At 69.7% G+C, this 57,395-nt stretch carries 49 protein-coding genes and 1 pseudogene (1 of these 50 running past the window's edge); 19 read left to right on the top strand and 31 right to left on the bottom strand.

Annotated features, from left to right (window positions below):
• Positions 1-99, bottom strand: the 5' end (the start) of a protein-coding gene (gene mshB / locus AC5P1B_RS14350) for an N-acetyl-1-D-myo-inositol-2-amino-2-deoxy-alpha-D-glucopyranoside deacetylase (protein WP_493887434.1). Its footprint begins 897 nt before the window's first position; only the first 99 of its 996 coding nucleotides appear in the window; it begins with the start codon at positions 97-99; the stop codon falls past the left edge of the window.
• 88 nt (positions 100-187) lie between these two features.
• Positions 188-382 carry a hypothetical protein gene (locus AC5P1B_RS14345; protein ID WP_493887432.1) on the bottom strand — a complete coding sequence of 65 codons (195 nt, stop codon included), beginning with the start codon at positions 380-382 and terminating at the stop codon, positions 188-190.
• Positions 383-780: 398 nt separating this feature from the next.
• On the opposite strand from AC5P1B_RS14345, the gene AC5P1B_RS14340 reads away from it, so the two are divergent.
• Positions 781-3,063 carry a S9 family peptidase gene (locus tag AC5P1B_RS14340; protein WP_493887431.1) on the top strand — a complete coding sequence of 761 codons (2,283 nt, stop codon included), beginning with the start codon at positions 781-783 and terminating at the stop codon, positions 3,061-3,063.
• 103 nt (positions 3,064-3,166) lie between these two features.
• Here AC5P1B_RS14340 and AC5P1B_RS14335 read toward each other — a convergent pair whose 3' ends face one another.
• Positions 3,167-4,417: a hypothetical protein gene (locus AC5P1B_RS14335; protein ID WP_493887430.1), complete on the bottom strand. Its 1,251-nt coding sequence runs from the start codon at positions 4,415-4,417 to the stop codon at positions 3,167-3,169.
• 603 nt (positions 4,418-5,020) lie between these two features.
• Between AC5P1B_RS14335 and AC5P1B_RS14330 the strand changes: the two genes are divergently transcribed.
• The 7 genes and pseudogenes from AC5P1B_RS14330 (at position 5,021) to AC5P1B_RS14300 (ending at position 13,130) form a co-directional block, all read left to right on the top strand.
• Complete coding sequence (locus AC5P1B_RS14330) at positions 5,021-6,070, top strand: ABC transporter permease (protein WP_493887429.1); 1,050 nt, start codon at positions 5,021-5,023, stop codon at positions 6,068-6,070.
• Positions 6,071-6,204: 134 nt separating this feature from the next.
• Positions 6,205-7,995 (top strand): ABC transporter substrate-binding protein, encoded by a 1,791-nt coding sequence (locus AC5P1B_RS14325; protein ID WP_493887428.1) that lies wholly within the window; start codon positions 6,205-6,207, stop codon positions 7,993-7,995.
• A 96-nt stretch (positions 7,996-8,091) separates the two neighbouring features.
• The gene (locus AC5P1B_RS14320) at positions 8,092-9,069 is read left to right on the top strand and encodes an ABC transporter permease (RefSeq protein ID WP_493887427.1); all 978 of its coding nucleotides are present in this window, start codon (positions 8,092-8,094) and stop codon (positions 9,067-9,069) included.
• Positions 9,070-9,082: 13 nt separating this feature from the next.
• Positions 9,083-10,111: pseudogene (locus tag AC5P1B_RS14315) on the top strand (ABC transporter ATP-binding protein); the annotation flags it as partial.
• A 242-nt stretch (positions 10,112-10,353) separates the two neighbouring features.
• The gene (locus tag AC5P1B_RS14310; protein ID WP_493887426.1) at positions 10,354-11,661 is read left to right on the top strand and encodes an ABC transporter ATP-binding protein; all 1,308 of its coding nucleotides are present in this window, start codon (positions 10,354-10,356) and stop codon (positions 11,659-11,661) included.
• A gap of 108 nt (positions 11,662-11,769) precedes the next feature.
• The gene (locus AC5P1B_RS14305; RefSeq protein ID WP_493887425.1) at positions 11,770-12,285 is read left to right on the top strand and encodes a pyridoxamine 5'-phosphate oxidase family protein; all 516 of its coding nucleotides are present in this window, start codon (positions 11,770-11,772) and stop codon (positions 12,283-12,285) included.
• A gap of 227 nt (positions 12,286-12,512) precedes the next feature.
• A complete protein-coding gene (locus AC5P1B_RS14300) occupies positions 12,513-13,130 on the top strand; it encodes a TOPRIM nucleotidyl transferase/hydrolase domain-containing protein (protein WP_493887424.1) in 618 nt (205 codons plus the stop codon).
• Between the two features lie 107 nt (positions 13,131-13,237).
• Here the strand turns inward: AC5P1B_RS14300 and AC5P1B_RS14295 are convergent, their stop codons facing one another.
• The 6 genes from AC5P1B_RS14295 to AC5P1B_RS14270 form a co-directional block, all read right to left on the bottom strand.
• On the bottom strand, positions 13,238-14,674 hold the full coding sequence (locus AC5P1B_RS14295; protein WP_493887423.1) for an ABC transporter ATP-binding protein: 1,437 nt from the start codon (positions 14,672-14,674) through the stop codon (positions 13,238-13,240).
• Complete coding sequence (locus AC5P1B_RS14290; protein ID WP_493887649.1) at positions 14,664-15,605, bottom strand: ABC transporter ATP-binding protein; 942 nt, start codon at positions 15,603-15,605, stop codon at positions 14,664-14,666. Before AC5P1B_RS14290 ends, AC5P1B_RS14295 begins: the two co-directional genes overlap by 11 nt.
• Positions 15,606-15,710: 105 nt before the next feature.
• The gene (locus AC5P1B_RS14285) at positions 15,711-16,688 is read right to left on the bottom strand and encodes an ABC transporter permease (RefSeq protein WP_493887422.1); all 978 of its coding nucleotides are present in this window, start codon (positions 16,686-16,688) and stop codon (positions 15,711-15,713) included.
• On the bottom strand, positions 16,681-17,604 hold the full coding sequence (locus AC5P1B_RS14280; RefSeq protein WP_493887421.1) for an ABC transporter permease: 924 nt from the start codon (positions 17,602-17,604) through the stop codon (positions 16,681-16,683). The genes AC5P1B_RS14285 and AC5P1B_RS14280 overlap by 8 nt, the downstream gene beginning before the upstream one ends.
• Positions 17,605-17,686: 82 nt before the next feature.
• The gene (locus AC5P1B_RS14275; protein ID WP_493887420.1) at positions 17,687-19,324 is read right to left on the bottom strand and encodes a peptide ABC transporter substrate-binding protein; all 1,638 of its coding nucleotides are present in this window, start codon (positions 19,322-19,324) and stop codon (positions 17,687-17,689) included.
• A gap of 189 nt (positions 19,325-19,513) precedes the next feature.
• Entirely contained in the window at positions 19,514-20,173 is a 660-nt protein-coding gene (locus AC5P1B_RS14270) for a hypothetical protein (RefSeq protein WP_493887648.1), read from the bottom strand.
• 191 nt (positions 20,174-20,364) lie between these two features.
• Here AC5P1B_RS14270 and AC5P1B_RS14265 point away from each other — a divergent pair, with 191 nt between their 5' ends.
• The gene (locus AC5P1B_RS14265; protein WP_493887419.1) at positions 20,365-21,117 is read left to right on the top strand and encodes an alpha/beta fold hydrolase; all 753 of its coding nucleotides are present in this window, start codon (positions 20,365-20,367) and stop codon (positions 21,115-21,117) included.
• 97 nt (positions 21,118-21,214) lie between these two features.
• On the opposite strand, the gene AC5P1B_RS14260 is transcribed toward AC5P1B_RS14265, so the two are convergent.
• On the bottom strand, positions 21,215-21,688 hold the full coding sequence (locus AC5P1B_RS14260) for a cupin domain-containing protein (RefSeq protein ID WP_493887418.1): 474 nt from the start codon (positions 21,686-21,688) through the stop codon (positions 21,215-21,217).
• Between the two features lie 443 nt (positions 21,689-22,131).
• Between AC5P1B_RS14260 and AC5P1B_RS14255 the strand changes: the two genes are divergently transcribed.
• Complete coding sequence (locus AC5P1B_RS14255) at positions 22,132-24,591, top strand: molybdopterin oxidoreductase family protein (protein ID WP_493887417.1); 2,460 nt, start codon at positions 22,132-22,134, stop codon at positions 24,589-24,591.
• Entirely contained in the window at positions 24,588-25,070 is a 483-nt protein-coding gene (locus AC5P1B_RS14250) for a hypothetical protein (RefSeq protein WP_493887416.1), read from the top strand. Before AC5P1B_RS14255 ends, AC5P1B_RS14250 begins: the two co-directional genes overlap by 4 nt.
• Positions 25,071-25,135: 65 nt before the next feature.
• On the opposite strand, the gene AC5P1B_RS14245 is transcribed toward AC5P1B_RS14250, so the two are convergent.
• Both AC5P1B_RS14245 and AC5P1B_RS14240 read right to left on the bottom strand, forming a co-directional pair.
• Positions 25,136-25,336 carry a DUF397 domain-containing protein gene (locus AC5P1B_RS14245; protein ID WP_493887415.1) on the bottom strand — a complete coding sequence of 67 codons (201 nt, stop codon included), beginning with the start codon at positions 25,334-25,336 and terminating at the stop codon, positions 25,136-25,138.
• Between the two features lie 10 nt (positions 25,337-25,346).
• Positions 25,347-26,228, bottom strand: coding sequence for a helix-turn-helix domain-containing protein (locus tag AC5P1B_RS14240; protein ID WP_493887414.1), 882 nt, complete (start codon positions 26,226-26,228; stop codon positions 25,347-25,349).
• Between the two features lie 101 nt (positions 26,229-26,329).
• Here AC5P1B_RS14240 and AC5P1B_RS14235 point away from each other — a divergent pair, with 101 nt between their 5' ends.
• From AC5P1B_RS14235 to AC5P1B_RS14225, 3 genes are all read left to right on the top strand, one after another.
• Positions 26,330-26,731 (top strand): ATP-binding protein, encoded by a 402-nt coding sequence (locus tag AC5P1B_RS14235; protein ID WP_493887412.1) that lies wholly within the window; start codon positions 26,330-26,332, stop codon positions 26,729-26,731.
• Between the two features lie 132 nt (positions 26,732-26,863).
• Positions 26,864-27,151, top strand: a complete 288-nt coding sequence (locus AC5P1B_RS14230; protein WP_493887411.1) for a hypothetical protein — start codon at positions 26,864-26,866, stop codon at positions 27,149-27,151.
• The gene (locus AC5P1B_RS14225; RefSeq protein WP_493887409.1) at positions 27,148-27,540 is read left to right on the top strand and encodes a hypothetical protein; all 393 of its coding nucleotides are present in this window, start codon (positions 27,148-27,150) and stop codon (positions 27,538-27,540) included. The genes AC5P1B_RS14230 and AC5P1B_RS14225 overlap by 4 nt, the downstream gene beginning before the upstream one ends.
• 206 nt (positions 27,541-27,746) lie before the next feature.
• Here the strand turns inward: AC5P1B_RS14225 and AC5P1B_RS14220 are convergent, their stop codons facing one another.
• The 10 genes from AC5P1B_RS14220 to AC5P1B_RS14175 all read right to left on the bottom strand — a co-directional run bounded on the left by AC5P1B_RS14220 (position 27,747) and on the right by AC5P1B_RS14175 (position 40,540).
• Entirely contained in the window at positions 27,747-28,547 is an 801-nt protein-coding gene (locus AC5P1B_RS14220; protein WP_493887408.1) for an aminoglycoside phosphotransferase, read from the bottom strand.
• Positions 28,548-28,808: 261 nt separating this feature from the next.
• Positions 28,809-29,165, bottom strand: coding sequence for a type II toxin-antitoxin system PemK/MazF family toxin (locus AC5P1B_RS14215; RefSeq protein ID WP_493887647.1), 357 nt, complete (start codon positions 29,163-29,165; stop codon positions 28,809-28,811).
• The gene (locus AC5P1B_RS14210; RefSeq protein WP_493887407.1) at positions 29,137-29,433 is read right to left on the bottom strand and encodes a hypothetical protein; all 297 of its coding nucleotides are present in this window, start codon (positions 29,431-29,433) and stop codon (positions 29,137-29,139) included. Before AC5P1B_RS14210 ends, AC5P1B_RS14215 begins: the two co-directional genes overlap by 29 nt.
• A 169-nt stretch (positions 29,434-29,602) precedes the next feature.
• On the bottom strand, positions 29,603-30,865 hold the full coding sequence (locus tag AC5P1B_RS14205; protein WP_493887405.1) for an ABC transporter ATP-binding protein: 1,263 nt from the start codon (positions 30,863-30,865) through the stop codon (positions 29,603-29,605).
• Complete coding sequence (locus AC5P1B_RS14200) at positions 30,858-31,916, bottom strand: ABC transporter ATP-binding protein (RefSeq protein WP_493887403.1); 1,059 nt, start codon at positions 31,914-31,916, stop codon at positions 30,858-30,860. The genes AC5P1B_RS14205 and AC5P1B_RS14200 overlap by 8 nt, the downstream gene beginning before the upstream one ends.
• A gap of 14 nt (positions 31,917-31,930) precedes the next feature.
• A complete protein-coding gene (locus AC5P1B_RS14195) occupies positions 31,931-32,878 on the bottom strand; it encodes an ABC transporter permease (RefSeq protein ID WP_493887401.1) in 948 nt (315 codons plus the stop codon).
• Positions 32,871-33,800, bottom strand: coding sequence for an ABC transporter permease (locus AC5P1B_RS14190; RefSeq protein ID WP_493887399.1), 930 nt, complete (start codon positions 33,798-33,800; stop codon positions 32,871-32,873). The genes AC5P1B_RS14195 and AC5P1B_RS14190 overlap by 8 nt, the downstream gene beginning before the upstream one ends.
• Positions 33,801-33,880: 80 nt before the next feature.
• Positions 33,881-35,509, bottom strand: a complete 1,629-nt coding sequence (locus AC5P1B_RS14185; RefSeq protein WP_493887397.1) for a peptide ABC transporter substrate-binding protein — start codon at positions 35,507-35,509, stop codon at positions 33,881-33,883.
• Positions 35,510-36,196: 687 nt separating this feature from the next.
• Positions 36,197-38,065, bottom strand: a complete 1,869-nt coding sequence (gene typA / locus AC5P1B_RS14180) for a translational GTPase TypA (protein WP_493887395.1) — start codon at positions 38,063-38,065, stop codon at positions 36,197-36,199.
• A 192-nt stretch (positions 38,066-38,257) separates the two neighbouring features.
• Positions 38,258-40,540, bottom strand: coding sequence for an ABC transporter family substrate-binding protein (locus AC5P1B_RS14175; protein WP_493887393.1), 2,283 nt, complete (start codon positions 40,538-40,540; stop codon positions 38,258-38,260).
• A gap of 477 nt (positions 40,541-41,017) precedes the next feature.
• On the opposite strand from AC5P1B_RS14175, the gene AC5P1B_RS14170 reads away from it, so the two are divergent.
• Positions 41,018-41,302, top strand: coding sequence for an Rv0250c family protein (locus AC5P1B_RS14170; RefSeq protein WP_493887392.1), 285 nt, complete (start codon positions 41,018-41,020; stop codon positions 41,300-41,302).
• Between the two features lie 181 nt (positions 41,303-41,483).
• On the opposite strand, the gene AC5P1B_RS14165 is transcribed toward AC5P1B_RS14170, so the two are convergent.
• Positions 41,484-41,708: a hypothetical protein gene (locus AC5P1B_RS14165; protein WP_493887391.1), complete on the bottom strand. Its 225-nt coding sequence runs from the start codon at positions 41,706-41,708 to the stop codon at positions 41,484-41,486.
• A gap of 126 nt (positions 41,709-41,834) precedes the next feature.
• Between AC5P1B_RS14165 and sdhC the strand changes: the two genes are divergently transcribed.
• The 3 genes from sdhC to AC5P1B_RS14150 all read left to right on the top strand — a co-directional run bounded on the left by sdhC (position 41,835) and on the right by AC5P1B_RS14150 (position 45,773).
• Positions 41,835-42,662 (top strand): succinate dehydrogenase subunit SdhC, encoded by an 828-nt coding sequence (gene sdhC / locus AC5P1B_RS14160; RefSeq protein ID WP_493887390.1) that lies wholly within the window; start codon positions 41,835-41,837, stop codon positions 42,660-42,662.
• 133 nt (positions 42,663-42,795) lie between these two features.
• A complete protein-coding gene (locus AC5P1B_RS14155) occupies positions 42,796-44,997 on the top strand; it encodes a fumarate reductase/succinate dehydrogenase flavoprotein subunit (protein ID WP_493887388.1) in 2,202 nt (733 codons plus the stop codon).
• Positions 44,994-45,773 (top strand): succinate dehydrogenase/fumarate reductase iron-sulfur subunit, encoded by a 780-nt coding sequence (locus AC5P1B_RS14150; protein WP_493887386.1) that lies wholly within the window; start codon positions 44,994-44,996, stop codon positions 45,771-45,773. The genes AC5P1B_RS14155 and AC5P1B_RS14150 overlap by 4 nt, the downstream gene beginning before the upstream one ends.
• Positions 45,774-45,989: 216 nt before the next feature.
• On the opposite strand, the gene AC5P1B_RS14145 is transcribed toward AC5P1B_RS14150, so the two are convergent.
• From AC5P1B_RS14145 to AC5P1B_RS14110, 8 genes are all read right to left on the bottom strand, one after another.
• Entirely contained in the window at positions 45,990-49,100 is a 3,111-nt protein-coding gene (locus AC5P1B_RS14145) for a SpoIIE family protein phosphatase (protein WP_493887646.1), read from the bottom strand.
• 381 nt (positions 49,101-49,481) lie between these two features.
• On the bottom strand, positions 49,482-49,913 hold the full coding sequence (locus AC5P1B_RS14140; protein ID WP_493887385.1) for an ATP-binding protein: 432 nt from the start codon (positions 49,911-49,913) through the stop codon (positions 49,482-49,484).
• 519 nt (positions 49,914-50,432) lie between these two features.
• Positions 50,433-50,927 (bottom strand): (deoxy)nucleoside triphosphate pyrophosphohydrolase, encoded by a 495-nt coding sequence (locus AC5P1B_RS14135; protein WP_493887383.1) that lies wholly within the window; start codon positions 50,925-50,927, stop codon positions 50,433-50,435.
• 234 nt (positions 50,928-51,161) lie between these two features.
• On the bottom strand, positions 51,162-51,347 hold the full coding sequence (locus AC5P1B_RS14130) for an SPOR domain-containing protein (RefSeq protein WP_493887381.1): 186 nt from the start codon (positions 51,345-51,347) through the stop codon (positions 51,162-51,164).
• 332 nt (positions 51,348-51,679) lie between these two features.
• Positions 51,680-52,432 carry a GntR family transcriptional regulator gene (locus tag AC5P1B_RS14125; RefSeq protein WP_493887645.1) on the bottom strand — a complete coding sequence of 251 codons (753 nt, stop codon included), beginning with the start codon at positions 52,430-52,432 and terminating at the stop codon, positions 51,680-51,682.
• 197 nt (positions 52,433-52,629) lie between these two features.
• Complete coding sequence (locus AC5P1B_RS14120; protein ID WP_493887380.1) at positions 52,630-53,709, bottom strand: polyprenyl synthetase family protein; 1,080 nt, start codon at positions 53,707-53,709, stop codon at positions 52,630-52,632.
• Positions 53,710-53,722: 13 nt separating this feature from the next.
• Entirely contained in the window at positions 53,723-54,748 is a 1,026-nt protein-coding gene (locus tag AC5P1B_RS14115) for a 4-hydroxy-3-methylbut-2-enyl diphosphate reductase (RefSeq protein WP_493887378.1), read from the bottom strand.
• A gap of 201 nt (positions 54,749-54,949) precedes the next feature.
• Positions 54,950-55,900 (bottom strand): UbiA family prenyltransferase, encoded by a 951-nt coding sequence (locus AC5P1B_RS14110; protein WP_493887376.1) that lies wholly within the window; start codon positions 55,898-55,900, stop codon positions 54,950-54,952.
• Between the two features lie 344 nt (positions 55,901-56,244).
• On the opposite strand from AC5P1B_RS14110, the gene AC5P1B_RS14105 reads away from it, so the two are divergent.
• The coding region (locus AC5P1B_RS14105; protein WP_493887375.1) for a 1-deoxy-D-xylulose-5-phosphate synthase N-terminal domain-containing protein at positions 56,245-57,395 on the top strand (1,151 nt) is incomplete at its 3' end.

Genomic DNA, 57,395 nt, shown 5'->3' with positions numbered 1-57,395 from the left:
TGCCGAGGCGTACGCGGCCATGGTGGCGCCGTTGTTGATCGACTCATCGTCCGGGTGCGCGTGCACCAGGAGAAGACGCCGGGCGGGGAGGACGGTCATACAGGACAGCCTACGAGCCCGCCCCGCTCCCCGGAGACGGGGCGGGGAGGGGTGGGTCATCGAAGCTTCGCCGTGCGCCCGTGAACACTCAGATCTTTATGTCACCGATGACGCCCGCGACGTTGTTCCCCAGTTCGTCGATGGTCGGGGCGGCGGACGAGCTGGCGAGGTAGAAGCCCAGCATCACGCAGACCACCGCGTGACCAGCCTTCAGCCCGGACTTCTTCACCAGCAGGTAGACGATGATCGCCAGCAGCAACACCGCTGAAATCGAGAGTGCCACAGCGGCTCACCTCCAGGTTCACGCGTCGGACGTAAGGACTTCGCAGGACTTCAAAGGACTTCGCTCGCGGAGCGGCCACGGACTCCCGCACCCACGGATCGCGTCGCGGCAGGAGAGTCATACCCACTCTGCGCGAAGGATCATAACTTTCCGTGCGCCCGCACGTCTCGGTGCACGGGAGCATGACAGGGGCGCATGCCTGTTCGCATGTGCCGCTGCGAACAGCCTCCGCCCCACCAGCGCGCGGCGCCCCCGGGGGGGGGACCCCCAGACTCATCCCCAGCCAGCCCCTGTCCCCGCCCCTGCCGTCCGCTATCCCCCGCCCAACCTCCGGTATCCGGACGGAATGCGGCCCGGAGGGCAGCCTTGCCCGGGGGTTGGCCCGTAGGCTCGGGCGCATGACCGGACAGCTCTCGTTTCCTCGGCAGTACGCGCGCACACAGCGCTTCACTCTCGGCGCGCCACGTGCCTTCAGCGTGTCCCCGGATGGCGCGCGCGTGGTCTTCCTGCGCTCACCCGGCGGCAGCGACCGGGCGAACCTGCTCTGGGTCCTCGATGTCGCCGAGGGCAGGGAGTATCCGGCGGCGGACCCCGCCGTGCTGCTGGGCGGCGCCGGGGAGGAACTGTCGGCCGAGGAGCGGGCGCGCCGCGAGCGCAGCCGCGAGGGCGCCGCCGGGGTCGTCGGCTACGCGACGGACAATGCCGTCGAGTTGGCCTCTTTCGCGCTGTCAGGACGGCTGTTCCTCGCCGAGCTGCGGGCCGGGACCACCCGTGAACTGCCCCTGGGTGAGGCGCGTGGACCGGTCGTCGATCCGCGTCCGTCGCCCGACGGACGGCACGTCGCCTACGCGGCGGGCGGCGCGCTGCGCGTCGTCAGCAGCGAGGGCAAGGACGACCGAGCGCTGGCCGAGGCGGAGGCCGAGGACGTCACGTACGGTCTCGCCGAGTTCATCGCCGCCGAGGAGATGGACCGCTCCCGGGGCTTCTGGTGGTCGCCCGACAGCGACGCGCTGCTGGTGGCGCGGGTGGATGAGGCGCCCGTGGAGCGCTGGTGGATCGCCGACCCGGCCAACCCCGAGCGGGAACCGGCCAAGGTCGCCTACCCGGCCGCGGGCACCGCCAACGCCAAGGTCACGCTCTTCGTCCTCGGCCTCGACGGCAGGCGCACGGAGGTGATCTGGGACCAGGTGCGCTTCCCGTACCTGGCGCGCGTGCACTGGTCGGCGGACGGCCCGCCGCTGCTGCTCGTCCAGGCCCGTGACCAGGGCACCCAGCGGTATCTGACGGTCGACCCGGTGACCGGCGAGACCCGCACCGTGCACGCCGACGAGGACGAGGCATGGCTTGACCTCTTCCCCGGGGTGCCCGCGTGGACGCCGGACGGCCAGCTGGTGCGGATCGCCGACGAAGCCGGTGCGCGCGTGCTGATGGTCGGTGATCAGCGGCTGACGTCGGGAGCGCTGCACGTGCGCGCGGTCCTCGACATCGGCGAGCGGGACGTGCTGTTCTCCGCGTCCACCGGCGAGGAGGCCGGGCTTCCCGGCGCGCCGGGCGAGATCGGGGTGTACCGCGCGTGGTTCCGCAGCGGCGGCGGCCCCGACTTCCCCCGGACGGAGTCGCGGGGAACCTCTCCCGTGCCGCATGCGCACACAGGGTGGGAGCCGGTCGGCCAACTCCCCTACCCGGCCGTGACGTCCGCCGTGCGCGGCGGTCAGGTCCTGGTCCTGCCGTCGGTGAGCCTGGACCGTCCGGGTGTCCGGGTCGAGGTCGTACGCGCGGATGACGAGCACGGCCCCGACGAGTGGCAGCGGCTCGCGGAGATCGTCAGCCACGCGGACCGGCCCGTCATCGAGGCGAGGCCGCAGCTGGTCTTCGCGGGCGAGCGGGACATTCCGTGCGCGGTCCTGCTGCCCACCGGTTACGCGGACGGCGACGGGCCGCTGCCGGTCCTGATGGACCCGTACGGCGGGCCGCACGGGCAGCGCGTGGTCGCCGCGCACAACGCGCACCTCACTTCGCAGTGGTTCGCCGACCAGGGCTTCGCCGTCGTCGTCGCCGACGGCCGCGGCACCCCCGGCCGCTCCCCCGGCTGGGAGAAGTCCGTCCGGAACGAGCTCGCCGCTGTCACCCTGCAGGACCAGGTCGACGCGCTGCACGGGCTCGCGGACCGCTTCCCGCTCGACCTCGGCCGGGTCGCCATCCGCGGCTGGTCGTACGGCGGTTACCTGGCCGGGCTCGCCGTGCTGCGCCGTCCCGACGTCTTCCACGCGGGCATCGTGGGCGCCCCCGTCACCGACCAGCGGCTGTACGACACGCACTACACCGAGCGGTACCTGGGTCACCCCGGCGAGCAGCCCGAGGTGTACGCGCGCAACTCGCTGATCACCGACGAGGGCCTGTCAGGAGCGGCGGACCAGGCCCGGCCGATGATGATCATTCATGGGCTCGCCGATGACAACGTGGTCGCCGCGCACACCCTGCGGCTCTCCTCTGCGCTGCTCGCCGCGGGCCGCCCGCACGAGGTGCTGCCGCTGTCCGGGGTGACCCATATGACGCCCCAGGAGCAGGTCGCCGAGAACCTCCTGCTGCTCCAGGTCGACTTCCTGCGGCGCTCGCTCGGCCTCGACCAGCCCACCGCCGCAGGCGGCGGGACCGCCGCGGAGAGCGACCCGAAGGCGTAACCGACACTGCCATGTCCGGTCCGGGCGCCGCTGGTTGGCTGTGCCCGGGCCTGCTCTCCCGTGGGTCTGTATCCCTCCCCGGGCCCTCCGGACCTCGCGTCGGCTACCAGCCCGGCGGCGGAGACGGCGGTGGCGGCGGCCCCGGAGGCGGCGGCGGTGAGCCGTAGCCCCCGCCGTAACCACCGCCTCCCGCATCACCTGGGTACCCACCGTCCTGATAGCCACCGCCCTGGTAACCGCCGTCCTGATAGCCACCGCCCTGGTAGCCGTCCCCCTGGAAGCCGTCACCTTGGTAGCCACCGGCCGGGTAACCGCCGGCCGGGTAGCCGTAGCCCTGGGCCTGGTCGTCGTAGCCGTCCCCGTAGGGCGGGCCGGGCTGACCCCAGCCGTCCGGCGCGCCGATGGGGCTCGGTCCGCGCGGCGCGAGCACCAGCAGGGCTATCAGCCCGGCGAACACCTCGACGAACGACGAGACCACGAAGAGCTTGCCGCTCGTGGGCAGGTCATCCATGTGGTCGAGCCAGTCCTGCTTGATGATCTTAGAGGAGTCGGCGACCGCGAAGCCGGTGATCAGGAACGCCGCCGTCATGCCCAGCGGCCGCGCGATGGGCGCCCGGCCCAGCGCGAGACCGCCCGCCAGCAGTGCGAGCGCGACCAGCGCCCAGGCGGCCCACCCATCGGGCTGGTCCAGCACGGAGAGCAGCTGCTGCTCGCCGGTGAGCTGGCGTTTGTACGACTCCCACTCCAGCTGCTGCGCGAAGTAGATCTGCCAGGCCGCGAGCACACCGCCCAGCCCGACGAGGAAGAGGAAGGCGGTCACAGCGGCGGCTGTCGAAGGCCGCGAGGGCGGCCCGGGGTCGGAGGGCCAGGCCGGAACCTGCGCCCCGTACCCCTGGCCCGCCGCGGCGGGCGGCCGCCGGGAGAGCGCCACCGCGAGGATCAACGCGGCGCTGAGCAGAACCCCGGCCCAGGCGGTGAGGGACGCACGGGTCTTCAGTCCCTCGGGGAGGCCCTGCATCCAGTCGGCTTCGAGGTTCCACAGCGTGGGCAGCCGCAGGACGATGGTCGCCAGCGCCACGGCGACGAAGGCGCCGCCCGCCGAGGCCGAACGCAGCGCGGTTATCCCGACGACGGCGTAGAGCACGAGCAGCAGGAGGTCGTAGTAGGAGGAGCCGATCAGGGCGCCCGTGTACGCGTTGTACGGGATGCCCACCCAGTTCCACCACAGGTGGCTGCCCTTCTCCAGCTCGTCGAGGTCGCGGATGATCCAGGCCAGCGAGACGGCTCCGAGCACCGCGCAGTACAACGCGCCGAACACCCGCGTCCCGCGTGTGATGGTCCTGCCTTCGCCCATGCTGACCGCCCCCCTGCCCCGCCAAAGCCCCCGCCCGGCACCACAGGTCTACCCACGGCTCACGTCGCTCAATATGCGCGCGGGGAGAATCTTTGAGAAAGATGAAACTGATCGCGTGGGCGGCCCCCAGTGAAACCGTCAAAGGTGGAACCAATGAAAGGGAAACACCGGCAAAGCGCGTGGGCGGCGGAAATCTCTGGCCAGAACTGCGAAGAGTGGACGCGGCGGGGTGACGACCGGCCGGGGGCGGCGTTTTCCCGCTGTCCCCGGCCGGTCCACGGCACCCGCACGGCCGTACGCTGTTGAGCATGCCGCGTCCGTATAACGGCGTTGCGACAGTGAAGTTGCCTGCTTGTTAACGCATTTGATGGCCTTTTATGAGCGTCTGCCGCGCAGAATTGATCATTGTCAAGCACGCAGTGACCTCAATCTGCAAAACCTTCGCTCAAGAAGACCGAGAACCTGATTTAACCCTCGGTCAGACCCTTGACTGAGCTGCGAATTCATTGCGAAAGTCCGCTCATCTGGCGGCGTACAACCAGCGTCCGCGAGGAGTCCACGGGGCACGGCACGGCGAGTGATGAAGTGCGGGGGCGCTACGCGATGACGAGTCCATCCCAGGCCGCGGCGGCAGGGGCCGAGCCGACTGCCGGTCCCGCGGGCCCCGGCGTCCCCAAGGACGGCCCGGGCGACCCCGCGGTGGTCGAGACGCTGATCGGTCTCTCCCCCCGCCAGCTGATGTGGCGGCGCTTCAAGCGGGACAAGGCCGGAGTGATCTCCGCCTTCATCGTGCTGTTCTTCTTCGCCGTCGCCGTCCTGGCCCCGGTGATCTCCTGGCTGTACGGCAAGGACGCGTACACCACCTACGGTCTGGACCGCCCCGAGCTGCTCGACAGCGTCACCGGCTACCCGATGAAGCCCAACGGCGGCATCGACGGCGAGTTCTGGTTCGGCATCGAGCCCAACCTCGGCCGTGACGTGATGATGCAGCTCGTCTACGGCATCCGCACCTCGCTGCTGATCGGCCTGGCGGCGACGGTGCTCTCCACCCTCACCGGCATCATCGTGGGCGTCGTCGCCGGGTACGCCGGCGGCCGCACCGACTACTTCCTCGGCCGCGTCATCGACCTGCTCCTCTCCTTCCCCCAGCAGCTGTTCTTCGTGGCGTTCATGCCGGTGATCACCGCGCTGTTCGTCAGCCCGCAGAAGGAGACACCCACCTATCTGCGGGTGACGGCCCTGGTCCTGGTGCTGTGGCTGCTCGGCTGGATGCAGCTGGCGCGGCTGCTGCGCGGCCAGGTGCTGTCGCTGCGCGAGCGCGAGTTCATCGAAGCGGCCAGGGTGACCGGCGCCTCGCCCTGGCGCATCGTCCGCAAGGAGCTGCTGCCCAACCTGGGCACGCCGATCCTCGTGCAGTCGACCCTGATGCTGCCGATGTTCGTGACAGCGGAGGCGGGGCTGTCCTTCCTCGGTGTCGGCGTGGTGGAACCGACCCCGGACTGGGGCCGGATGTTCGCCAAGGGCGCCCAGTTCTACGAGGGCGACATCACCTACATGTTCTTCCCCGGCGTCGCGATGGTGATCTTCGTAGTCGCCTTCAACCTGCTCGGGGACTCGGTCCGGGACGCCATGGACCCGAAAACCACGCGGTGACAGCAGGCGGCAGGACGCCGGCAGGTGTCGGCCCGCAAGGCCCCGCACGCACGACAGGCGCCGACAGCGGAGCGCCACCCGGCAGGCAGCAGTGGCAGCAGTGTTCGTCCGATGAGGCAGGTGCTTTCACAACCATGACGGTCAACCGCACATCCAGAGCCAGGACCTGCGCCATCGCGCTGGCCGCCGGAGCCCTCGTGCTCACGGCGTGCAGCGAGGGCGGGGGCAGCTCCGACAACGACAACTCCAAAGAGCCGTCGATGGAGGCCCAGGGCATCACCCTCGGCTCCAGCGCCGACTCCGCGGGCCCCGCGAAGGATCTGCCAGGCGCCAAGAAGGGCGGCACGGTCAGCGTCCTCCAGCGCGACGCCTTCGAGCACCTGGACCCCGGGCAGATCTACGTCAGCGACGAGCTGATCATGCAGACGGTCTACAACCGCACGCTGACCAACTACCAGATCGACGCCAAGACCGGGAAGACCAAGCTGGTCGGCGACCTCGCGACGGACACGGGCAAGTCCTCGGACGGCGGCAAGACCTGGACGTACACCCTCAAGGACGGGCTGAAGTTCGAGGACGGCACGCCCATCACGTCCAAGGACGTCCGGCACGCCGTCGAGCGGCTGTACGCGAAGTACCAGACCAATGGGCCCACGTACCTCCAGCAGTGGCTCTCGGGGAAGGGCCAGAGCTACCGCAAGGCGCTGCCGGACGGCCCGTACAAGGGTGACCACCTGCCCAAGTCCGTGCTGGACACGCCGGACGACAAGACCGTCATCTTCCACTTCGACCAGCCGCGTGCGGAGGTCCCGTTCGCCGTCGGGATGCCCAACATCGGCGCTGTCCCGGCGAGCAAGGACACCAAGGAGAAGTACGACAAGGCGCCGGTGGCGTCGGGCCCGTACAAGATCTCCAGCTTCAAGCCGGGCAAGGGCATCACGTTCGTCAAGAACGATCAGTGGGACCCGAAGACCGACCCGATCAGGCACCAGTACGTGGACAAGTTCGAGGTCTCCTTCGGCCACCAGTGGGTGGACTCCACGCGCCGCCTCCAGGCCGACAAGGGTGCCGACAAGAACGGCATGACCTGGACGAACGCGGTCGACGCCTCACAGATCTCCACGGTACTCAAGGACAAGGACGCGATGAGGCGTTCGCTGACCCGCACCCAGCCGTATGTGGACGTCGTCAGCATCAACACCAGCCGGGTGCGGAACAAGAAGGTCCGCGAGGCGCTGGCCTGGGCGTTCCCGAACGGCCAGTACCTCCAGCAGTACGGCGGGCCGAAGGCCGGTGAGATCGCCGGGTCGCTGGTCGGCCCGACGCTCAAGGGGCACAACGCCAAGTTCGACCCGTTCGAGAAGAAGAAGTACCCCGGCGGCAACATCAAGAAGGCGAAGGAGCTGCTGAAGGAGGCGGGCGAGGAGGGCTACCGCATCGTCTACGCGTACGGGAACGACAAGCCCGCGCAGGACGCCTCGGTCGTCGTCGAACGCGCCCTGGAGAAGGCCGGGTTCAAGGTCGAGAAGAAGGAGATCGACCGCAGTACGTACTACACGCAGATCGGCAAGGTGAAGAACCAGTACGACCTGTACCGGTCGTCCTGGGGTGCCGACTGGCCGTCCGCCTCGACCGTCGTCCCGCCGGTGTACGGCGGCGAGAACGTCTACGACGACTCGCCGAACTACTCCCACCTGAACTCCCCGTCCGTCAACAAGGACATCGACCGGATCGCGAACCTCGCGGATGTGAACGAGGCCGCCCCCCAGTGGACCAAGCTCGGGGAGAAGATCCTCACCGAGGAGATCCCGCAGATCCCGGTCTTCTACAACCGGCTGTTCACCCTCTGGGGCTCCGGCATCGGCGGGGTGAAGTTCCACGAGCCGTACGGCGGCGTGGACCCCACCGCCGTCTTCGTGAAGTAGCGGCACCACCCACGCCGTTGGCGGCCCGGCCGCCGCCCCGCACCAGCGGGCGCGGCCGGGCGGCCGCCCCTACCGACCCGGAAGACCCGCGATGCCATGCTGAGATTCCTCGCCCGCCGATCCCTCGGCGCGATCGTGATCCTCGTACTCATCAGCGCGATCACGTTCTTCCTCTTCTTCGCGCTGCCCGCCGAGCCCGCCCGGCTGGCATGCGGCAAGAACTGCGACCCGGCGGCCCTGGCCATGATCAACAAGAACCTCGGCCTGGACAAGCCGGTCCCCGTTCAGTACTGGGACTTCATGGTCGGCGTCTTCGCGGGCCGCGACTTCCCCGTCGGGCACTGCGACGCGCCCTGCTTCGGCTACTCCTTCGTGACCCAGGAGCCGGTCTGGGCCACCATCGTGGACCGCTTCCCCACCACGCTCTCGCTCGCCCTCGGCGGCGCCGCCGTCTTCCTGGTGGCCGGTGTCGGCATCGGGATGATCGCCGCGTGGCGGCGCGGCACCTGGATCGACAAGTTCTTCAGCTCGCTGTCCCTGCTCGGCCAGTCCATGCAGATCTACTTCGTCGGCGTGCTGTGCCTGGCGTGGTTCGTCAGCGGTCTGGCCATCATGGACCAGCCCGCGTACCACCCGATCACCGACGACCCGGGGAAGTGGTTCAGCGGCATGCTGCTGCCCTGGCTGGTGCTCTCGCTGATCTTCATGGCCAACTACAGCCGTATGACCCGCTCCCAGATGGTCGAGCAGCTCCAGGAAGACCATGTGCGCACCGCGCGGGCGAAGGGACTGTCGAGCCGTACGGTCTTCTTCCGCTACGCCTGGCGCGGCGCCATCGCCCCCATCATCACCATCTTCGGTATGGACCTCGGCTCCCTGCTCGGCGGCGCGATGATCACGGAGTACACCTTCACGCTGCACGGCGTCGGACGGCTGGCCGTGGAGTCCGTGCAGCTCACAGACCTGCCCATGCTGATGGGTGTGATGCTCGTCAGCTCCGGGGCCATCGTGGTCTTCAACATCCTGGTGGACGCCACCTACGCCTTCATCGATCCGCGCGTGCGCCTCGCCTAGGAGCCCTGACGAGATGACCACAGTCACCAAGAGCGCGGGCGCCCCCGCCCCCAGTGCCGACGGCTCCTTCCTCTCCGTACGCGACCTGTACGTCCGCTTCTCCACCGAGGACGGCATCGTCAAGGCCGTCGACGGGCTGTCCTTCGACCTCGAACGCGGCCGGACGCTCGGCATCGTCGGCGAGTCCGGGTCCGGCAAGTCCGTCACCAACCTCACCGTGCTCGGCCTGAACGACCCCAGGACGACGGAGGTCACCGGCGAGATCCTGCTGGACGGCCAGGAACTGACCGGCGCCGGGGAACGGAAGCTGGAGAAGCTGCGCGGCAACAAGATGGCCATGATCTTCCAGGACCCGCTGACGGCCCTGTCCCCGTACTACACGGTGGGCCGCCAGATATCCGAGCCGTACCGCAAGCACACCGGCGCCTCCAAGCGCGAGGCGCGCCACCGGGCCATCGAGATGCTGGACAAGGTCGGCATCCCCAATGCGAAACTCCGGGTCGACGACTACCCGCACCAGTTCTCCGGCGGCATGCGCCAGCGCGCGATGATCGCCATGGCACTGGTCTGCGACCCCGACCTGCTCATCGCCGACGAACCGACGACGGCGCTGGACGTGACCGTGCAGGCCCAGATACTCGACCTGCTCGGCGACCTCCAGCAGGAGTTCGGCTCGGCGATCATCCTGATCACCCACGACCTGGGCGTCGTCGCCAACACCGCCGACGACCTGCTGGTGATGTACGCGGGCCGGGCCGTCGAACGCGGCACCGTACGCGACGTACTCCGCGCACCCCAGCACCCGTACACCTGGGGCCTGCTGGACTCCATGCCCAGCCTGACCACCCCCGTGGACACCCCGCTCTTCCCCATCCCCGGCTCCCCACCCAGCCTCCTCGCCCCACCCCCCGGCTGCCCCTTCCACCCCCGCTGCGCCTTCACCCCCCACGTCGACGGCGACCGCTGCGCCACGGACCGGCCCACACTCCCGGAGGGACGCGGGGCGGCGTGCCACTTGGGACCCGAGCAGAAGCGCGCGCTACGGAGGGCGGGCGGCGCGGCGAGGGCCACGGCACCGGGCGGCACTGGAACCCCCGCCGCAGCGGAGGCGGCGGCTCCCGAGCCGGCTGCCGGGGGCCGCGAGGCCGCCGAGTCACACGGGGCACACGGGGCACACGGGGCACACGGGGCACACGGGGCCACCGAAGCACCCGAGGAACACAGCGACCACAGTGATCACGGCGATCGGGGCGAGTCCGGCGGCCCCGGCGAGGGAGCTGCCCGATGAGCGAGGACATCACCCTGGCCAAGGCGGAAGCGAGCGGGGCAGGCGGCACGGGCGGGGCGAGCGGCACCAGCGGGGCGAGCGGGAGCGAGCGAGCGCCGACGCCAGGAAAAGGGAACGCCCCGGCGCCCGGAAATCCGTCGCGGGCGGGAGAAGCCCTGACACTCGGCGAGCCGCTGCTGGTCGCCGAGCGGCTGACCAAGCACTTCCCGATCATGGGCGGCTTCCCGTTCAAACGGAAGGTCGGCGCGGTGCAGGCGGTGGACGGCATCGACCTGACCGTTCACGCGGGCGAGAGCTTCGGCCTGGTCGGCGAGTCGGGCTGCGGGAAGTCCACCACCGGGCGGCTGCTGACCCGGCTGCTCGAACCGACCGGCGGCCGGATCAGCTACCGGGGCCACGACATCACGCACGCCGACCGCAAACGGCTCGCCCCGATCCGCTCCGAGATTCAGATGATCTTCCAGGACCCGTACTCCTCGCTGAACCCCCGGCAGACGGTCGGCAAGATCATCGCCGGACCGATGGAGATCAACGGCATCCGCCCGCCCGGCGGCAGGGAGGCCAGGGTCCGCGAACTGCTGGAGACCGTGGGCCTCAACCCCGAGCACTACAACCGCTTCCCGCACGAGTTCTCCGGCGGCCAGCGCCAGCGCATCGGCGTAGCCCGCGCCCTCGCCCTGGAACCCAAACTCATCGTCGCCGACGAACCGGTGTCCGCGCTGGACGTATCGATCCAGGCGCAAGTGGTCAACCTGCTCCAGCAGCTACGGCGCGAGCTGGGCATCGCCTTCCTCTTCATCGCCCACGACCTCGCCGTCGTACGCCACTTCTCGCAGCGCGTCGCGGTCATGTACCTCGGCAAAATAGTGGAGGTGGGCGACCGCGACTCCATCTACACCCGCCCCAGGCACCCGTACACCCACGCCCTGCTGTCCGCCGTCCCCGAAGCCGCGACGATGATGGACGCGGCCGAGCCCGACACTGACAGCGCGGCCGAGGGCGGCACAGCCACCCCCGCGCGCACCCGCCCCGGCCACGAACGCATCCGCCTCGCAGGAGACGTCCCCTCCCCCATCCGCCCCCCGTCCGGCTGCCGCTTCCGCACCCGCTGCTGGAAGGCCCAGGACACATGCGCCAGGGAAGAACCCCCACTCCTGCGCATCGAGGGCAACACCGAGGGCCACCTGTCGGCCTGCCACTTCCCGGAGGCCCCGACGGTCGCGCGTACGGAAGAAGTCATCCTGGACCCGGCACTGCTGGCGGCGGAGGGCGATCCGGGGAGCGGCCGGGTGGCGAAGACGTGAGATGCGGGGAGCGCGCGCAGCCCGCGACCTCGGGGGCGGGTGCGTTCTGTGGCGCCGTCCCGGCGGTCGTGCGAGGCTCGCTGGGACGGTCGAGTGAGGGGTGCGGGCATGGTGCGTACGGAGCCGGTCACCGAGTTGGACGCCCGGTACAGCAGTGAGGGCGCGGCGCCGACCGCGTGGGCGGTGGCGGAAAGGCACCTGACGGAAGCCGAGCTGTTCTGGCTCTCGACGGTACGTCCGGACGGCCGCCCCCACGTCACTCCGCTGATCGCCGTCTGGCTGGACGACGCGCTGTACTTCTGCACCGGCCCCGGCGAGCGCAAGGCCATGAACCTCGCGACGAACCCGCACTGCGTCCTCACCACAGGCAACAACGCCCTCGGTACGGGCCTGGACCTGGTGATCGAGGGAACGGCCGCCAACGTGAGCGATGAGACGCTCCTGCGCCGCGTCGCCGACGCTTACGAGACGAAGTACGGCAGCGACTGGCACTTCGACGTACGCGACGGCGCCTTCCACGGCGACGGCGGCCGGGCACTGGTCTTCACCGTCGCCCCGACCACAGCCTTCGGCTTCCGCAAAGGCGAGTACAGCCAGACGCGTTGGAGCTTCGAGCGGGAGTGACCGCGGGGGCGCGGAGCGCTCGCGGGGTTGCGGTGTGCGGCCGGTGGGGCCGCTGCGATGCGGGCCGCGTTGGGGGGCGGCGCGCCGGAAGTGCGCTGCGGCCATCGGTCGCTTTCGTGTGTGCGGCCTTTCCTTCGTCGGGCCGTCGGGGCCGACTGCTCACCGCCGATCGGCGCGCTGGCGGAAATTGCCTACCGTGGGGGCCGGAGAGGGCGGAGACTCGTCGCATGGCTGACATGGAGTCGTTCCGGGAGGCGGTCACCGCGTGGGCGGCCGGTGGGCCCGGCGACCCCGCGCGCGAGCTGGCCGAGCGGCTGTCCGTCCGGACAGCCGTCCTGCTCGAAGGGCCGAGCGACGTCGCAGCGGTCGCCGCGCTGGCCGCGAGCCGCGGCCGGGACTTGGAGGCCGAAGGAGTCTGCGTCCTGTCGATGGGCGGTGCGATGAGCGTCGGGCGCTTCGCCCGCCTCCTGGGGCCACGCGGCCTGGGCCTCCGCCTCACGGGACTGTGCGACGAGGCGGAGCGTCGCTACTACGCCCGCGGCTGGGAAGGGGCCAGTGCGGCACAGCAAGGGTTCTTCGTCTGCGCGGCGGATCTGGAGGACGAGCTCATCCGCGCACTGGGCGCGACACGGGTGGAGGAGCTCGTCCAGGCCGAAGGCGACCTGCGCGCCCTCCAGACCTTCCTGCGCCAGCCCGCGCAGCGAGACCGCACCTCACAGCAGCAGTTGCGGCGCTTCCTCGGCACGAAGAAAGGACGCAAGATCCGCTACGGTCGCGTCCTCGTCGAGGCCCTCGACCGCGACCGCGTGCCCGCCCCACTCGACGGCCTGCTCACGAGCCTGTGACCGCTGGGCGACGCCGGTCCACGTGCGGCCCGAGGCTGCTACGACCACGATCGCGGCCAGCATCGCCGTTTCCTCGGTGCGGCTGCCCGCCGTCGCCGCTGCCCCTCCTACTCCCCCGGCTGTTCCCCCTCGTCCGGGCCCTCCGCGACGTCCGGCAGGTCCGGGATCACCTGGCGTTCCTCGGCGAAGTGGCAGGCCGAGTCGTGTGCCACCGGCTCTTCCATGTCGCGGAACTTGGCGGGGATGGCCAGCAGGGGGACTTCGAGGGCGCAGCGTTCCTGGGCCTTCCAGCAGCGGGTGCGGAAGCGGCAGCCTGAGGGTGGGTTGGCCGGGGAGGGCACGTCGCCGGTCAGCAGGATGCGTGTCCGTTCTTCGCGGGCCTCCGGGTTGGGAACGGGGACGGCGGAGAGCAGGGCCTGCGTGTACGGGTGGGTGGGGTGGTCGTAGATCTCGGTCTCGGTGCCCACCTCGACCAGGCGGCCGAGGTACATCACGGCGACGCGGTCGGAGATATGGCGGACGACGGACAGGTCGTGGGCGATGAAGATGTAGCTCAGGTCGAACTCGTCCTGGAGTCGTTCCATCAGGTTGATGACCTGCGCCTGGACGGACACATCCAGGGCGGAGACGGGTTCGTCGGCGACGATGATTTCGGGGCGCAGGGCGAGGCCGCGGGCGATGCCGATGCGTTGCCGCTGGCCGCCGGAGAACTGGTGCGGGTAGCGGTTGATGTACTCGGGGTTGAGGCCCACCACGTCCAGGAGGTCCTGCACCTTGCGGCGGCGGTCGCCCTTGGGAGCCACCTCCGGGTGGATGTCGTACGGCTCGCCGATGATGTCGCCGACCGTCATGCGCGGGTTGAGCGAGGTGTACGGGTCCTGGAAGACCATCTGGATGTTGCGGCGGACGGCCTTCAGGGCGCGCCCCGAGAGTTTGCTGATGTCCTCGCCCTTGTAGCGGATGGCCCCGGCGGTGGGCCGTTCCAGGTGGACGAGCAGCTTGGCCACGGTCGACTTGCCGCAGCCGGACTCGCCGACGATGCCCAGCGTCTCGCCGGGCGCGAGGTCGAAGGAGACCCCGTCGACGGCCTTGACCGCGCCGACCTGGCGCTTGATCACGATGCCCTGGGTGAGCGGGTAGTGCTTGACCAGGTCGCGTACTTCCAGAATCGCCCCAGCCGATGCGGTGGGCTCGGTCGATACGAGGGGCGCCGTCGATGCGAGAGGCGCGGTCGCTCCCGTGGCCCCCCCGGCCGACGCGGCCGACGCGGCCGACGCGGCTCCCCCGGGCCCGGTCCGTTCCGCCGGTTCCGCCGCTACGCCCGGGCCGACCGGAGGGGTCAGGCCGTCGCGCCCGATCGAAGACGGCGGCTCCTTCGGGTCGTTCGGCCCGCCCGCCTCCCTCGGCCCGCCCGGCTCAGTCGGCTCGCCCGGCCCGTCGGCCCCGCCCGGCCCGTCTGGCCCGCCTGGCTCCCTCACCCCGCCTGGCCCGCCCGGCCCGCTTGCCCCGCCCGGCTCCGTCGGCTCGCCCGGCTCATTCGTCATTGAGCGTCTCCCTCCAGAAGTGGCAGGCGCTCGCCCGCTCCTCGCCGGTGACCGGGAACAGGGGTGGCCGGTCGGTGCGGCAGATGTCCTGGGCGCGGGGGCAGCGGGGGTGGAAGGGGCAGCCGGAGGGGATGTGCAGCAGATTGGGTGGGAGGCCCTTGATCGCGTACAGCTCCTGTCCCTTCTGGTCGACGCGGGGGATGGAGTCGAGCAGGCCGCGGGTGTACGGGTGGGCCGGGGCGCGGTAGATGTCGTGGACGGGTGAGGTTTCCACGATGCGGCCCGCGTACATCACGGCGATCTTGTCGGCTACGTCCGCGACGACGCCGAGGTCATGGGTGATCAGGATGAGCCCCATGTTGAGCTCGCGCTGGAGCTCCGCCAGCAGGTCCATCACCTGGGCCTGGACGGTGACGTCCAGCGCGGTGGTCGGCTCGTCCGCGATGATCAGCTCGGGTTCCAGGGCCATCGCCATCGCGATCATGATGCGCTGGCGCATGCCGCCGGAGAACTGGTGCGGGTAGTCCCCCACCCGTTCGCGCGCGGCCGGGATGCGCACCCGGTCCATGAGTTCGGCCGCCCTCTTTCTGGCGTCCTTGCGCGAGAGGCCCCGGTGCACCTCGTACATCTCACCGAGTTGCGCGCCCACCGAGATCACCGGGTTCAGCGCGGACAGCGCGTCCTGGAAGATCATCGCCATCTTCGCGCCGCGTACCTTGCGCCGTTCCTCCCCGTTCAAGGTCAGCAGGTCGCGGCCCTGGAAGACGACCTGTCCGCCGGTGATGAAGCCGGGTGGCGAGTCGAGGATGCCCATCACGGCCTGCGCGGTGACCGACTTGCCCGAGCCGGACTCGCCGAGGACGGCGAGCGTCTCGCCCGCCTGGACGCTGTAGCTGACGCCGTTGACGGCCTTCGCGACGCCGTCGCGCATGCGGAATTCGACGTACAGATCGCGCACGTCGAGCAGCGCGCCGGGGGGCTCGGGGGCGGGCGGTGGGGGGCTGGGCTCTTTCAGCAGGGACACCGTACGGACTCCTCAGCGCAGCTTGGGGTCGAGGGCGTCGCGCACCGCGTCGCCGAGCATGATGAACGCCAGCACCGTCACACTCAGCGCGCCCGCGGGCCACAGCAGCATGTGCGGGGCGTTGCGGATATGCGTGGAGGCCGCCGAGATGTCGATCCCCCAGGACACGGTGGGTGGCTTCAGGCCCACCCCGAGATAGGACAGCGTGGCTTCCAGGGAGATATACGTGCCGAGCGCGATGGTCGCCACGACGATGACAGGGGCGACGGCGTTGGGGGCGATGTGCCGGAGCAGCAGCCGGCCGTTGCTCGCGCCGAGCGCCCGCGCGGCCTGCACATAGTCGTTCTGTTTGACCGTGACCACCGAGCCACGGGCGATACGGGAGATCTGCGGCCAGCCGAGCAGCACGATGAAGCCGACCACCGGCCACACCGAGCCGCTGGTCACCACGGCCAGGAAGACAAGGCCGCCCAGCACGATGGGGATGCCGAAGAAGACATCGGCGATGCGGGACAGCACCGCGTCGCCCCAGCCGCCGAAGAACCCGGCGAGTCCGCCGAGCAGCCCGCCGAGCAGGGCGGCACCGGCCGTGGCGCAGATGCCGACGGTGATGGAGGCGCGCGCCCCGTAGACGGTGCGGGTGTACAGGTCGCGGCCCTGGACGTCGTAGCCGAAGGGGTGGCCGGGCTCGGCGCCCTCCTGCGCCTTGGCGAGGTTCGCCTTGTACGGGCTTCCTCCGGCGATGAGCGAGGGCCACAGGGAGATGATGACCAGGAAGAGGATGATCAGCGCGGAGATGATGAAGACGGGGTTGCGGCGCAGGTCGCGCCAGGCGTCCGACCACAGGCTGCCGACCCTGACGTCGGGCTCCGGCCCGTCGGGCCGCGGCCCTGTCCCCTTCTCCAGGGACACGGCCTCGCTGGTGGCGAGGTCCATCGCACCGCCGCCGGTGGGCGCGATGGCCTCCTTGGGGTTGTACGGCTCACGCATAGCGAATCCTCGGGTCGAGCACGGCGTAGAGGAGGTCGACGAGCAGGTTGGCCACGAGGAAGACGATCACCAGGACGGTCACGAAGCCGACCACGGTCGGTGAGTTCTGCCGCAGGATGCCCTGGAAGAGCTGGAAGCCGACGCCGTGGATGTTGAAGATGCGCTCGGTGACGATCGCGCCGCCCATCAAGCCGCCGATGTCGGTCCCGATGAAGGTGACCACCGGGATCAGCGAGTTGCGCAGCAGGTGCCTGACGATGACCCGGCGCCGGGGGAGGCCCTTGGCCATCGCGGTGCGTACGTAGTCCGCGCGCGCGTTCTCGGCGATGGAGGTGCGGGTGAGGCGGGTGACGTACGCGAGGGAGACCAGGCCGACGACGATGCCGGGCAGCAGGAGTTCGTCGACCGGGGCCTCGGGCGACACGGTCGGGCTGATCGTGGCCCACTTCACGCCGAACACGTACTGGAGCACGTAGCCGCTGACGAAGGTGGGGATGGAGATGACGATGAGGGTGAGCAGGAGGACGGTGGTGTCGATCGCCCGGCCCCGGCGCAGTCCGCTGAGGACGCCGAGCGTGATGCCGAAGATGATCTCGAAAACGATGGCGACCAGCGTCAGCCTGATGGTGATCGGCCACGCCTCCGACATCAGCTCGGTGACCTTCTGGCCGTTGAAGGCGGTGCCGAAGTCGCCCCGGAAGATCTGCCCCATGTAGTGCAGGTACTGCTTCCACAGCGGCTCATCGAGGAAGAGGTCCTCGCGGATCTGCGCGGCGGTGGCGGGGTCGGGCGCCCGGTCGCCGAAGAGGGCGGCGACGGGGTCGCCGAGCGCGTACACCATGAAGAAGATCAGGAACGTGCTGCCGATGAACACCGGGATCATCTGGAGCAGCCGCCGGATCACATAGCGTCCCATGGGGGCTCCGGTGATTGTGCGACGGGAGTCCGGCGCCGACCGGTGTCTGTCCCGGGTACGCCGAATCTCCCGTCGGCCGCGGTCAGTTGACCTTGATCTCGTTGTACACGGGCACGCTGAACGCGTTCAGGGCGACGTCGCTGAGCCGGTCGGAATAGCCGGCGCTGCCGTTCTGGTACCAGAGCGGAATGCCGGGCATGTCCTTGGCGAGGACCTTCTCGGCCTCCTGGAAGGTCTCGACGGCCTTGCCCGTGTCCGACTCCGCGTTGGCCTTGTCGATGAGCTTGTCGAAGGCGTCGGAGGAGTAATGGCCGTCGTTGGAGGAGGCGTTGGTGTAGAACATCGGCTGGAGGAAGTTCTGGAGCAGCGGGTAGTCCATCTGCCAGCCCGCGCGGAACGGCCCGGGCATCTGCTTATCGGTGATCTTGTTGCGGTAGTCGGCGAAGGTGCCGATCGAGGAGCTGACGCACGCGTTCTCTTTGTCCAGCGCGTTGTTGATGCTGTTGCACACCGCGTCGACCCAGTCCTTGTGGGAACCGGTGTCCGAGTTGTACGTGATCTTCATCTTGCCGCCGGGCAGGCCCCCGCCCTCGGCGATGAGCTTCTTCGCCTTCGCGGGGTCGTACTCGCACGCGTCAGCGCACACGCCCGGCTTGTAGCCGCCGTCCTCACCGAGCACCGGCGAGGACCAGTCGGTGGCCGGGGTGCGCGTCTTCTCGAAGATCCGGTCGGTGATCTGCTCGCGGTCGATCGCCATCGAGATCCCGCGCCGGACCTTCTCCGAGCCGGACTTGTTCCAGCGCTTGTCGTACATCGGGAAGGTGAGGGTCTGGATGATTCCCGCGGGCTGGTTGATATACCGCTCGCCCAGGTCCTGCTTGGCGTTCTTCAGCTGCGCCGCGGGCACGTCATCGACCAGGTCGATGTTCCCGGACTGGAGATCGGTGTACGCCGTGCCATTGTCGGTATAGACACGAAGCTCGACGCCGCCATTCTTGGCCTTGTCGGGACCGGTGTACTTGTCCCACTTGGCGAGCTTCATCGACGTACCCTTTTTGTACGAGTCGACCATGTACGGGCCGTTGCCGACGGGCTTGCTCACCCATGCGTCGTGGTTGTCGAAGAACGCCTTGGGCAGCGGCGCGAACGCGGCGTAGCCCAGCGTTTCCGGCCACGTCGAGAACTTCTGCCTCAGCTTCACGGTGAACGTCGTCGCGTTCTTCACCCGCAGCCCGGAGAGCGTTTTCGCCGTCGCCTTGCCCGACGTCGGGTGGACCTTGTCGTAGCCCTCGATGTACTCGAAGAAGTAGGCGTTCTTCTGCCGGTTGTCGAGCAGGGCCCCGTAGTTCCAGGCGTCGACGAAGGACTTCGCGGTGACCTTCTCACCGTTGCTGAAGGTCCAGCCCTTGTTGATGGTGACGGTGTAGTTCTTGGAGTCCTTCGTCTCGATCTTCTCGGCCAGCATGTCCTGGGCCTTGCCGGTCTTCGGGTCGTACCGCTTCAGCCCCCGGAAGATCATGTCCAGGACCTTGCCGCCCTGCACCTCGTTGGTGTTCGCGGGCTCCAGCGGATTCTGCGGGTCACCCCACGAGGACCGCACGGTCCCCTTGCCGTTGCCCCCGCCCCCGCCGCTGTCACTGCCCCCGCCTCCACATGCGGCCGCCGCCATGGCGACGGCCACCGCACTGACGGCCCACTTGGCGCGCGTGGCTCCGCGCATGGAGTGCCTCCTCAGGTCCCGAGTACCGCTTAGGACCCGATACGACCGCACATGATCATGCTTCGCACGCCAGGTACGGCTGTACGGGTGCGCACTGCGCCGTACGGGTGCGCACTGCGCCGTACGCGGGACAGTGCGCACCGCCGGTCGTACGCGGGCCAGGGCACGCGGCGGGCAGGCGACACCGCGTCAGACGTGCTTCGGCGCCCGGCAGCGACGTGTGTAGTACGCGTACGTGAGAGCCAGCAGCAGCGGACCCCACAAGACGAACAGGCCACTGACCGTCGCCGCGAGCACCTTCCACCCGACGCTGGTGTAGCCGACGTCCGAGAAACCGCCGACGTGCAGCATGCAGAGCGCCCAGTCGGCCATCAGCGCCATGAACACGAGACCGGCGAGGGTCGCGGGCACGATCACCGCGAGGGGCGGGATGCGTCTGCCCCGGAGCACGGGAACCCAGCGGGGCACGACCTCGCCCCACCCCCGGACCAGCCCGGAGCACAGCAGCGCGAACGCCTCGGTCAGCAGGCTGAGCGCGCAGACATAGGGCAGGGTCACCCACCACGGCTGCGACGAACCGGGGGCGTCCATCCCCATCTGGAACCCGAAGCCGATGGGCAGCCGCCACAGACACACCGGCAGGGCGAGCAGGGGCAGGAGCCGGACCATGGTCACCGCCCAGCGCTGGGCGGGCCGCTCGGTGGCGGGGGGTGAGCCCGCGGCCCGGTGGTCGTGCGGGCCCGCGCCCTGGTGCGGTCGCTCGCCGTCGGGGCGGGAAGCGGTGACCGGGCGGCGGGGGTGCTCGGTGTGGTCGGGGGACGTGGTGGCCGGGTGCTGTTCGTTGATCATCGTCACAGGTCACAGCCTCGGCGATACGAGATGACTGGTCGTCAACCTTCAGGGCCGAGACGTGTACGCCGCCGGAGTGACACGGGTCAGCCTTCGGGATCATGGCGGGAAGCGTGGGCCCTGTGTGGCGGGCCCTCCACCTGCCGATATTCATGTGCGCGGCAGTCACCCCCGCCCTATCGTCAGCCCCGATGACTCTCTCTTACGACATAGCCGGAAACGGCTCACCGGTGGTCCTGCTGCACTCCTCCGTCTGCGACCGCCGCATGTGGGACCCCCAGTGGGCCCCACTGGCCGACGCCGGATTCCGCGTCGTGCGCTGCGACTTCCGGGGCCACGGTGAGACGCCGGTCCCCGACCGGCCGTACAACAACGCGCAGGACGTCCTGGGCCTCCTGGACCACCTCGGCATCGGCCGGGCGGCGGTGGTCGGCTCGTCCTTCGGCGGCAGGGTCGCGCTGGAGCTGGCCGCCCGCCGACCGGAGCGCGTCACCGCCCTGGCCCTGCTGTGCGCGGGCATGCCCGGTTACGAGTTCGGCCCCCAGCTGCTGGCGTTCGACGACCAGGAGGACGCCTTCCTCGGCTCCGGCGACATCGCGGGCGCGGTCGAACTGAACCTGGACACGTGGCTCGGCCCGGAGGCGGACGCGGCGACCCGGGAGCATGTCCGCGCGATGCAGCGGCGCGCGTTCGACGTGCAACTCGCCGACGAGGACGACTTCGACCACCTCGACGCCGACATCGACCTGTCCGCCGTCCGGGCCCGCACCCTGGCCGTGGCGGGCGGCCACGACACGGCGGACTTCCGCGCCATCGCGGCTCAGCTTCCCGGCGTACTCCCCGACGCCCGGCACCTGGAACTGCCCTGGGCGGGGCACCTGCCGAGCCTGGAACGCCCCGACGAGGTGACCGCGCTGCTGATCGACTTCCTCCGGGAGGACTGATCGGCTTCCTGCGGGAGGACGGCGGCGGCGGTCCGGACGCGGCGGCTCCACCGGGCTGACCGGCCCGCCGGGACGAGGCCCACGCGGGTCGAGGCGGTTACGGGGCCGGGAGCGGGGTGCCGCACCGGCCGCAGAAGCGGGCGTCGGACTCGGTCGCGAGGCGGCCGCACTGGGGGCAGACCCGGTGCAGCTGACAGGCCGCCTCGCCGCCCTCAGGCTCGGCGATGGCCGGCTCGGCGGCGGCCGCGGACCGGATGGACAGACCGGGGCGGCGGCGGTGCACCGTGAGGTACACCAGGCCGTCCGGACCGGCGGTCAGCGCGCGCCGGGCGCCGCGCGGCAACCACACCACGCTCCCCTGTCGCAGGCTCAGCTGCCCGTCGTCACCGTCGAGCCGCCCGCCGCCGTCGGTCACGTACAGCACCACGTCGAGATCCGGCTCGACATGCGGGGCGACACCGGCGCCCGGAGCCATCCGCACGACGTTCGCGTCCAGCTGCCGCCCGTCGGCGGCGAGCCTCCACAGCGCACCGCCCTGTCCGGCGGACGCGTCCCGCAGAAGATCCGCCATATCGGCCGGCACGCTCGGAACCGGGCTTGCCGCCACGTTCTCCCCCTCTTCCTCCCGCAAGCGAGACACGACGCCTGCGCATGGCTGTGCCCGGACATGTTACGGGGAGTAATGCGCGGGCTGGCGGAGGCCGACACGGGACCACCATCAAGCCTGAGCTCAGGCTGCCCGCCGCGCGTGAAGCGCCGGGCGAGTCGTGTCACGTCGCGCACACAGCGTGACGGGGTCCGTACGAGTGGCGGGGGCGCTCAGCAGCGGTCCGGCACCCGCCCCTCGGCCCCGGACGGCGTCATGATCGACCCACCACCGGCCCCGGCCTCGTCGCCCCGGGCGCGGGCTGCGGCGTGGACCGCCCTCGACCGGGCAGCCGTAGAGGGGAATTCACCGGTACGCCGGTACGCCGAGGCTCAAAGAGGCAGAGGCAGAGAGGCGGGCGCAGGACGATGGGACGCAGAGACCGCATCGCCGAGCCGTGGGGTGCCCGTACGCCCTACGGTCCGGGGGAAACCTGGCCCGTACGCGTGGACTCCTTCCTGGCCGACGGCATCGACGGCCCCGACGGCACTGGCGACGTCGACAGATGGGTGCCTACCGCGTCGGTTCTGCACTCCAACGGCGACGCGATGGACATCGCCGTGAAGGACGGCAGGATCGTCGGCGTGCGCGGGCGCGCCGATGACCGGGTCAACCATGGCAGGCTCGGCCCGAAGGACCTGTTCGGCTGGCAGGCGAACGCCTCCAGGGACCGGCTGACCCGCCCGCTGGTCCGGGTGAACGGCGAGCTGGTGGAAAGCGACTGGGACACCGCGATGTCCCGCGTCGTGGACCGGACCCGGGAGCTGATGGACGAGCGCGGCCCGTCGGCGCTCGGGTTCTACACCACCGGGCAACTGTTCCTTGAGGAGTACTACACCCTCACGCTCATCGCCCGCGGCGGGCTCGGCACCAACCACCTCGACGGCAACACCCGGATGTGCACGGCCACCGCCGCCGCTGCCCTCAAGGAGTCCTTCGGGTGCGACGGCCAGCCCGGCTCGTACACCGACATCGACCACGCCGACGTCATCGCCCTGTTCGGGCACAACATGGCCGAGACGCAGACCGTGCTGTGGAGCCGTGTGCTGGACCGGCTGGCCGGTCCCCGCCCGCCTGCCGTCATCTGCGTGGACCCCCGCCCCACCCCGGTCGCGCAGGCCGCGACCATCCACCTGGCGCCCCTACCGGGCACCAACGTGGCCCTGATGAACGGCCTGCTGCACGAGATCATCGCCCACGGCTGGGTCGACCACGACTATCTCGACGCCCACGCCGTCGGCTACGACGAGCTGGCCGCGCGGGTCAAGGACTACCCGCCCGAGCACGCGGCCACCCTCTGCGGAGTCCCGGCCGAGCAGATCCGGGACGCGGCACGCGTCCTCGGCGGAGCCCAGCGGCTGCTGTCCACCGTCCTCCAGGGCTTCTACCAGTCGCACCAAGCCACCGCCGCCGCCGTGCAGGTCAACAACCTGCATCTGGTACGCGGCATGCTCGGCCGACCCGGCTGCGGAGTGCTCCAGATGAACGGGCAGCCCACCGCGCAGAACACCCGCGAGTGCGGCGCGAACGGCGACCTGCCCGGGTTCCGCAACTGGGCCAACGAGGCGCACGTCGCCGATCTTGCGCGGGTCTGGAACGTCGAGACGCGGCAGATCCCGCACTACGGGCCGCCCACCCATGCCATGCAGATGATGCGGTACGCGGAGGACGGTTCGATCCGCATGCTGTGGATCTCCGGGACCAACCCCGCGGTGTCCATGCCGGAGCTGCGCCGTATCCGCTCGATCCTGAGCGGGCAGGGACTGTTCCTCGTCGTACAGGACCTGTTCCGCACCGAGACAGCCGAGCTGGCCGACGTCGTCCTGCCCGCGGCGGGCTGGGGCGAGAAGACCGGCACGTTCACCAACACCGACCGGACCGTCCACCTGTCCGAGAAGGCCGTCGACCCGCCCGGCCAGGCCCGGACGGACCTGGACATCTTCCTGGACTACGCGGCCCGCCTCGGCCTGCGGGACAAGGACGGCGCCCCGCTGGTGACGTGGGACGACCCGGAGTCGGCGTTCGAGGGCTGGAAGGAATGCAGCCGTGGCCGCCCCTGCGACTACACCGGCCTCACCTACGCCAAGCTGCGCGAGCGCGGCGGTATCCAGTGGCCGTGCGACGACAAGCGTCCCGACGGCACCGAACGCCTCTACGCCGACGGCCGGTTCTTCAGCGCCCCCGCCTACTGCGAGAGTTACGGACGCGACCTGGTCACCGGCGCGCCCCTGGAGTCGGCCGACTACCGGGCGCTCAACCCCGAGGGGAGGGCCGTCATCAAGGCCGCCGCGTACCTGCCGCCCCACGAGCGGACCAGCGAGGACTACCCCCTGCTGCTCACCACGGGCCGCACCCTCTACCACTTCCACACCCGCACCAAGACGGGCCGCAGCCCACAGCTTCAGGCGGCGGCGCCTGACATGTGGATCGAGCTGTCCAAACCGGACGCGGACGCCGCCGGAATCACCGAGGGCGACCTGACCGAGGTGTCCACGCCGCGCGGCACCGTCCGGGCCAAGGCCCGCGTCACCGCCATCCGCGAAGGCGTGCTCTTCCTTCCCTTCCACTACGGCTACTGGGACACGGACGGCGGTCACGACGCCGCCGACGCCACACGCGCCGCCAACGAACTCACCCTCACCGACTGGGACCCGGCCTCCAAGCAGCCGCTGTTCAAGACCGCCGCGGCCGCCATCCGCCTGATCAGCCCGCAGGACACCCCGTCCGCCGCCCCGACGACCACGGCCTCGGCACCACTGGCCGCCGCCGGTATCCCCCCGACCAGGGGCGGCCCGTCAGCCGAAGCGAAGGAGTCCCCGTCGCCATGAGGATCGGACTGGTCCTGCGCGAAGTCCACCGCGCCGAGAACGAACTGGCCCACCACCTGCTGCTGGTCTCCGAGCGACACAAGGCCGACCACGAGGTCTACCACCTGGCCCGCGACCTGGCCGCGTGGTCACAGCGACACGTACGCGCCGTGGCCGAAGCGGCCCCCCGCTACGACGTCAAACTCGACCCGGACCCGGCGGGCGAGACCACCCTGGCCGAGCGACTGCGCGAGAAGGGCAGCGAACTCCTCAGCCACCGCGACGAGCCCCCACTGCTCATGCTCCGCGACCTCCGCAAGATCTACACCGAGGCGGCGGGCATCGCCATGGACTGGCAAATGCTGAGCCAGGCCGCCCAGGCCACGAAGGATGCCTCACTCCTCCGGCTCACCCAGGACTGCCAGCCCGACACCCTGCGCCAGATGGCCTGGGCCAAGGCCAAGCTGAAGGAGTCCAGTCCGCAGGTGCTGGTTGGCTGAGCCAAGGCACCTCCGGGGCCTGGATGTGCGTACCGATGACTGGTACGCGCCGTAGGTGCTGCCCGTCAGTCGGCTATGCCGTCGAGCCGACCTGCCTTGGCCGCACGGACGAACGCGCGCAGCGCGGGCTGTGTAGTGGCGATGACCGTGGCCGGGGCATCGCTTTCGCGAAGATGCGGGGCACCGGTGGGATCGGCGGCCATCTCGATACACATATCGGAACCCGGTTCGCTGAAGCTGGACTTTTGCCATACCAGTTGAGGCATCTACGCCTTCCTAGAGCAGGGGGTACAGGAGCCGCTGAATCAACCCCAGCGAGTCCTTGGCCAGATGTGCTTCCGGTTGAACAGCAGCGTCAACCGGAGGCAGTGCCATCTCGCACAGGCTAGCGAACCATCCCCTGTATCTGGAGAGCGATCCTGCGTCGTCCAGGTACAGCGACTGCTCAATGTGAGCTACAACGACTGTGCCGAGCTCCGCGACCGGCGGTTCGGCGACCATAAAAGCCGTACCGAACGCCACAGGGCCGTCGAACGGCAGGATTTGGATGGTGACGTTCGGAAGTCGGGACACCTCGATCAGCCGCATCAGCTGCGCTCGCATGACATTGCGATCACCAAAGGTCGCATGAAGCGCGGCCTCGTGGATCACGGCATGAAAGTCAACAGACGTCTCTGTGAGCACCCGCTCCCGTTGCATGCGGAACTCAACGTCCAGAACCTGCTGGTCCGGAGAGGCATCGGCGTAGCCGCCACTGAGACCAGCTGTCGCGTACGCCGAGGTCTGCAGCTGTACCGGGATGAACATAGGCTCGTAGATCATTAGGCGTTCAGCTCTGGCCTCCAGCTCAGCGATATCGAGCAGTGACGGCCTCACCCGTCCCCGATACTCGCTCCACCACCCTTTACCTGGGTCCTGGCCCAACTCGGCAAGTGCGTCAACGTAAGTGTCACGTATACCCGCTACCGCACTTGCCAACGTACTCAGCCGCTCCACCGAGAAGCTGGTTCGGCCAGCCTCGACATTGCTCAGGTGAGATTGCCGCATCCCCACCAGGTCAGCGGCCTCTGTGACCGAGAGCCCCGCCCGCTCCCGCAGCTTCCGCACCTCTGCGCCGAATCGGCGTTGCCGGTGCGTGGGATTGGCCCGCAGCCCCATGACGCCCCCTCATTTTCCCGTTCGGGTTGTACGCATGTCACGCTACTCGCTACCTTGAGTATGGCGCCAGTCACAACAGGTACTCAACTGGAGGCTGCCATATGCGCACGCCTGAAGAACCCTGGTCCTACGGCCTGTTCATCCCCCACGACCCGCGTGCCGTAGGCATCGTCAGGGCCACCATCCGCAGTGTCCTCAAGGCGGCGCGCCTCAACTGCATCGCTGACACGGCCGAGTTGCTGGTCTCGGAGTTGGTCACCAACGCCTACCGGTGCGCCGACAGCGACGCGTACGTCAGCATCGAATCGGAGCCGGGCGGCGTCCGGGTGGCTGTCTGGGATACCGCGCCCGGCACACCCGAGCAGCGAACCGCCGAGCCCGGCGACGAGACCGGGCGCGGGCTCGGCATCGTGGAGGCGTACGCGGATCACTGGGGCGTACAGCGGCACACGGGCGGCAAAGCGGTGTGGTTCTCGCTGAAGCCCCCGCCGCCGGTCGCGTAGCGACGAACGGCAGGGCGGCCCGTGCGGCCCGAACCCGCACGTGGGCCACCGATCAAGCACCCACACACAGAGCAAGAGGCAACGATGAGGCTTGGTGTACCAATAGTAGAGGGGCGGTGTACCGTGGCTGGTATGGCTGACTCGACCATCAAGGTTCCCGAAGCGACACGCGATCACCTCGCGACGCTGGCGAAGGAGCAGGGGACGACCATCGGCGCCCTCGTCGCCAGGCTGGCCGCCGAACAGCTCACCGCCGAGCAGACCCGCGCCCGTGTCGCGGAGAGTCGCCGGATCATGCGCGAGCGCATGCACAGCACCCTCACCGACGAGGAGTTCGACGCCACACCGCACGCGCTGGAACGCGTCTACGAGATCGCCGCGGAGAAGACCCAGAGCACGCTGCGCGGCAACGCCGCGTGATCATTCTGGACACCAGTGCCGTGCTGGCACTCTCCCGTGGGCACCGCAAGCTGGCGCGCGTCGCCGACAACGCGGCGGCCTCTCCGTTCCGGCACCTCCTGGTGCCGGCGGTCTGCCTGATGGAGGCCGAGATCGCGGACGCCGGGGCCGGAGCGAACGCTCTCGCCCTGCCGGGCATCGACATTGAGCCCCTGGACACGGTCGCGTCCGTCGCGGTCGCGACCATGGTCCGTGACGGTATCGGGGGCGCCGATGTCTGCCACGCCCTGTACGCCGCCCTGCCCAGCGCCCAGCGTCCCCAGACGGACATCATCCTCACCGACCGCGAGGCCGACTATCCGCCGGGCACCGTCACCGTAGACATCGACGACGAGCGCCTGGACGACTGACCGCCACCGCGTACATACGCGGAAGGGGGCGCCCGAGCCGGACTGGGCTCGGGCGCCCCCTCACGTACGACCCGCGTACGCGAGCACTGGTTCTCGCTCGCCCCGTGCGGGGGATCGGCGGCAGATCCTCGATCGCCGGTGGGACGTGGCCGCGGTCCGCCTCATGCCCAGCTCGCGCGCCTTCGCCGCCGTCCGTCTCGTCATCCTCAGCCCCAGAAGTCGGCCCATAGGCGGGCGGCCTCGACGGTTGTTTCGATTCCCGCTACACCGTATTCCTTCCAGTGCTCCCATGACCGTGCCTCTGCCTCTGCGAGCACTCGCAGTCCGTCGCGGGGTGCGTCAGCGAAAGCGGGTACGGTCGAGGCCCACTCTCCTGCCTGTTCCGGGGTCTGCCTTCCGTCCAGGACAAGCCGGAATCCCCACAGGGCCGCGTCGATCCATTCCGGCCCCCGTGCCGCCCACGCCCAGTCGACAAGCCACGTCCGGTCGCCGATGAGGAAGTTCGTCGCCGCGGGGTCGGTGTGCAGGAGGCACTGGCCGGTCAGCAGCGGTTCGGCCTCGGGGTCGCAGTAGAATCCCCACCTGTCCCAGGCCGTCATCAGCCCGACGTTCGGTGCCGGGCGGGTACTCAGCTCCCGCAGCACCGTGGCCACCAGCTCCAGGTGGTCGCCTTCGGGTGTGAAATCTGCCCACGGAGTGGCGGTGACACCCTCGAACCCCAGCAGCCGCCAGCCTCCAGCCTCCAGACGCCACAGCAGCTTGGGGGCGTAGTCGGGCAGGTGAGGGTTGACCTTCGCTTCCTTCTCCAGCTCCCCGGCCCGCTCGTGCTCGACGGGCAGGCCCTTGACGAAGATCTTCGCTCCGCCCGGGAGAAAAAGAATCGTGGCGATGCCGGAGCTGTCCCCCGTGGTCATGTCGGCCTTCTCGTACCCCGGCCCGACCTGGCTGTCCACCGCCGCGCGGGCCGGGCCGGGAAGCTGGTCCCAGCCGATGTGCTCGACGTGCATGCTCAGCTTGCCCCCGGCGGATTCGGAGGGCAGGGCGGATTCTTGTCCGGGGACGGGCTGCTGGGAGGTCGCCCCGGTGGCGGCTTGGAAGGAGGGCCAGAGGGAGGTCTCCGTGCTTCGGTCGGCATCGTCATGGGGCGAGGGTAGGGCGGCGGCGAGCTGTGCTGCTACAGGACCTCGATTGCCACAATTGCCGCAGACCCCCCCGCAGCGCGCGCACCCACACGAACGGAGAAGCACCAGGGCGCCCCAGCCGCCTTCCTAAAGCGCCAGCGCGGCCCTCAGCCCCGCGGCGACCTTCATCATCGTCGCCTGGCTGAGGGCACCTCGGTCCTCCTCCAGGTCCTCGCGGTAGAGGAGGGCGATGTCGTCACACAGCACGCGCCCCTCCAGTGGGTCAGCGTGCGTCAGCTCGATGATGCTCTGCAGGTCAGGCTTCACGCTCGTGGTGAGCCTGACCGCGAGACAGTCGGACAGGGCGCGGTTACGCGCGTTGTTGGACACGACAAGCCACGGCTTGCGACCCGCCCCGATGTCAGCCATGTACACCCGGCCCCGGTCAGGGATAAGCGTTGCCCCCCACTGTGCCTCAGTCTCCCAAGTGAGCGGCGCGGGCACGCATTGCCCGACGGGCTGCCCGGTCATCGTCGTCCTCGGCTGCGGCCAGCGCGGCGTAGCCGCCCGCCATCGCCTTCTCGGTCACAGCCACCCGCCCGGCGGTGAGCAGCGCGTGCAGCGCCTCTGCCTCCGACGCCCCGTCGGTGAGCTCAATCCCGGTGAGCTCAGCGAGCGCTCCGTGCTCCGGACTCCCCGGGGTGCGCACACGCCGCAGGCAGGCCCGGACCTCGGCGGTCAGGGGGACACTCTTACGCACAGTCGTCGCCATGTCGGCAGTGTGCAGCTCATGATGACGCACAGCAATTGCCGCACGACGTCCGCAGCGCGAAGATCCACAGGCCCGCCCGCGAAACCCCCGAAAAAGAGGAGCGCCCCAGCCATCACGGCCAGGGCACCCCCCGGATACAGCATCACGCCTCAGCGGCGAGCGTCACGCGTCACGCGTGGACGACGTTCTTCTCCTCCGCGAAGTGGCACGCCGACTCGTGCGCGGCCGGGGTGTCCGAGTCCACGAAGCGCTGGGGGATCGCGAGCAGGGGCACCTCCTTGGCGCACTTGTCCTCCGCCTTCCAGCAGCGGGTGCGGAAGCGGCAGCCCGAGGGCGGGTTCGCCGGGGACGGGACGTCGCCGGTGAGGATGATCCGCTCGCGGCCCTCGCGGGCGGACGGGTCGGGGACCGGGACCGCCGACAGCAGCGCCTGGGTGTAGGGGTGCGTCGGGTGGTCGTAGATCTCCGTGTCGGTGCCGATCTCGGCCATCTTGCCGAGGTACATCACGCCGACCCGGTCGGAGATGTGCCGGACGATCGACAGGTCGTGCGCGATGAAGATGTAGGAAAGGTTGAACTCGTCCTGGAGCTTCTCCATCAGGTTGATGACCTGCGCCTGCACCGACACATCCAGAGCCGAGACGGGCTCGTCGCAGATGATGATCTCCGGGTTGAGCGCCAGGCCGCGCGCGATGCCGATGCGCTGGCGCTGGCCGCCGGAGAACTGGTGCGGATACCGGTTGATGTACTCCGGGTTGAGGCCCACCACGTCCAGGAGGTCCTGCACCTTGCGGCGGCGGTCGCCCTTCGGCGCCACCTCCGGGTGGATCTCGTACGGCTCACCGATGATGTCGCCCACCGTCATGCGCGGGTTGAGCGAGGTGTACGGGTCCTGGAAGACCATCTGGATGTTGCGGCGGACGGCCTTCAGGGCGCGGCCGGACAGCTTGGTGATGTCCTGGCCCTTGTAGAAGACCTCACCGGCCGTCGCGGTCTCCAGCGTCATCAGCAGCTTGGCGACCGTGGACTTGCCGCAGCCGGACTCGCCGACGATGCCCAGGGTCTCGCCCTGGTAGAGGTCGAAGGAGATCCCGTCCACGGCCTTCACGGCGCCGATCTGGCGCCGGAAGAGGATGCCCTGGGTCAGCGGGAAGTGCTTGACCAGGTTGCGGACCTGAAGGATCGGCTCGCCGCGCTCCACGGGGGCGTCGATGACGGCCTCGACCTCGGCGGTGGTGGACGCGTTGGCCACCTCCACCTTCGTGACGTTGGGCGTCACTTCCGCGGGCGGCTCCGGCTCGGTGACCTTGGCCGTGGAGACGGCCGGCTTGTCGGACACCTTCGCCTTGGCCACGTCCTTGGGCGTGTCCGGTTCGTTCTTCTGGTCGGCGGCCTTCTCCACGGCCTCGTCGTCCTTACCGAGGTCAGCCATGGATCGTCTCCTTCCAGAAGTGGCACGCGCTGCCGCGGCCCGGCAGGTCGCCGCCGTCCTGCTCGGTGACCTGGTGCAGGACCGGCACGTCCGTACGGCAGATGTCGTCCGCCTTGGGGCAGCGCGGGTTGAACGCGCAACCGGCCGGGATGCTCGTCAGGTTGGGCGGCAGGCCCTTGATCGCGTAGAGCTCCTGGCCCTTCTGGTCCAGGCGCGGGATCGAGTCGAGCAGACCGCGGGTGTACGGGTGCGCGGGGCGCTTGTACAGCTCGTGCACCGGTGAGGTCTCCACGATCCGGCCCGCGTACATGACCGCGATCTTGTCCGCGACGTCGGCGACGACACCGAGGTCGTGGGTGATGAGGATGAGCCCCATGTTGTACTCGGCCTGAAGCTCCGCGAGCAGGTCCATCACCTGGGCCTGCACGGTCACGTCGAGCGCGGTGGTCGGCTCGTCCGCGATGATCAGGTCGGGCTCCAGGGCCATCGCCATCGCGATCATGATGCGCTGGCGCATACCGCCGGAGAACTGGTGCGGGTAGTCGTTCACCCGCTCCTTGGCGGCCGGGATGCGGACCCGGTCCATCAGCTCGATGGACTTGGCCTTGGCGGCCTTGCGGGACATGCCCTGGTGGACCCGGTACATCTCGCCGAGCTGGTAGCCGACGGAGAGCACCGGGTTCAGGGAGGACAGCGCGTCCTGGAAGATCATGGCGATCTTGCGGCCACGGATCTTGCGGCGTTCCTCGTTGGACATGGTGAGCATGTCCTTGCCGCGGAACAGGATCTCGCCCTGCGGGATACGGCCCGGCGGCATGTCGAGGATGCCCATGATGGCCTGCGCCGTCACGGACTTGCCGGACCCGGACTCGCCGAGGACGGCCAGGGTCTCGCCCGCGCTGACGCTGTAGCTCACGCCGTTGACGGCCTTGACCAGGGCGTCCCGGGTCTTGAACTCCACGTGCAGGTCGCGGACGTCGAGCAGCGGCGTATCGCCGTCGTCCTCGATGCGCCGCACGGGGGCGGCTGCGGTCTTGTCGGTAGTGGTCACGTGGTACGCCTCCCTCAGCGCAGCTTGGGGTCGAGGGCTTCGCGCACCGCGTCGCCGAGCATGATGAACGCCAGCACCGTGATGCTCAGCATTCCCGCCGGGAACAGGAGCGTGTGCGGGTTGTTCCGGATGTCGTTCACCGCGTCGGAGATGTCGCCACCCCAGGAGAAGGCGTCGTCGGGCAGGCCCACACCGAGGTAGGACAGGGCCGATTCGGTGACGATGTAGATGCCGAGCTGGATGGTCGCGACCACGATCACCGGGGCGACGGCGTTCGGCATGATGTGCCGGAACAGAATCCGCCTGGTCCCCGCGCCGAGCGCCTTGGCCGCCATCACGTAGTCGGCGTGCTTGGTCGTGATGACCGCGCCGCGCATCACGCGGGCGATCTGGGTCCAGCCCAGGAAGGCCAGCGCGCCCATCACCGTCCACAGGGTGCGGTCGGTGAAGGCGTTCAGCACGACCATGGCGCCGAGCAGGAACGGGATGCCGAAGAAGATGTCGGTGATACGGGACAGCAGGCTGTCCCAGAAACCGCCGAAGTACCCGGCGAGCATGCCCAGCAGACCACCGAAGAGGGTGACCAGCACGGTCACGCCGATCCCGATGGAGATGGAGTTCCGCGTGCCGTAGACGACGCGCGCGTAGATGCTGCGTCCCTGCCGGTCGTAGCCGAACCACTCGGGCTGGAAGAACTGGCCGAGCTCGGGCTTCTGGAGGAAGTGGTTGCGCAGGTCGCCCGCCGACGGGCTGGCGCTGGTGAACCAGCCGGGGAAGGCCGCGACCACGATCAGGAACAGGATCAGCACCGCGGAGATCACGAACAGCGGCTTGCGGCGCAGGTCGCGCCAGGCGTCCGCGCCGAGGCTGCGTGGCTTCTCGCTCGCGGCTCCCGCGACCAGCGCGGCTTCCGGCGCCGACGCCAGCTCGTCCCCGGGCACTGTCTTGGTGACGTCAGGCATAGCGAATCCTCGGGTCCAGGACCGCGTAAAGCAGGTCGACGATCAGGCTGGCTGCGAGGTAGACAAGCACCAGCACGGTCACCACACCGACGATCACGGTGCCTTCACGGCGGAAGAGCGCGGTGTAGAGCAGGTTGCCGACGCCCTGAATGTTGAAGATGCCCTCGGTGATCACCGCGCCGCCCATCAGGGCGCCGATGTCCGTACCGAGATAGGTGACCACGGGGATGAGCGAGTTCCGCAGCAGGTGCCGGCTGATGATGCGGCGCTTCGGCAGCCCCTTGGCCACGGCGGTACGCATGAAGTCCGCGCGCAGGTTCTCCGCCACCGAGGTCCGGGTCAGCCGGGCGACATAGGCCAGGTTGATCAGTCCCAGCACCATCGCGGGCAGGATCAGTTGCTCCAGGTTCTCCGAGTCCTGAACCGTGGGAGTGATCCAGCCCAGTTCGTTGCCGAAGTACAGCTGGCTCACGAGGCCGATCACGAAGACCGGGACGGAGATGACGACCAGCGTGAACAGCGTCACGCCGGTGTCGATGATCTTCCCGCGCTTCACACCGGCCAGCACGCCGAGGGAGATACCCACGACGAGTTCGAACGCGAAGGCCATCCCGGCCAGTCGGGCGGAGACGGGGAACGCCTGGGTGATCTCATCGAGCACCGGCCGGTTGCCCGCGATGGTGTTCCCGAAGTCGCCCTGGAAGAGGCCCTTCATGTAATGCAGGTACTGCTCCCACAGCGGCAGGTCGAGGCCGCGGTCATGGCGGAGTTGTTCAAGCTGCGCCGGGTCCGGCGGCTTGTCGCCCCACAGCGCCCGCACGGGATCGCCGGGGAGCACATTCACCATGAGAAAGATCAGCAGTGTTGTCCCGATAAACACCGGGATCATCTGGAGCAGTCGCCGCGCGACGTAGCGCCCCATCGTGCCTCCGTCCATTGCAGAGCCGCCCTGTGGCGACGGCCGGGGTAACCGGCCGTCGCCACAGGGACGGGCTCCGACGACTACTTCTTGAAGACCTCGATGTCGGTGAGAACCGGGTCACCGGCCTGGTCGAACTTGACGTTCTTGACATTCTTGGAATGTCCGGAGAGCGTCTTGTTGTACCAGAGCGGGATGCCCGGGAACGAGTTGACCAGCTGCTTCTCAGCCTTCTGGTACAGCTCCGCGGACTCGTCGATCGTCTTGGCGCTGTCGGCTTCCTTGGTCAGCTTGTCGAACTCGGGGTCCGAGAAGCCGCCCTTGTTGCCGTCGACGCCGGTGCCGTAGAGGTCGGCGAGGAAGTTGCCGTTGAACGGGTAGTCAAGCACCCAGCCAGAGCGGTAGATGGACTTGACTTCCTTCTTGTCACGGATCTCCGTGTCAGCAGCGAAGTCGGTCACCGCGTCGCCGACGCACTTCACACCGGTCGACTGGGTGATGCTGTTGCAGACCGCGACGACCCAGTCCTTGTGCGGCTGGTCGGCGTTGTACTGGATGGAGATCTTGTTGCCCGGGACGCCGCCGCCCTGCTTGATCAGGTCCTTGGCCTTGTCCGCGTCGAACTTGCAGTACTCGCCACAGGCGTCGGGCTCGTAGCCCTTGACGCCCTTGGCGACCCAGCCGGTGGCGGACTCACGGGTGCCGTTGAACACCGTCTTGGCGATGGTGTCGCGGTCGATCGCCATCGACAGGCCCTGGAGGACCTTGACGTCGATGCCCTTCCACTGCTTCGTGTAGAAGGCCGGGTTCATCGTGGTGATCGCCGAGTAGTCCATCTCGATCGCCCGGTCGCCCAGGTCCCTCTTGAAGTTGGCGACCTCGCTGTTGGGGATCAGCGGCATCGTGTCGACGTTGTCGGACTTCAGGTCGTTGTAGGCACCCGTGTCCTTCGTGTACGCCTTGAAGTTGACGCCGCCGTTCTTGGCCTTCTGCGAGCCCTTGTAGTCGTCGTTGCGGACGACCTGGATCGACCGCTTGCGGTCCCACTTCTGGAACTTGTAGGGACCGTTGCCGACCGGCTTCTCGCCGTAACCGTCCGGGTCCTTGAAGAAGCCGGAGGGAAGCGGGAAGAAGGGCGTGTAGACGAGCTTGTAGGCGTAGTACGGAATGCCGCTCTTCAGCTCGATCGTGAAGGTGTTGTCGTCGACCACCTTCAGGCCGGACATCGTGTCCTTGGTGGGCTTCCCCTTCTCGGGGTGGACATCGTCATAGCCCTTGATGTCGCGGTACCAACTGCTGTTCTGCTGACCGTTCTTCGTCTGCGCTGCCCAGTTCCAGGCGTCCACGTAGGACTTGGCGGTGACGGTCTCGCCGTTGTGGAACTTCCAACCCGGCTTCAGCTTGACGGTCCAGACCTTGCTGGCCTTGTCCGGCGTGACCGACTCGGCGTTCTCGTACGTCAGGTTGCCCTTGGAGTCGTAATGGACCAGCCCCGTGAAGAGCGACTCGATGACGACGCTGCCGTACGCCTCCATGGTGTTCGCGGGCTGCAGAAGGTTCTGCGGCTCACCGTTGGCGTAGCTGACGATGCCGTTCTTGTCGACGGCACGGTTCTTGTCGCTGGAGCTGTCACTGTCGCCACCACAAGCGGTCGCGGCCAGCGATACGACCGCTGCCATCGCGACCCACTTGGCGCTCTTGGCACCGCGCATGGGTTTGCCTCCTCAGGAGTCCACTGTTCACTACGAGAGGGGGCACCGGACGCGCGCTGACACCCCTGACAGCGGCATGGACCCGGTACCCCGAGTGTGCTCGTGAGTCGGCGCTCCCCACAGCGCGTGACCCATTGACCCGAGCTCAATGGACCCCATGATTGAGCACGCCTGGCCTGTAAACCACAGTTAATGGGTCTCGCTTTGGTCACATCAACCGGGCGCGAGGTTCCGAAATCCGGACAAAGGCATCACAGACAGACACCCGCGAAACGGACTGTTAATACAACATCCGGAACACGATCACCGGTATCCGAACACTCGGTCACGAAAAAGCCGTTGACTAAGTCGGCCCTGACCTGCCACCAGGTCTTTCCGGCGCAGGACGCGCCGCCAACTGCGCGCTACGCGTACCTCAACGCAGCGTCACCGCCGCGGTTTTCGCCTCGCCGCACGAGAAGCGGGCAGGCGCCGTGAGTCAAAGCCCACGACGCCTGCCCGTCAACCCCCTGTCGGCCAGGGTGCCTTACTCGTTCTCGTACTTCTTTGCCGCTTGCTTGTACTTCCTTGGACGCGCGCGTGCTTCCTCGTACGTCTCAGACCGCGCGCGACACCCGTGGCGCCATCGCACATGACGTGCCCGGCCGCCGCGCTGTCCTGCCTGCCGTGCCGGTGTCCCGGCTCCGGTCAGCGCTTCGCGCGGGAAGCCGCGCGGCCGCGCTCCTTCTGGTCCAGGACGACCTTGCGGATGCGCACCGTCTCCGGCGTGACCTCGATGCACTCGTCGTCGCGGCAGAACTCCAGCGACTGCTCCAGCGAGAGCTTCCGGGCCGGCACCACGTTCTCCGTGGTGTCGGCGGAAGCGGCACGCATGTTGGTGAGCTTCTTCTCCTTGGTGATGTTCACGTCCATGTCGTCGGCGCGCGAGTTCTCGCCGATGATCATGCCCTCGTACACCTCGGTGCCGGCCTCGGTGAAGATGACACCGCGCTCCTGGAGGTTGACCATCGCGAACGGCGTGACCGAGCCCGAACGGTCCGCGACCAGCGAGCCGTTGTGCCGGGTGCGCAGCTCGCCGAACCACGGCTCGTGGCCCTCGAAGATGGAGTGCGCGATGCCGGTGCCACGGGTCTGGGTCAGGAACTCCGTACGGAAGCCGATCAGGCCGCGGGACGGGACGATCCACTCCATGCGAATCCAGCCGGAGCCGTGGTTGGTCATCGTCTCCATGCGGCCCTTGCGGGTCGCCATCAGCTGGGTGATGGCGCCGAGGTGCTCCTCGGGCGAGTCGATCGTCAGGCGCTCGATCGGCTCGTGCACCTTGCCGTCGATCTCCTTGGTGACCACCTCGGGCTTGCCGACGGTCAGCTCGAAGCCTTCCCGGCGCATGGTCTCCACGAGGATCGCCAGCGCCAGCTCACCACGGCCCTGCACCTCCCAGGCGTCGGGGCGCTCGGTGTCCAGCACGCGGAGCGAGACGTTACCGATCAGCTCCCGGTCCAGGCGGTCCTTCACCTGGCGGGCGGTGACCTTGTGGCCCTTGCCGCCCTTGCCGACGAGCGGGGAGGTGTTGGTGCCGATGGTCATCGAGATGGCGGGCTCGTCGACCGTGATCAGCGGCAGCGCGATCGGGTTCTCCGGGTCGGCCAGCGTCTCGCCGATCATGATGTCCGGGATACCGGCGATGGCGCAGATGTCGCCCGGTCCCGCCTTCTCGGCGGGCTTGCGGGTCAGCGCCTCGGTCATCATCAGCTCGGTGATGCGGACGTTGGACACCGTGCCGTCACGCTTGATCCACGCGACGGTCTGGCCCTTCTTCAGCTCGCCCTGCTCGACGCGGCACAGCGCGATACGGCCGAGGAAGTTGTCCGCGTCGAGGTTGGTGACGTGGGCCTGGAGCGGCATCGACTCGTCGTACTCGGGAGCCGGGACGTGCTCAAGGATCGTCGAGAAGAACGGCTGGAGGCTGTCGCTGTCCGGCGGGACGGTGCCGTCCTCCGGCTTGGTCAGCGAGGCGACACCGTCGCGGGCGCAGGCGTAGACGATCGGGAACTCGATCTGCTCTTCCGTCGCGTCCAGGTCCAGGAACAGGTCGTACGTCTCGTCGACGACCTCGGCGATCCGGGAGTCGGGGCGGTCCGTCTTGTTGATGCACAGGATGACCGGCATCTTCGCGGACAGCGCCTTGCGCAGCACGAAGCGCGTCTGCGGCAGGGGGCCCTCGGAGGCGTCGACGAGGAGGACGACCGCGTCCACCATCGACAGGCCGCGTTCGACCTCGCCACCGAAGTCGGCGTGACCGGGGGTGTCGATGATGTTGATGGTGACGGGGTCACCATCAATCGGGTGGTACTTCACCGCCGTGTTCTTCGCGAGAATGGTGATGCCCTTCTCGCGCTCCAAGTCGTTCGAGTCCATCATGCGGTCATCGAGGTGCTCGGCTGCGTGCGCGGCGAAGGCGCCCGCCTGCTTCAGCATGGCGTCGACCAGGGTCGTCTTGCCGTGGTCGACGTGGGCGACGATGGCGACGTTACGAATGTCATGGCGCGTGGGCATACTGCGGCGTTTCTCCCGAAATCGTGGGTGGCGGCGCGTACGGTCCGGCACGCGCGCCCGCCGGGCAGTGCGCGCCTCGGCCTTATCCCATGGTACGTGGGTGAGCCGGTAACAGCCGCCCCAGCCCTTCGCACCCCCTCCGGCCTGCGATGCAGTGCCGGTGGCGGTGGCAGAGCCGCCTCTGCGCCGTCCTTACTTCCTGTATCCGATGTCCTGGTAGCGCGGGGTCCCGAAGCCGAAGGCCCCGACGTTCGCCAGGTCGGAACGGACCGCGACCAGCTGCGGGCGCTGATAGAGGGGAATCGAACCGGCGGCGGCCCAGATCCGGGCGTCGGCCCGCTGGATCAGCTTGCGGGCGGCGTCCTGGTCGAGCTCGGTGGACGCCTGGTCGAACAGCTGGTCGATCTGGTCGGTGCCGACCCGCGTGTAGTTCTGCTCGACGAGCAGCGAGCCGTCCTCCGCCGGTCGCGGCTTCGCGAAGATCGGGCGGGCGTCCGTCGCGGGGAAGGGGCTGGCGGGCCACGAGTACAGGGCGAGGTCATAGTCCCCCGCCGCCACGTGGTCCTTGAAGTAGCTGTGGTCCGCCACGCGCTTGATGTCCGTACGGATACCCACCTCGCCCAGCATGCGCGTGATCCGCTCACCCACGCCGCGCAGCTGCTCCGAGCCGGGGCCCGCCGGGAGGACGAAGCGCAGCGCCAGGGGGTCGCCGTCCTTCATACGGACCGGCATCCCGCCCCGTACGGTGCCGATCCGCGCGTCCTTGTCGCGGCCGCCGTTCTTCCCCGGGCCGTTTCGCTCGGGCCCGTTCCTCTGGGAGCGGTTCTCGTCGGTGCCGTCCCGCTCGGGCTGGTCCCGCTTGGCCGGGTCCAGCTGGGCCTGGTCCGGCTCCGGCCCCTCCGCCTTGCCGTCCGGGCGCCCCGGGCCCGGGTCCGCGTTCGGCCCGTCGCCGGTCGTTTTCGCGTCACTCTTGGCGTCTCTTTTGGCGTCGGTCTTCGCGTCCGTGGACTTCTCCCGGCCACTGCGCTCCCCCGGCTGCCAGCCCGCGTCGGCCAGGAGCGACTGGGCCATCTCGGTGTCCTGGCCGCCGATCGTGCCGCTGTTGTCCTTGTACCCGTGCTGGCCCGCCATCGTCAGGTGACTGCCGAGCGGCTTCGTGGCCAGGCCCACCGGGTCCAGTACGGCGTCGGCCAGTGCCTGCCGGTCGATCGCCCGGGCCACAGCGCGTCGCACCCGTTCGTCGGCGAGCGGCCCGGCCGTGCCGTTCAGCGCGAGCTGGGTATAAGCGGGCTCAAGCGACTTGCGCACCGTGAAGCCGCGCAGGGCCCGCGTCTCGGCCGCCCGGCGGGCCGCCGCCGCCCGCTCGTCCCGCATGGCCTGCGCGGCCTGGGCCCGCGCCCGCTTCGGGCCGTGCTTCATCACCCAGGCACGCAGAGCGCCCGCGCTGTTCGCGGCGTCGGCCCCGGCCGCGGCGGGCGGCCCGGCGGCGGGCCGCTTCTTGCCTGCCTTGTCCTCCGATCGCGCCGCCTCCGCCAGCCGGTCGGCGGTGGCCCGGTCGATGTCGGCGAGGTCGAGCCTGCCGGAGGCCAGCGCGGCGGCCCTCTCATCGCGCGGCACGGCGGTGAGTACCAGCTTGCCGACCTTGGCCCGGTCGCCCCACCAACGCGGGTCCCGTACGAGCGTCAGGGCCTCCGGCTTCCCGGCCTCGCCGCGCCGCGCCGCGCCCCGCCCGTCAGGCTTCTCCTTCGCCGCTGCGGCCCCGCCGCCCGTGTCACCCAGCTTGAAGGGGCCCGCCGTGGCCGTGAGCCCGGTGCGCGCTCCGTCGTTGAAGGCCGCGGGACTGGACATCATGCTCTTCGGGTACAGCGGCGTGAAAAGGGCCCGCCAGTCGGCGTACGGCTTGGCGAAGGTGACCTTGATCTCGCCCGCCTTCTCACCGGCGGTGATCTTGTCGATGCGGTCGTAGCCCGCGTTCTTGGCCGTCCAGTACGCGTTGTCCTTGCCGCGCAGCGCCTTCCACTGGGCGATGAAGTCCTCCACACCGAGGTTGCGGCCGTCGTTCCAGGCCGCCTTCGGGTTCAGCCGGTACAGCACGACCTGCTTCGGCTCACTCTCGACGACCTCGGCGGACTCCAGGTAGTCGGCGTTGCGCTGCGGGCGGCCCCTCGCGTCCAGGGTGAACAGGGAGGGGAGCACCGCGCCCGCGACCCGCTCGGTGCCGGTGTCGGCGTCGGTCTGGAAGACATTGAGCGTCTCGGGCCGCGCGTCGAGCGCCCAGCGCACCGTGCCCCGTCCGGCGAGGTCGTCACGGGAGGCGCTGCTGACATCGCGCGCGGTGTGGGCCAGGGCGTCTTTGTCGTCGCCCGAGCCGCATCCGGTCAGCACGGGGAGAGGCAGCAGGACCCCGGCTGCGAGCAGCGCGGCGCAGCGGCGTGTGCGGGACGCCGGGCCTGTCGTGACGCCGTCGACTGACATGGCTGGTACCTCCGGGGGCTGTGCCGCTCATCGCATCTACCGATCACTCACTGAAGGCGACGGCCGACGGGACGCCGTGCCGACACGGCGGGCGCGGAGGGAAGGTCACCCGCCCGGCGTAGCGGGCGACGAGTGGGCGCGGCGCCGCGGTCGCGTGGCGGTGGTGCCGGGCGTAGGCGGGGCGCGGGCGCGGGGTGCCGGGCGTCGGCGCGCGGTGCCGGATGCCGAGGGGCGCCGGATGCCGAGGGGTGTCGGCCGCCCCGCTCCGCTCGCCGGGCGCGGCCCCGCCCGGGGACGCCCGGCCCGGCCCGGCCGCCGAGGATCGGCGATCAGATTCGGTCGTGAGACAGAAGGGGCGCGATGACACCGGTGTGCGCCCGTAATCCCGGCAGATCCCTTCCCAACGGCGGGCACGGCGCGCGACACTCGCTGTCGCATGAGTGTCGCCGTCCGCAATCGCGGAAGTGAGGACAAGTCATGTCCGTACAAGATGATTTGACGGCAGTTCAGCGCAGCCTCGACGAGCTGGTCCGCTCCGTCGGGCGGCTGGAACAGCAGGTGGGCTCCGATGGCCTGGACATCCGGAGGGTCCGCACCGACACCGAGCATCTGCGCGAGAGCCTGGCTCTGCTGTGCGAGGGCGCCGCGCCGGAACGTATCCGCCCGGAGGTCGTTCTCATCTCTGACGCGCCGTATGACACCTCCCTGTGGGCGGACGCCCAGGACGAGGGGCTCGGGTCCCGCTGGGGCCACGCGCCCTGACCCGGCCGCCATGCGGGCGCGCGAACCGAGCATCGAGGGTGCCCAGAGAGCGGTCATTGCCATGAGTCACCACTTCAGCGGGCCACCGCTTCGTGGCCAGCGCTGCCCCGGTCCTCCCGGGACGCCCCGCCGCCCGGCGCTCAGCCGTCGCCCGCGTCCGCCCGTACGCGATCGTGGCTGGTCAGCGGCGGGACGGTGGCACGGCGGCGAACCGTCCGGCACGCCCGCGCCCGCGCCCGCGCGTACGCGCCAGCCCGCCGGGCCCGGCGCCCCGCAGGCACCACCGCACCGCGTCCGCCGTACCGCAGCCGTCCCGGTCATGGCCCCGGTCGTCCCGGTCACGGTCACCGCCCGCCCGGCCGCCCGCGACCGAAACCTCACCGTCCTCACCGCGCACCCCGCTCACACACCCCAGCCCTCCTCACACGCCCAGCCCACTGACCCAGCCGACCCACCACCCCGCCCACCGACCCATCCCAGCTGACCGACCCGCTCACACCTGAGCCGCTACCACGCCACCGCGGAGTCTCCCTTGGCCACAGGCACCGACCCTCAAGTCCAGACGGGAGCGCACGGCGTGCACGGTACGTCGCGCGCCGCCATCCCGGAACGTCATCTGCGCACCGATCGCTGGTGGCTGATGCCCGCCGCGTCCGCAGCGGGGCTGCTCGCCTTCGTCGTCTACTCGACATGGCGGGCGTTCGCCAACGGGGACTACTACGAGGCGCCCTACGTGTCGCCGTTCTACTCGCCGTGCCTCGCCGAGAACTGCGAGTCCATGCGCGCCGGTCCCAACTGGGACCTGCTGGGCGGCTGGTGGGGGATCTCACCGGCCATCATCATCCTGATTCTGCCGCTGGGTTTCCGGCTGACCTGCTACTACTACCGCAAGGCGTACTACCGCGGCTTCTGGGCGTCGCCCCCGGCCTGCGCCGTCCCCGAGCCGCGCAAGCGGTACACGGGTGAGACCCGCTTCCCGCTGGTGATGCAGAACATCCACCGGTACTTCTTCTACGCCGCTGTCCTCGTCGCCAGCATCCTGACCTGGGACACGGTGCTGGCCTTCCGCGACAAGCACTACGAGTGGGGCCACATGGGGCTCGGCACCCTGGTCCTCCTCGTCAACGCCGTACTGCTGTGGGCGTACACCCTCTCCTGCCACTCCTGCCGGCACATCGTCGGCGGTCGGCTCAAGCACTTCTCCAAGCATCCGGTGCGGTACCGGCTGTGGGGGTGGGTCGGCGTGCTGAACGGCCGGCACGCACTGCTGGCCTGGGTCTCGCTTGTCAGCGTCGCGCTCGCCGATCTCTATGTGTATCTGCTCGCGACCGGGGCGTTCGACGACCCAGTCTTCTTCTGACGTCCACTGCTGACGTCCACCTTTGACGTCCACGGCACATCACGGCACATGACCAGCGCACCGGCGGAAGCCCGGGCACGCCGCCCGCACGGCGCTGGGGAACTCTGAAGCTGCTGAGAGGGAAACAAGAGACATGACGCAAGTCGAGCGACAGGAGTGGGACGTCGTCGTGGTCGGCGCTGGCGGGGCAGGTCTACGTGCCGCCATCGAGGCGCGCGAGCAGGGCATGCGCACGGCCGTGATCTGCAAGTCGCTGTTCGGCAAGGCCCATACGGTGATGGCCGAAGGCGGCATCGCGGCCAGCATGGGCAACGTCAACGAGGGCGACAACTGGCAGGTGCACTTCCGGGACACCATGCGCGGCGGAAAGTTCCTGAACCACTGGCGCATGGCGGAGCTGCACGCGCGCGAGGCGCCGGACCGGGTGTGGGAGCTGGAGACCTGGGGCGCGCTGTTCGACCGGACCAGCGACGGCCGCATCTCCCAGCGCAACTTCGGCGGCCATGAGTACCCACGGCTCGCACACGTCGGAGACCGTACGGGCCTGGAGCTGATCCGCACCCTCCAGCAGAAGATCGTCTCCCTCCAGCAGGAGGACGAGAAGGAGTTCGGCGATCACGAGGCGCGGCTGAAGGTCTTCCAGGAGTGCACGGTCACCCGCGTGCTGAAGGAGGGCGGAGCGGACGGGGAGGGGGGCCGGGTCGCCGGGGTCTTCGGTTACGCGCGGGAGTCCGGGCGGTTCTTCACCATCGAGGCACCCTCGGTGGTGCTGGCCACCGGCGGCATCGGCAAGTCCTTCAAGGTGACGTCCAACTCCTGGGAGTACACCGGTGACGGGCACGCGCTCGCGTTGCTCGCCGGGGCGCCGCTGATCCACATGGAGTTCGTGCAGTTCCACCCGACGGGCATGGTCTGGCCGCCTTCGGTGAAGGGCATCCTCGTCACCGAGTCGGTGCGCGGCGACGGTGGAGTGCTGCGCAACAGCGAGGGCAAGCGCTTCATGTTCGACTACATCCCGGACGTCTTCAAGGAGAAGTACGCGCAGTCCGAGGACGAGGGCGACCGCTGGTACGAGGACCCCGACAACAACCGCCGACCGCCCGAGCTGCTGCCCCGCGACGAGGTGGCGCGCGCCATCAACTCCGAGGTCAAGGCGGGCCGCGGCTCCCCGCACGGCGGGGTGTTCCTGGACGTCTCGACACGGATGCCCGCCGAGGTCATCAAGCGGCGGCTGCCGTCCATGCACCACCAGTTCAAGGAACTGGCGGATGTGGACATCACCGCCGAGCCGATGGAGGTGGGTCCCACCTGCCACTACGTGATGGGCGGCGTCCAGGTCGAGCCGGACACGGCGGCGGCGACCGGCGTCCCCGGCCTCTTCGCCGCGGGCGAGGTCGCCGGAGGCATGCACGGCTCCAACCGGCTGGGCGGCAACTCGCTCTCCGACCTGCTCGTCTTCGGGCGGCGGGCGGGCCTGTACGCGGCGCAGTACGCGGCGGGCTTCGCCACGGGAGCCCGCCCGGCCATCGCGGACGCCGACGCGGCCGCCGCCGAAGCGGAGGCGCTGCGCCCGTTCAGCGCGGAGGGCGGCGGGACCCACATCGCCCACGGCCCGGCCGAGAATCCGTACACCATCCACCAGGAACTCCAGCAAGCCATGAACAACCTCGTGGGCATCATCCGCAAGCAGGACGAGATGAGCGAGGCCCTGGACCGCCTCGCCGACCTGCGGGAACGGGCGCGGCACGCGGGGGTCGAGGGACACCGGCAGTTCAACCCGGGCTGGCACCTGGCGATCGACCTGCGCAACATGCTGCTGGTCAGCGAGTGTGTCGCACGCGCGGCACTGGAGCGTACGGAGAGCCGGGGCGGACACACCCGCGACGACTTCCCGTCGATGGAACGGCGCTGGCGGCGGGTCAACCTCGTCTGCCGTCTCGCCGCTACCGCCGACGCGGAAGCGAGCCCGGACACGGACACGGCGATGTCGGCGGCGGCGCCCGGGCCAGGCGCCGGACCGGAAAGAGAGCCGGGGATGCGGTCGGATCTGCTCTCCGACGCGGAACCAGGGACGCGGTCGGATCTGACGTCGGACGCCGAACCGGAACGCGAACCAGGAATGCGATCGGACCTGACATCCGATGAAGACGCGGGGCCGGAACAGGGGGCCGCCGTACCGGGCGGTGACGCGCCCATAGAGGCGATGGTGGGGAGCCCGGCGGGGCAGATCCGGCTGGAGCGGTGTGAGACACCGCCCATCAGGCCCGACCTGCTGGAGCTCTTCGAACTGGACGAACTGGTGAAGTACCTGATGGACGAGGAGCTGAGCCAGTGAGTTACCAGGCGCACTTCCGGGTATGGCGGGGCGACGTGGACGGTGGCGGGCTCACCGACTACACGATCGAGGTCAACGAGGGTGAGGTCGTCCTCGACATCATTCACCGGCTACAGGCGACACAGACGCCGGACCTGGCCGTCCGGTGGAACTGCAAAGCGGGCAAGTGCGGTTCGTGCAGCGCCGAGATCAACGGCCGTCCACGGCTGCTGTGCATGACCCGCATGTCCGTCTTCGAGCAGGACGAGACGATCACCGTGACGCCGATGCGCGCCTTCCCGGTTATCCGGGACCTGGTGACGGACGTCTCGTTCAACTACACGAAGGCGCGCGAGATCCCCTCGTTCGTGCCGCCCGCCGATGTGAAGCCGGGCGAGTACCGGATGCGGCAGGAGGACGTAGGGAGGTCGCAGGAGTTCCGTAAGTGCATCGAGTGCTTCCTGTGCCAGGACACCTGCCATGTGGTGCGTGACTTCGAGGACAACAAGGCCTCGTTCGCCGGGCCGCGCTTCCTGATGCGCATCGCCGAACTGGACATGCACCCGCTGGACGCGGCCGCCGAGACCGGCCATGACCGCAAGCGCACCGCCCAGGAGGAGCACGGCCTCGGCTTCTGCAACATCACCAAGTGCTGTACGGAGGTCTGCCCCGAAGGCATCAAGATCACCGACAACGCGCTCATCCCCCTCAAGGAGCGGGCGGTGGACCGCAAGTACGACCCGCTGGTGTGGCTCGGCAACAAGATCCGCCGTCGGGGTGAAGAGGGCACTGGCTGACGCGCGGACGCGGGCGGGCCCGGCCACCACGGCCGGGCCCGCCCGTCCCGTCCGCCCCACGGGACCGACCGGCCACGTCAGGTCCGCGCCTGTACACCAGCACGCCAGCCCCACACGTACGACCAGCCCCACGCGTACGACCAGCCCCGCAGGTATGACCAGTCCCACGCGTACGACCAGCCCGCGCCGTCCCCCGGTCCGCGCTGGAAACGGCCGCTAGAACCGGCTGAGCAACGACTCCTCGGACTCCGTCTCGCCGGGGTCGCCGCTGGGCCGGGCGAGTTCGAACCACACCGTCTTGCCGAGCGGCGTGCGGCGGCTGCCCCAGGCGGCGGCCAGCAGGCCGACCAGCTGGAGGCCCCGGCCGCCCTCGTCGGTGTCGCGGGCCCGGCGGCGGCGCGGCTGGACCAGGCCGCCGTCCCAGACCTCGCACACCAGGCTGCGGTCAAGCAGCAGCCGTACCCGGATCTCGCCGCCCTGCTTCGCCGGTGGGACGCCCATCTCGCCGTAGCGCAGGGCGTTCGTCACCAGCTCACTGACCAGCAGCTCGGTCGTGTCCACCAGCTGCTCAAGACCCCAGGCGCGCAACTGGCGGCAGGCCAGCTCGCGGGCGCGCCCGACCGACCTTGGCTCGCGCGGCAGCCGCCAGTCGCCGACCGAATGGGCGGGCAGCCCCTGCACCCTGGCCATCAGCAGGGCGGTGTCGTCCTCACCGCTGTGGGCGCCCAGGGCGTACAGCACGTGGTCGCAGAAGCCCTCCAGTGGGCTGGGGTCGTCCTGGTCGGTGACCGGCGGGTCGGTGAGCGCCGCCCGCAGCGACTCGATACCCACGTCGAGCGCGTGCTCCCGTGACTCGACAAGCCCGTCTGTGTACAGCGCGAGGAGCGCGCCGTCGGGAAGTTCGAACTCCTTCTCCTCGAAGGGCTCGCCTCCCACGCCGAGCGGCATGCCGGGCGGCAGCTCCACCAGCCGCGCGTCCTCGCCCGCGGGCACGAGCACCGGCGGCAGATGCCCGGCGTTGGCTATCGTGCAGCGCCGCGTGACCGGGTCGTACACGGCGTAGACACAGGTGGCGAGGTAGACCTCGGAGAGGTCGGAGTCGCCGGCCGCGCCCGCCCTGGCGGTGCGCCCGGAGCGGCTGGTGCCGGAGCGGCCCGAGGACTGGCTGGAGGACCAGGTCGGCCCGGGGTCGCCGAGGCCGTGCGCGATCTCGTCCAGCGCCGTCATCACCTCCGCCGGTTCCAGGTCGAGCATCGCCAGCGTGCGGACGGCGGTGCGCAGTTCGCCCATGGCGACGGCCGCCCGCAGTCCCCGGCCCATCACGTCGCCGACGACGAGGGCGGTGCGGTGTCCTGGCAGCTCGATGACGTCGAACCAGTCGCCGCCGACCTCGGTCGCCTCGCTGCCCGGCAGGTACCGGCAGGCGATGTCGAGTCCCGCTGCCTCGGGGTCGCCGGGCGGCAGCAGGCTGCGTTGCAGGATCAGCGCGCGCTCGTGCTCCCTGCGGTAGAGGCGGGCGTTGTCGATGCAGACGGCGGCGCGGGCGGCGAGTTCGACGGCGAGGGCGGTGTCGCGTTCGCCGAAGGGCTCGCTGCCCTTCGTACGGGAGAACTGGACCAGGCCGACGACCGTGTCCCTGGCCACCATCGGCACGGCGAGCGTGGACTGGACGACGGCGCTCAGCTCCACGTTGCCGTCACCGTCGGGGCCGGTGCTCTCCCGGCCGGGGATGACCCGCACCTGGGCGTTGCGCAGGGCTGCCGCACAGGGCGTGCCGTACGCGTACCGGTGCACCTCGCCGACCTGCACGGGTTTGCTGGTGTAGGCCTGCGAGCGGCGGCCGTACGCGCTCTGGGGCGGCGGCTCGTCGGTCTCGTAGGCGCCGCGCGGCTTGCGGCGCACGAGCCCGTTCGCGGTGCTGGGAGCCTCCCCGCCGGTGGCGGCGGCGTCCGTGCCGCCCGCCGGCTCACCGGGCCCGTCAGCGGTGTCGTCACCGTCGAGGGCGCCCACACAGCCGGTGATCGCCACCGGTCCGTCCGATACGGCGCTGGCGAAGGCGACGCGGCGCAGCTCCGCGCTGGGCGCTCCCGCCTCCTCCCCCGTGCCGCGGTCGCGCGGCTTCCCCACAGCGGGCCCCCGGAGACCGGGCGGGGCGTCGTCTCCGGCGAGCAGGTTCTGGAAGAGGTCGACGGAGGCGAGGTCGCAGAACTGGGGCACGGCGACGGCGAGCAGCTCGCGGGCCGTGGTCTCCAGGTCGAGGGAGGTGCCGATGCGCGCGCCCGCCTCGTTCAGCAGCGCGAGGTTACGGCGGACGCCCGCCGCCTCCTGCTCGGCTCGGCGGCGCCCCGTGGTGTCGATGACGATCCCGGCGACGCCGATGGGGCGGCCGGAGCCGCTGTGCAGCCGGTAGAACGACGCCTGCCAGCGGTGCCGTTCGGTCTCGCCGTACCGCGAGCCGATGATCTGCATGCCGGTGACCGGCACACCCGTCTCCAGGACCCGACGCAGCGAGGCGCTGAACCGGTCGGCCTCGGCATGCGGCAGGAAGTCGTACGGGCTGCGGCCCCGGTGCCATTCGACGGGGCGGCCGAAGGCACGGGCGAAGCTCTCGTTGACCCGCAGGAGCCGCAGATCCATGTCGACAAAGAAGAAACCCAGCGGAGATTGACCGAAAACGGCCTGCGAGGCAGCGAGGTCGGTTTCGATGCGGCGGAGCGCGCTGACGTCGACGGCTATGCAAAGCGCCGAGCGCTCCCCGTCCTCGTTCCTGGTCGGCATGAGGTAGATCTCGGCGAGGCCGTACGGGTCCTCGCCGGCGCCGGTCCCGGCCCCGGGCCCGCGCTCGGACGCGGACTCGGTGGAACGAGACGGGGAGCCGTGCCCGGCTCCGGCCTCCGGCTGCCTGGCCCCCACCCGCTGGGGCGTACCTGACGGGCCGTGCTCTGACTGTTTGTGATCTTCCGGTTCCGGTTCCGGCCGCGCCTGCTGCTGGGATGTGGACTCGGTCCGTGGCCGGGGCAGCAGATAGGGCACCAGGCCGGTCCATTCGCGGCCGTCCAGCAGCTCGGCCACCTTGCGGTGGCCGCGCTCCCGCAGCTCCGGCGGCACGAAGACCTCCACCGGGTCGCGGCCGACCGCCTCATGGGCCGGGACGTCCAGCAGCTCAGCGGCGCGCTCGCTCCACTGCTCTATGCGGCCGTCGGGCCCGAGCGAGAAGGAGGCCACGCGGACATAGTCGTAGATGGAGCCCGGCGGACTGCCTTGCCATACCGGCGTCGCCATCGATGTGACGTCCGTTCCCTCGGGCGTACCCGCCCCCGTTGGCATGTTGCTCACGCGCCCGTCTCCTCCGGCTCAGGTGCTCGGACCGGCCTCAGAAGGCCGAGTATCCAGTACCCCGGCCTTTTGCCGCACGGCCTTCACGATCACAGCACGGTCTCAACGCACTCCGGTGCGAATTCGCGATCGTGTACAGCTCAGAGAACCATCCGGCGGTTTCCGGCGCTTCCCCTGACAGCCTTCCAGTGGCCCCCCATTGGACCCCAGCAGACCCCGGCGAAACCCCCAAAGCCGTACGACCCGACCCGTGACCAGGGGTCGGGTACCGGTCTCGCGGGCCCCGGGCAGCGGATCTCCGGCGCACCCCCCGGCAAGATCACCAGGCGTTGCGCGCCGGCCGCCGCTCCGCCGATCGCTCCCGTTCCACTCCTAACCAGGCAGCGTCAGCTCGAACCACACCGTCTTCCCCGTCTTGCCGCGCCGGATTCCCCAGCGGCGGGACGCGCACGCCACCAGTTGCAGGCCCCGGCCGCCCTCGTCCTCGGGCGCGGCGACGCGTTTGCGGGGCAGGTCGGTCAGCGGATCGGACACTTCGACGAGCAGCGCGCGCCCTGTGGGCCCAAGGCTGGGGCGGCAGTGCATACGGACGCCGATGGGGCCGCTGGCGTAGCGGAGGGAGTTCGTCACCAGCTCGCTGACCAGCAGGACCGTCACATCGCTGACGGCCTCAAGGCCCCAGGCGTCGAGTGACTCACGCACCAGTGAGCGGGCAGTCCGCAGGGAATCGGGCGCCCCGGGGAAGCTCCACTCGGCGAACCCGGGGGTCGCGACTGCCTCTGCGCTGTCGTTCACGCCGACCACTTCCCCTGAACACTGATGAGACCCCTCCGGAATGTCCAAATTCGGCGGGGTTAATCAGCACATACCCGATATCCGGGTGAAGCTATCGTGCTCACGGGAGCACAGTGGCACGTTCGGCGTACCAGGAGGTGAGCGAGCGCTCCCTCCACGCCGCTGGGCGCCCTGCGCGAGCGACCGCTCACCGCCGTCCGGCGGCAGCGCCACAGCTGTGCCCGGCGGGCCGAGGCGGGCGCACGGTGACGCGTGCACTCCAGGGTGCGCCGCATGGCGCGATGGAGCGGCGTTGCGGAGGCGACGGCGGAGACGGGTGAGAGGCGGTCGGCGTGACGGCTGCCAGGCCGTGTCCGGCGCCGTGTCCGGCGGATCACGCTGGGGGGGGACCCCCGTCCGTACGTCGCGGACCGCGGGTGCGTCGTGGCTGGTCGCGCGGTTCCCCGCGCCCCTGACGGGGCACGCCCCTGCGCCGCACCAGGGGCCGGGGCTGCTTCTCCTGGCCTGGCGGCCTGGGGCGGCCCCTTGCTAGGGCGCGCTCGCCGGGGAGGGCGGGGACGCCGGGGACGCCGGGGAATCCGGCGCGCCCGGTGAGTGTGGCTGGTCCGGCGAGTCCGGCGGGTCGCCGCGTTCGCGCCGGAGGCGGCGCATCGCCTCCGCCACCGCGGGGCGGTCCTGCTCCAGCCAGTCCACGGTGCCCGCCTCCGCCGGCTCCAGCCAGCGCAGCTCGTCGTGGTCCTGGAGCGGGCGTGGCTGCCCGTGCCGCAGCCGGGCCGTCCACACGTGCAGGACGTATCCGGGCTTCAAGGGCCAGGCGCCGGGGATGCGCTCCACGGGTTCCGCCTCGATGCCCAGTTCCTCGCGGAGCTCCCGTACGAGGGCCTGTTCCGTAGTCTCGCCGGGCTCGGCCTTTCCACCGGGCAGCTCCCAGCGCCCGGCCAGCTCCGGCGGGGCACTGCGCCGCGCGGCCAGCAGCCGACCCTCGTGGAACACCGCTCCGCCCACTACTACGCGCTCTGTCACGCACGGCACCTTAGGCGCTGCACGGCCAACCCGCCCGCACCCGACCGGCTTCCGGGCGCGGGAAAGCAGCACGTCGCCCCACCGTGGCCGGTCGGCCGGAGCCCGTCCGGGGAGGGCGCCACAGCCGCCCGGCTCCGGCGTCGGTCGGGATGGCCGTCCGAGCGCCGCCGCCCGGATCAGGCCGCTCCCATGGCGCGTACGCCGAATGCCCGGCACACGCGCGCCGCACCGGGACTAGGCAGTACGCCGGGGGGCGCCAGAGCGCTCGACCACGTAGAGCTGGTTGCTGCCCCGCGCGTCCAGTCGGTCGGCGACCTGTTCGGCCTCCATCTTCGTGGCGTAGCGCCCGACCCGGTAGCGGTTGCCGCTTTCGTCCTGGCGGACAACCAGCCAGGGCAGGACAGGCCCGCTCTCAGTCATCGCGCACCTCCGCCCCCGCTCTGGGATGCCCCGGCGTACGCCTTCGTAATCCGTCTAAGGAAACCGCGATCCGCATATGCCCGAGCGTACGCCCGACCTTAACTCAGCGGATATGACTTCTCACCAAGAGATACGCATCCGGCCACCCCAGGTACGGACTGCCGATACCGGCATCCGTACCGGTCCACTCGGCGGTCGCCTGCGACGGACATCGCCACACGAGGTGCCGAGCGGCAAAGCGGTGAGCACCTGGGGCCGGGACCCGTCCGGTGGTGGGGGCGGGACCGGCCACCGGGGTCGGCCCTGCGCCTGCCCCGGCGCCGGGGCAGGCGCTACCGCACCGGCAGGTGGTAGGCGATCCGGTACCGGTCGGCCGAGGTCACGATGTCCGCCGTCTCGACCGGGCGTCCGCCCGCGTAGTACGTACGGGAGATGACGAGCACCGCGTGTCCGGGCGAACCGCCGAGCGCCAGCATCTCGTCGGCCAGGCCGGGGCGGGCGCCGACCTCCTCGACTACGTTGTCGACGACCAGGTCGATGGCCGCCATCCGGTCCACGACGCCGCGTCCGGCGAGCGGGCCCTCCTCGGGCAGCAGCACGGGAGTGCGGCCGGTGATGGCCAGCGGCTCCCAGGACGTGGAGAGCATCGCGGCCTCTCCCGCCGCACGGAAGACGTAGCGGGTGCGCATGACGCGTTCGCCCGGGGCGATGAGCAGCCGGGCGGCGATGTCCCCGGTCGCCTCCTGCTGGGCGCTGCTCGACTCCCAGGTGCCCTTGACGGTCTCGTCGGCCTGCTCCTGGCGGAAGGGGGTGGAGTCGGCGACGGTGCGGTACCCGGTGCGCACAAGGCGGCGCGGGACGGGCTGTTCGCGCACATACGTGCCGGAGCCGGAGCGGCCCTCGACCAGCCCCTCGGCCATCAGCACCTTGCGGGCTTCGAGTGCGACGGTGTCGGAGACGCCGTACTCCGCGCGGATGCGGGCCTGGGAGGGGAGGCGGGTGTGCGGCGGCAGCTCCCCCGCGGCGATCTTCTGCCGGAGATCGCCGGCCACGCGGAGATATGCGGGCTGCTCGCCGAAGGCCACGTCCACTCCCAAGGGTTGACACTCCGCATCAGCTTGGCAACCGCGCATCAGCGGCCGCAAGCTCAGGGCTGCGATTCACCCGAAGTGATGCATTGCTGGTCAGGAGTGGACTACGAACAGGTTTTCAGCTAGCCGGAACTTCGGCTCTGCCCGCCGCCTCGGCCGAGGTCACCGTCGACGTCGCGGCGGAGCAGGGTTCAGTGATCGCGGTACGCCGCCAGGTGGGCCATCGCGGCCAGTTCAGCCGCCCATTCCTGGCTGACCGACGCCGCGCGCACGGCCTCGCAGGCGACCTTCACCCGCTCCTCGATGACCGCCTCGACCCGGTCCCTGATGCCGGTCCTGACCAGCAGCTCGTACAGCTCCTCCGGGTCGGTGCCCGCCAGGTCGCCGCCGACGAGTTCGCTGACGGCGGGCTCGTCCCGCATCGCGAACGACATCAGCATCGTCATCTTGTGCTGCCGGAAGTCCAGTTGGCTCGGCTTCCCGGTCTCCCGCGTACTGCCGAACGCGTCCAGCAGGTCGTCCCGGAGCTGGAACGCCTCGCCGACAGCGAGCCCGTACTCCTCGAACGCCTCCAGGGCGCCGGTGTCGCCGGCGAGCAGGGCACCGACGGACAGCGGCCGGGAGATCGTGTACCGGCCGGACTTGAACAGCGCGATGTGCCGGGCCAGTTCGGGATCGGGCTGGAAGCGGGCCGCGGTGCGGATGTCCAGATACTGCCCGGCCATCAGCTCCGTACACAGCTCACCCCAGACGTCGACCACCTGCGGCGGCGCGCTCGCGGCGAGCCGGTTGGCGTACGTCAGGGCCAGGTCGCCCGCGAGGACGGCCACCCCTTCCCCGTACCGCCGGTGCTCGCCGCGCCAGCCCTCCCGTTCATGCAGCGACGCGTGCGCCACATGGGCCGTGGGCTTGCCGCGGCGCAGGTCGGAGGCGTCCATCACGTCGTCGTGCAGCAGCGCGAAGGTGTGCAGCGCCTCCAGCGCGGCGGCCATGTCCACGACCTCGATCGCCTCGGGGTCGCCACCGGCCGCGAGGTAACCGGCGGCGCAGAAGGCGGGCCGCAGTCGCTTGCCGCCGCTGAAGAGGACGTCGGCGACGCAGTCGACGAGGGCGACCGAGTCGGGGTTCTGCCGCGCCCAGACGCGGCGCTCCTCGTCGAGCAGCCCGATGAGACGCTGCTGCACCCGGGCGAGCAGCCGCTCCAGGCCGGCCCGGGCGGCGGTCTTCTCCTCCCCCGTGGCCACGGGTGTCTTCAGCACAGATCCGGTCACGACGGTCTCCCTGCTAGCGGGTGATCGGGGCTTGGTCGCCGTCCGACGCGGGGCGCTGGCGCCCGGTGTGCGTGAACAGGCTGCCGGGCATGGAGAACACGACGTTCTCGGTCGTGGTGGTGAGGCTGTCGATGTCGCCGTAGCCCAACTCGGTGAGGCGCTCGACCAGTTGCCGCACGAGGATCTCGGGGGCGCTGGCGCCGGAGGTCACGCCTACCACACCGACACCGTCCAGCCAGCTCTCGTCCAGCTTGGATACGTCGTTGACCAGGTACGACTGGGTGCCGAGCCGGTTGGCGACCTCGACCATCCGCACCGAGTTGCTGGAGTTGTCCGAGCCCACCACCAGGACCAGGTCGGCCTGTTCGGCGATGTCCTTGACGGCGTTCTGCCGGTTCTGGCTGGCGTAGCAGATGTCGTCGCTGCCGGGGCCCTGGATGCCGGGGAAGCGGCGGGTGAGTTCGTCGATGATGTCCTTGGTCTCGTCCAGCGACAGCGTGGTCTGGGTGAGGTACGACAGTGGGGTGCCCGGCGCGAACTCCAGCCGCCTGGCGTCCTCGACGTTCTCCACCACGATGGTGTCCTGCGGGGCCTCGCCGACGGTTCCCTCGACCTCCTCGTGGTCGGAGTGGCCGATGAGCAGGATGGTCTGGCCGGTCTCCGACGAGCGCTTGGCCTGCTGGTGCACCTTGGACACCAGCGGGCAGGTCGCGTCGATGACCCGCAGCTCGCGGCTCGCCGCATTTCCACGGACCGCCGGTGAGACGCCATGCGCGGAAAAGACACAGATGGCGCCCTCGGGCACCTCGTCCTCGGAATCAACGAATCGCGCGCCCTGCTTCTCCAGTTCGTTGACCACATGCTGGTTGTGCACGATCTGCTTACGCACGTAAACGGGCGCGCCGTACAGCTCAAGGGCCTTCTCGACCATGCCGATCGCACGTTCCACCCCGGCGCAGAATCCCCGTGGCTCGGCCATGAGGATTCGCTTCCGCTGCTGCTGCGGGGGTGTGAGCGTGGAGTCACTTACCGATGGCATCGACTGCTCCCTGCAGACATGGAACGGGTAAAGGCCGGACGGCACCAATTCTTGGCGGTCGCCCTGTGCCAGGGATATAGCAGACTCCTGTCACAAATAATTGCAAGCCACTCACCTGGGAATTCTCACGTGCCGAGACGGCACGGCGGCGGACGATCCGGCCGGGCCAGGGCCGCGCGAGCGGCACCCCGCGGGACGCGGTCAGCCGGTGTGCACGACAAGCAGGTTGCCGACGCACAGCAGCACGGCGCCCAACCGGTGGATCTTTATGCCCAGCATGCGGGCGGCGAGCGGATTGCCCCGTACGACGCCCGCGCGCAGCTGTGCGGCACGCAGCACGAAGACCGGCGCGAGCAGCAGCAGGAACCAGCCAGGGACCGCGTCCACGGCGACGCCGACCAGCGTGGAGACCAGTCCGATCAGGCTCACGGCGACCAGGAAGACGTGGTAGCCCGCCGCCGTCGTCATGGTGGCCACGTTGACTCGGCCGACTTTGCGGTCGCCCTCCAGGTCGTTCATGTTGGAGTACATGGCGACCAGCAGCGCCCACGCGCCGAACAGGACCGTCTCCAGCGCGATGAGCCCGGTGACCTCACCCGTCAGCAGCACGTAGGGCATCAGCACGACCATCCCGGTGGTGCCGATCATCAGCACCTCCTGGCCGCCCCGGTAGCTGAGCTTCAGGCCGTAGGAGTACTGGACGGCGCCGGAGGCGACCACCAGCAGCAATACCAGCACCCACCAGGGGTGATGCGGGGCTACCAGGGCCGCGGCCGACCAGCAGACCGTGCCGCACAGCACCGATCCCCAGCCGAATATCCGGGCCTGTCGCACGGACAGCGCGCCGGAGAGCAGCGGTTTGCGGGACAGGTCCCGCAGCTGCCCGGTCTCCGGGGTGTAGTTCTGCGCGTCGCTGCCGTCGCGCAGCCCCGTCAGGTCGTCGAAGGTGACGGTCGCGGCGAAGATGGCCACTTGTCCGACGAGGAACAGTAAGAGCGTGGCCCACGTCGAAAGCTCCCAGAGCAGGGAGCCCGGTAACGCGCACCAGACGATCAGCACACACAGGTCGTAGTCGAAAAAGGCGAACTTGCCCAGTTTGACGTAGGCGTGAAAACGCCCTTTGGTGGGCACCGGACTGATGTCTACTGCCATGAGGGATACCCCGTCCGAAGATGCGGGCGCACTTCCGGGCCGATCCCGCGGGCGCACACCTTCTGGGTCAGTCGCGGCTGCCGCCGCTCGTCCACATTCCAAGGGATTGTCACGCTAGGAGTGCAGAAACCTGCTCGCCATAGCAATTCACTGCGCGGGCGGAGCGGGCCACCGGCAATCAATTGCCATACGCCCCTGCGCCGTCGTCGCCGTAGCGTGGGCGCCGCGCCAGGGGCACACCGTACCCCCTCCCCATCCACGATGAACTCCCCGACCGTGGTCGGCCGTTCCACAGGAATTCCGCGGGGGCAGCGTCGCCCTCGCGCCACCAATGGAGGTGCATTTTGACTTCTCGCTCGCAGAACGGGGTCAGCGCCAGCTCCACGCCGCTCCTCGACACGATCAGCGGCCCGGCGGACGTGCGCCGCCTCGCGCCGCACCAGCTGACCGCGCTGTCCAGCGAGATCAGGGACTTCCTGGTGGAGGCGGTGTCGCGCACGGGAGGCCATCTCGGCCCCAACCTGGGCGTGGTGGAGCTGACGATCGCGCTGCACCGGGTCTTCGACTCGCCGCGCGACAGGCTGCTGTGGGACACCGGCCACCAGGCGTACGTCCACAAGCTCCTGACGGGACGTAAGGACTTCTCGCGGCTGCGGAGCCGGGGCGGCCTCTCGGGCTACCCGTCGCAGGAGGAGTCCGAGCACGATGTGATCGAGAACTCCCACGCGTCGACGGCTCTGTCGTACGCGGACGGGTTCGCGAAGGCGCACCGACTGCGGGGGCTGCGGGACCGGCATGTGGTGGCGGTGATCGGGGACGGCGCGCTGACGGGCGGGATGGCCTGGGAGGCGCTGAACAACATCTCCGCGTCGAAGGACCTGCCGCTGGTGATCGTGGTGAACGACAACGGCCGCTCCTACGCGCCCACCCGCGGCGGCCTCGCCGAGCACCTGACGACGCTGCGGACCACGCAGGGCTACGAGCGGTTCCTGGAGTGGGGCAAGGACACCCTGCGCCAGACCCCCGTCATCGGCGGCCCGCTGCTCGGCACCCTGCACGGCGCCAAGAAGGGCTTCAAGGACCTGGTGGCCCCGCAGGGGCTGTTCGAGGACCTGGGGCTGAAGTACGTGGGCCCGGTGGACGGGCACGACGTGGCGGCTGTGGAGTCGGCCCTGAGCCGGGCGAAGTCCTTCGGCGGGCCGGTGATCGTGCACTGCATCACCCAGAAGGGCAAGGGCCACGCCCCTGCGGAGCAGCACGAGCTCGACCAGTTCCACGCCATCGGCGCGGTGTCGGCGAAGGGGAAGGTCTCCGGCCCCTCGTGGACGTCGGTGTTCTCCGACGAGATGGTCCGTGTCGCCACCGACCGCGAGGACGTGGTGGGCATCACGGCGGCCATGCTGCAGCCCGTAGGGCTGGAGGCGTTCGCGAAGGAGTTCCCCGAGCGGGTCTTCGACGTCGGCATCGCCGAACAGCACGCGGTCACCTCAGCCGC

The sequence above is a fragment of the Streptomyces sp. A01 genome (genome assembly GCF_059026195.1).
Note: the sequence above shows the minus strand (reverse complement) of the source record. Positions and strands in the feature narration are given on the sequence as shown.

Bases quoted from the DNA above. Each gene is read 5' to 3' on its own strand.
- AC5P1B_RS14340 (WP_493887431.1), top strand. From the start codon at position 781: ATGACCGGACAGCTCTCGTTTCCTCGGCAGTACGCGCGCACACAGCGC.
- AC5P1B_RS14335 (WP_493887430.1), bottom strand. From the start codon at position 4,417: ATGGGCGAAGGCAGGACCATCACACGCGGGACGCGGGTGTTCGGCGCG.
- AC5P1B_RS14330 (WP_493887429.1), top strand. From the start codon at position 5,021: ATGACGAGTCCATCCCAGGCCGCGGCGGCAGGGGCCGAGCCGACTGCC.
- AC5P1B_RS14325 (WP_493887428.1), top strand. From the start codon at position 6,205: ATGACGGTCAACCGCACATCCAGAGCCAGGACCTGCGCCATCGCGCTG.
- AC5P1B_RS14320 (WP_493887427.1), top strand. From the start codon at position 8,092: ATGCTGAGATTCCTCGCCCGCCGATCCCTCGGCGCGATCGTGATCCTC.
- AC5P1B_RS14310 (WP_493887426.1), top strand. From the start codon at position 10,354: ATGAGCGAGGACATCACCCTGGCCAAGGCGGAAGCGAGCGGGGCAGGC.
- AC5P1B_RS14305 (WP_493887425.1), top strand. From the start codon at position 11,770: ATGGTGCGTACGGAGCCGGTCACCGAGTTGGACGCCCGGTACAGCAGT.
- AC5P1B_RS14300 (WP_493887424.1), top strand. From the start codon at position 12,513: ATGGCTGACATGGAGTCGTTCCGGGAGGCGGTCACCGCGTGGGCGGCC.
- AC5P1B_RS14295 (WP_493887423.1), bottom strand. From the start codon at position 14,674: ATGACGAATGAGCCGGGCGAGCCGACGGAGCCGGGCGGGGCAAGCGGG.
- AC5P1B_RS14290 (WP_493887649.1), bottom strand. From the start codon at position 15,605: ATGCGCGACGGCGTCGCGAAGGCCGTCAACGGCGTCAGCTACAGCGTC.
- AC5P1B_RS14285 (WP_493887422.1), bottom strand. From the start codon at position 16,688: ATGCGTGAGCCGTACAACCCCAAGGAGGCCATCGCGCCCACCGGCGGC.
- AC5P1B_RS14280 (WP_493887421.1), bottom strand. From the start codon at position 17,604: ATGGGACGCTATGTGATCCGGCGGCTGCTCCAGATGATCCCGGTGTTC.
- AC5P1B_RS14275 (WP_493887420.1), bottom strand. From the start codon at position 19,324: ATGCGCGGAGCCACGCGCGCCAAGTGGGCCGTCAGTGCGGTGGCCGTC.
- AC5P1B_RS14270 (WP_493887648.1), bottom strand. From the start codon at position 20,173: ATGATCAACGAACAGCACCCGGCCACCACGTCCCCCGACCACACCGAG.
- AC5P1B_RS14265 (WP_493887419.1), top strand. From the start codon at position 20,365: ATGACTCTCTCTTACGACATAGCCGGAAACGGCTCACCGGTGGTCCTG.
- AC5P1B_RS14260 (WP_493887418.1), bottom strand. From the start codon at position 21,688: ATGGCGGATCTTCTGCGGGACGCGTCCGCCGGACAGGGCGGTGCGCTG.
- AC5P1B_RS14255 (WP_493887417.1), top strand. From the start codon at position 22,132: ATGGGACGCAGAGACCGCATCGCCGAGCCGTGGGGTGCCCGTACGCCC.
- AC5P1B_RS14250 (WP_493887416.1), top strand. From the start codon at position 24,588: ATGAGGATCGGACTGGTCCTGCGCGAAGTCCACCGCGCCGAGAACGAA.
- AC5P1B_RS14245 (WP_493887415.1), bottom strand. From the start codon at position 25,336: ATGCCTCAACTGGTATGGCAAAAGTCCAGCTTCAGCGAACCGGGTTCC.
- AC5P1B_RS14240 (WP_493887414.1), bottom strand. From the start codon at position 26,228: ATGGGGCTGCGGGCCAATCCCACGCACCGGCAACGCCGATTCGGCGCA.
- AC5P1B_RS14235 (WP_493887412.1), top strand. From the start codon at position 26,330: ATGCGCACGCCTGAAGAACCCTGGTCCTACGGCCTGTTCATCCCCCAC.
- AC5P1B_RS14230 (WP_493887411.1), top strand. From the start codon at position 26,864: ATGGCTGACTCGACCATCAAGGTTCCCGAAGCGACACGCGATCACCTC.
- AC5P1B_RS14220 (WP_493887408.1), bottom strand. From the start codon at position 28,547: ATGCACGTCGAGCACATCGGCTGGGACCAGCTTCCCGGCCCGGCCCGC.
- AC5P1B_RS14210 (WP_493887407.1), bottom strand. From the start codon at position 29,433: ATGGCGACGACTGTGCGTAAGAGTGTCCCCCTGACCGCCGAGGTCCGG.
- AC5P1B_RS14205 (WP_493887405.1), bottom strand. From the start codon at position 30,865: ATGGCTGACCTCGGTAAGGACGACGAGGCCGTGGAGAAGGCCGCCGAC.
- AC5P1B_RS14195 (WP_493887401.1), bottom strand. From the start codon at position 32,878: ATGCCTGACGTCACCAAGACAGTGCCCGGGGACGAGCTGGCGTCGGCG.
- AC5P1B_RS14190 (WP_493887399.1), bottom strand. From the start codon at position 33,800: ATGGGGCGCTACGTCGCGCGGCGACTGCTCCAGATGATCCCGGTGTTT.
- AC5P1B_RS14185 (WP_493887397.1), bottom strand. From the start codon at position 35,509: ATGCGCGGTGCCAAGAGCGCCAAGTGGGTCGCGATGGCAGCGGTCGTA.
- typA (WP_493887395.1), bottom strand. From the start codon at position 38,065: ATGCCCACGCGCCATGACATTCGTAACGTCGCCATCGTCGCCCACGTC.
- AC5P1B_RS14175 (WP_493887393.1), bottom strand. From the start codon at position 40,540: ATGTCAGTCGACGGCGTCACGACAGGCCCGGCGTCCCGCACACGCCGC.
- AC5P1B_RS14170 (WP_493887392.1), top strand. From the start codon at position 41,018: ATGTCCGTACAAGATGATTTGACGGCAGTTCAGCGCAGCCTCGACGAG.
- AC5P1B_RS14155 (WP_493887388.1), top strand. From the start codon at position 42,796: ATGACGCAAGTCGAGCGACAGGAGTGGGACGTCGTCGTGGTCGGCGCT.
- AC5P1B_RS14145 (WP_493887646.1), bottom strand. From the start codon at position 49,100: ATGCCAACGGGGGCGGGTACGCCCGAGGGAACGGACGTCACATCGATG.
- AC5P1B_RS14130 (WP_493887381.1), bottom strand. From the start codon at position 51,347: ATGACTGAGAGCGGGCCTGTCCTGCCCTGGCTGGTTGTCCGCCAGGAC.
- AC5P1B_RS14115 (WP_493887378.1), bottom strand. From the start codon at position 54,748: ATGCCATCGGTAAGTGACTCCACGCTCACACCCCCGCAGCAGCAGCGG.
- AC5P1B_RS14110 (WP_493887376.1), bottom strand. From the start codon at position 55,900: ATGGCAGTAGACATCAGTCCGGTGCCCACCAAAGGGCGTTTTCACGCC.